This window comes from Streptomyces sp. NPDC048349 (assembly GCF_040651925.1).
Classification (GTDB): domain Bacteria; phylum Actinomycetota; class Actinomycetes; order Streptomycetales; family Streptomycetaceae; genus Streptomyces.
Genome location: NZ_JBEZLA010000006.1, coordinates 1 through 57,671 on the forward strand (window position 1 = coordinate 1; position 57,671 = coordinate 57,671).

At 72.9% G+C, this 57,671-nt stretch carries 23 protein-coding genes (1 of these 23 running past the window's edge); 3 read left to right on the top strand and 20 right to left on the bottom strand.

Going from position 1 to position 57,671, the window contains the following annotated elements; genetic code table 11:
- Positions 1-91: 91 nt before the first annotated feature.
- Positions 92-877: a hypothetical protein gene (locus AB0D44_RS05770; RefSeq protein ID WP_362584904.1), complete on the bottom strand. Its 786-nt coding sequence runs from the start codon at positions 875-877 to the stop codon at positions 92-94.
- A 62-nt stretch (positions 878-939) separates the two neighbouring features.
- A complete protein-coding gene (locus AB0D44_RS05775; protein WP_362584907.1) occupies positions 940-1,398 on the bottom strand; it encodes a type II 3-dehydroquinate dehydratase in 459 nt (152 codons plus the stop codon).
- Positions 1,399-1,794: 396 nt separating this feature from the next.
- Between AB0D44_RS05775 and AB0D44_RS05780 the strand changes: the two genes are divergently transcribed.
- Complete coding sequence (locus tag AB0D44_RS05780; protein ID WP_362584910.1) at positions 1,795-3,111, top strand: LuxR C-terminal-related transcriptional regulator; 1,317 nt, start codon at positions 1,795-1,797, stop codon at positions 3,109-3,111.
- Positions 3,112-3,177: 66 nt separating this feature from the next.
- Here the strand turns inward: AB0D44_RS05780 and AB0D44_RS05785 are convergent, their stop codons facing one another.
- Together AB0D44_RS05785 and AB0D44_RS05790 are read right to left on the bottom strand one after the other, a co-directional pair.
- Positions 3,178-4,032, bottom strand: coding sequence for a metallophosphoesterase (locus AB0D44_RS05785; RefSeq protein WP_362584912.1), 855 nt, complete (start codon positions 4,030-4,032; stop codon positions 3,178-3,180).
- Between the two features lie 163 nt (positions 4,033-4,195).
- On the bottom strand, positions 4,196-4,984 hold the full coding sequence (locus tag AB0D44_RS05790) for an alpha/beta fold hydrolase (RefSeq protein WP_362584914.1): 789 nt from the start codon (positions 4,982-4,984) through the stop codon (positions 4,196-4,198).
- A 203-nt stretch (positions 4,985-5,187) separates the two neighbouring features.
- On the opposite strand from AB0D44_RS05790, the gene AB0D44_RS05795 reads away from it, so the two are divergent.
- Complete coding sequence (locus AB0D44_RS05795) at positions 5,188-5,385, top strand: ferredoxin (protein WP_362584917.1); 198 nt, start codon at positions 5,188-5,190, stop codon at positions 5,383-5,385.
- A 7-nt stretch (positions 5,386-5,392) separates the two neighbouring features.
- Here AB0D44_RS05795 and AB0D44_RS05800 read toward each other — a convergent pair whose 3' ends face one another.
- On the bottom strand, positions 5,393-6,643 hold the full coding sequence (locus tag AB0D44_RS05800; RefSeq protein ID WP_362584919.1) for a cytochrome P450: 1,251 nt from the start codon (positions 6,641-6,643) through the stop codon (positions 5,393-5,395).
- A gap of 125 nt (positions 6,644-6,768) precedes the next feature.
- A complete protein-coding gene (locus tag AB0D44_RS05805) occupies positions 6,769-7,515 on the bottom strand; it encodes a class I SAM-dependent methyltransferase (RefSeq protein ID WP_362584922.1) in 747 nt (248 codons plus the stop codon).
- A gap of 411 nt (positions 7,516-7,926) precedes the next feature.
- On the opposite strand from AB0D44_RS05805, the gene AB0D44_RS05810 reads away from it, so the two are divergent.
- Positions 7,927-9,561, top strand: coding sequence for a bifunctional 3-(3-hydroxy-phenyl)propionate/3-hydroxycinnamic acid hydroxylase (locus tag AB0D44_RS05810; protein WP_362584925.1), 1,635 nt, complete (start codon positions 7,927-7,929; stop codon positions 9,559-9,561).
- Between the two features lie 4 nt (positions 9,562-9,565).
- Here AB0D44_RS05810 and AB0D44_RS05815 read toward each other — a convergent pair whose 3' ends face one another.
- From AB0D44_RS05815 to AB0D44_RS05880, 14 genes are all read right to left on the bottom strand, one after another.
- Positions 9,566-10,465, bottom strand: a complete 900-nt coding sequence (locus tag AB0D44_RS05815) for an ROK family protein (protein ID WP_362584928.1) — start codon at positions 10,463-10,465, stop codon at positions 9,566-9,568.
- Between the two features lie 14 nt (positions 10,466-10,479).
- Positions 10,480-11,172 carry an HAD-IA family hydrolase gene (locus AB0D44_RS05820; RefSeq protein ID WP_362584930.1) on the bottom strand — a complete coding sequence of 231 codons (693 nt, stop codon included), beginning with the start codon at positions 11,170-11,172 and terminating at the stop codon, positions 10,480-10,482.
- Between the two features lie 73 nt (positions 11,173-11,245).
- Positions 11,246-12,322, bottom strand: a complete 1,077-nt coding sequence (locus AB0D44_RS05825; protein ID WP_362584932.1) for a Gfo/Idh/MocA family oxidoreductase — start codon at positions 12,320-12,322, stop codon at positions 11,246-11,248.
- Positions 12,319-13,479 carry a DegT/DnrJ/EryC1/StrS family aminotransferase gene (locus AB0D44_RS05830; protein WP_362584934.1) on the bottom strand — a complete coding sequence of 387 codons (1,161 nt, stop codon included), beginning with the start codon at positions 13,477-13,479 and terminating at the stop codon, positions 12,319-12,321. The genes AB0D44_RS05825 and AB0D44_RS05830 overlap by 4 nt, the downstream gene beginning before the upstream one ends.
- A 231-nt stretch (positions 13,480-13,710) precedes the next feature.
- Positions 13,711-14,523: a shikimate dehydrogenase gene (locus AB0D44_RS05835; protein WP_362584937.1), complete on the bottom strand. Its 813-nt coding sequence runs from the start codon at positions 14,521-14,523 to the stop codon at positions 13,711-13,713.
- On the bottom strand, positions 14,520-15,806 hold the full coding sequence (locus AB0D44_RS05840) for a 3-deoxy-7-phosphoheptulonate synthase class II (protein WP_362584940.1): 1,287 nt from the start codon (positions 15,804-15,806) through the stop codon (positions 14,520-14,522). Before AB0D44_RS05840 ends, AB0D44_RS05835 begins: the two co-directional genes overlap by 4 nt.
- Positions 15,803-16,876, bottom strand: a complete 1,074-nt coding sequence (locus tag AB0D44_RS05845; protein WP_362584943.1) for a 3-dehydroquinate synthase family protein — start codon at positions 16,874-16,876, stop codon at positions 15,803-15,805. Before AB0D44_RS05845 ends, AB0D44_RS05840 begins: the two co-directional genes overlap by 4 nt.
- 6 nt (positions 16,877-16,882) lie before the next feature.
- The gene (locus AB0D44_RS05850; RefSeq protein ID WP_362584946.1) at positions 16,883-18,205 is read right to left on the bottom strand and encodes an NAD(P)/FAD-dependent oxidoreductase; all 1,323 of its coding nucleotides are present in this window, start codon (positions 18,203-18,205) and stop codon (positions 16,883-16,885) included.
- Positions 18,206-18,306: 101 nt separating this feature from the next.
- Positions 18,307-19,083 carry an arylamine N-acetyltransferase gene (locus tag AB0D44_RS05855; RefSeq protein WP_362584949.1) on the bottom strand — a complete coding sequence of 259 codons (777 nt, stop codon included), beginning with the start codon at positions 19,081-19,083 and terminating at the stop codon, positions 18,307-18,309.
- 14 nt (positions 19,084-19,097) lie between these two features.
- Positions 19,098-29,747: a type I polyketide synthase gene (locus AB0D44_RS05860; protein ID WP_362584951.1), complete on the bottom strand. Its 10,650-nt coding sequence runs from the start codon at positions 29,745-29,747 to the stop codon at positions 19,098-19,100.
- A 50-nt stretch (positions 29,748-29,797) separates the two neighbouring features.
- Complete coding sequence (locus AB0D44_RS05865) at positions 29,798-35,302, bottom strand: SDR family NAD(P)-dependent oxidoreductase (RefSeq protein WP_362584954.1); 5,505 nt, start codon at positions 35,300-35,302, stop codon at positions 29,798-29,800.
- A 148-nt stretch (positions 35,303-35,450) separates the two neighbouring features.
- Positions 35,451-46,277 (bottom strand): type I polyketide synthase, encoded by a 10,827-nt coding sequence (locus AB0D44_RS05870; RefSeq protein ID WP_362584957.1) that lies wholly within the window; start codon positions 46,275-46,277, stop codon positions 35,451-35,453.
- Positions 46,278-46,314: 37 nt separating this feature from the next.
- The gene (locus AB0D44_RS05875) at positions 46,315-57,051 is read right to left on the bottom strand and encodes a type I polyketide synthase (RefSeq protein WP_362584960.1); all 10,737 of its coding nucleotides are present in this window, start codon (positions 57,049-57,051) and stop codon (positions 46,315-46,317) included.
- A gap of 30 nt (positions 57,052-57,081) precedes the next feature.
- Positions 57,082-57,671 carry the end of a type I polyketide synthase gene (locus tag AB0D44_RS05880; protein ID WP_362584963.1) on the bottom strand. The gene runs 16,516 nt beyond the window's last position, so only the last 590 of its 17,106 coding nucleotides appear in the window; the start codon falls outside the window, past its right edge; it ends in the stop codon at positions 57,082-57,084.

A 57,671-nucleotide genomic window follows, 5' to 3' on the forward strand; every position in this document is an offset into this window, starting at 1 on the left:
CAAGTACGTCCAGTACGGGGGCATCCGGCCGGCACGCCGAGAGCACGCACCGGACACCGCTCCTTCACCACGGACCTCCGTCAGACACCCCCTAGCGCCCGCGCTCACGGCCGAGGGCGAGCCGCAGCGTGATGCCGTGGCGCGCGCGCAGCCGGCGCAGCTCCCACAGGGAGAGCGCGGTCACCGAGACCGGCGGCGCCAGCAGGAACAGCACGCGCACGGCGAGCGGCGCGCTGACGGGCGCGTCGTCGAAGAGCTGCACGAAGAACAGCGACCAGACCAGCAGGGGCGAGAGCAGCGGCGGCAGCACCTCGTGGACGTCCGCGGTGCGGAAGGCGTGGTGGACGCAGAGCACGGCCGAGGCGAGCGCGAAGGGGATGAAGAAGAGTCCGGCGACCGCTCCCAGGCCGAACGCGAAGGTGCCCGCGTACGGCAGCCCGTAGGACATCACCAGGACGGTGGCGAGCAGCGCCCCGATGGCGGTGGCCGGTCCGCGCAGGCGGGCGCGGTAGAAGGAGGGGCCCGGCGGGCGCGCGGACAGTACGAAGGCGCCGAGCGCGAGCGGTCCGAGTACGAGCAACAGCCCGGCGCTGATGAGCACTTCGGCGAACTTGTCCTCGATGACCCCGCCCGCGCCCTCCCGCAGCGGGTAGGACAGCACCAGCCAGAAACCGGCCAGCAGGCCGATCGCGGTCCGGGCGATCTGCGCACGCCGGATGCCCTCGTCGACGATCCGGTCGGGGCGGCCGGGCCGGTGGATGCGGGCCGCGAGGTCGAAGGGCGCGCGGACCACCCGGACCCAGCCGGGTCTGCGGACCGGCGCCCGGCCGGGCGGGTGCGCGGGCCGGTATGCGGGCGCGGGTCGGTATGAACTCACGGCGTCGTCCCCCCCCATGGCGATGATGATCACCGCATCATAGGTCGGACCGAACTCGCCTTTCAGGCACGGGGGTTGCCGGGCCCCGTCTCCGCCAGGTGCATCAGCGCCCGGGCGGCCAGGCGGTAGCCGAAGGACCCGAGGCCGACCACCACGCCGCTGGCCAGCGGGGCGATCACCGACTCGTGCCGGAACTGTTCGCGGGCCCAGACGTTGCTGAGGTGCACCTCGACCCACGGCGGCGCATAGCTCGCCAGCGCGTCCCGCAGGCTCCATCCGGCGATCATCAGGGCGCCGGGGTTGACGATGGCGCCGACGGTGGTGTCGGTGTGCTCGTGGATCGCGCGGACGAGGTCTCCTTCCGAGTCGTGCTGCACGGAACGGACGTCCCACCCCTTGGCGCTCACCTCCTCGGCGACCGCCTTCTCGATGTCGGACAGCGTGTCGGTGCCGTAGATCTCCGGCTCGCGCCGCCCCAGGATTCCCAGATTGGGACCGTTCAAGAGAAGTACGACACTCAAGGGGACACCTCGCTCTTCACACCACCGCGAATTCCGAACCAGGTCCATGGTGTCGGCGGCGGCGGTGTTGCACCATCATCAGAACTGATAGTCCGGGGCGGCATTTTCGAGGAACTGCCCTCCTTCTGCTGGACACCGGCTCGCGCCGCGCTGGAGATCGCCTTGCGCGCGCCCGCCGCCCCTGTGCAGGGGATCCGGCGGACAGCCCGGTGCTCAGGGGTCCGCCGGTGCCGGCCCGCACCCCGCGAACAGCTGGAAACGGCAATTCGGCCAGCCGATCACGACCGCATCTCGAGGGGTTCCTGAGGACCCGCCACCTAGGCTCCCCCGAGAACTCTGCCGGTACCACCACAGGAACGACGCGGCGTGAATGATGATCCCCTGACAGGAGATGTGATGCTCGATTCGCTGTTCCGCATGGAGCTGCCGCTCGCCTTTTCCACCATGAGGGCCTGTGACACCACCTCTTGCGAGACTGCCAGACTCTGTGCGCTCTCCTCTTCTGCCTGGTCGCGCGGCGAACTCACGGAGGCGCTGCGCCTGGCGGACGAAGCCTGCCGGGGACATGCCGCATGCGGCGGCAGCTGCGCCGGGCCGGCCACGGTCTGGCACGCCGCGCTCCTGGTCAGAGTCCGCGAGTGCATATCCGGGGCACGCACGCTCGCCCGCATCGAGGAGCTGACGGTCGGAGCCGAGGACGCGCAGGGACTCGTGGCGGCTTCGCTGATCTGCGCGGGAGATCTCGCGTTGGCCCAGGGGGACGTCGGCGCGGCCGCCGATGCGGTGGGCCGGGGCATTCACCTGGCGCAACGGGCCGGCCTCCACTGCCTGCTTCCCGACGCGCACACGGTGATGGCGCTCAGCGCCCTCAGGCAGGGCAACATGAGCATGAGCCTGGAATTCGTGGACCAGCTGCGGGACGACGCCCTGCTCGGCCGGACGAGCGACAGACCCAGCCAGTACGCCTTGGCCGCGGCCCAGCTGCTGGAGGTGCAGGGCGGCGCGAAGAGCGCTGCGCATTTCATCGTCGGCATCATCACGGACGACCAGCTCATCCTGGAGCTCCTGGCCTCGCAGCCCGCCGCGGCCGCCTGGCTCGTGCGGGCCACGAGGGAGCTGGGCGATGCGTCGCTCGCCGCGCGGGTGGCCTCCGAGGCTTCCGGGCTCGCCGCGCGCAACCCCGGGCTCCGCTCGTTGGAAGCGGCGGCGGCGCACGCCGGCGGGCTGCTCGGGGACGATGCCGAACGGCTCGTCGCCGCCGGGGCCGCGCACGTGGACCCGTGGGCCGGCGCATCCGCCTACGAAGACGCCGGCAAGCTCCTCGCCGCCCCGGGCCGGGACCGCGATCGGGCGGTGGAGATCCTGGAACGGGCGGTGGACGGCTACACGAACGCCGGGGCCCCACGGGACGCCCGTCGGGTCGTCAGCAAGCTCCGCGCGCTCGGGGTGCGGCGCGGCCGCTATCCGCGCTACGCCGGCCAGGACGGTGCGAACACCGGCTCCCTCACCGAGACCGAGGCCGCCGTGGCCGAGTTGGTGAGCCACGGGTTCACCAACTCCCAGGTCGGCGAGCACCTGTTCATCTCCGGCCACACCGTGGCCTTCCACCTGAAGAAGATCTTCCGCAAGCTCAACGTGGCGTCTCGTGTCGAACTGACGCGCGCGTGGAGCCGTCTTTCCGATACGGCCGGCGAGCCCGCGTCCCTGGGGTAGCGGGTGGTGCTGCCGGCCGGTCCCCGCAGGGGGGCCGGCCGGCTCCGCCGTGGCGCGGGGCGCCGGTCACGAGGTCTCGAACGGCAGGATCCGGCGCAGCTTGCCCGGTGTTCCCGGGCGCTTGCGCCACTCCCGGGGGTATCCCACGGACACCTCTTCGAAGCGGACGCCCTCGTGGTAGGTGGTCCGCGGGATGTGGAGATGGCCGTAGACCATGGCGGCGACCCGGAACCGGCGGTGCCAGTCGGCGGTCAGCCGGGTCCCGCACCACATGGCGAACTCCGGGTACCACAGGACGTCCGTCGGGTGCCGGTCGAGCGGGTAGTGGTTGACGAGGACGGTGGGCAGGTCCTCGGGGAGTTCGGCGAGCCTGCGCTCGGTCTCGGCGACCCTGGCCCGGCACCAGGCCTCGCGGCTCGGATAGGGGTCGGGGTGCAGCACGTACTCGTCCTGGCAGACGACTCCGGTGCTGTGCGCGTAGGCCAGGCCCTGCTCCTTGGTGGTGCAGCCGTCCGGCAGGAAGGAGTAGTCGTACAGCAGGAACAGCGGGGCGACGGCCACCGGGCCGCCCGAACCCTCCCAGATGGGGTAGGGGTCCTCGGGCGTCGTGACGCCCAATTCGCGGCACAGCTCGACCAGGTGCTCGTAGCGTGCGACACCGCGCAGGGTGGTGGTGTCGCTGGGGTGGGTCCACAGTTCGTGGTTGCCGGGGACCCAGACGACCTTGCGGAAACGGCTCGCGAGGGTCTTCAGGCACCAGCGGATGTCGGCCACGGTCTCCGCCACGTCGCCGGCCACCAGCAGCCAGTCGTCGTCCGACTCGGGCGCCAGCCGCTCGACCAGGGCGCGGTTCTCGGCGTAGTTGAGGTGGAGGTCGCTGATGGCCAGCAACCGTCCGGCTCCGCCGGCGGTCCCGGTCATCGCCCGCTCCCTTCGGCGCCCGGGAGCCGCGGCGGACGGGACGCCGTGCCCGTCGCGTCCCGGCGCGTGCCCGTCCCGTCCTGGCGCGTGCCCGTCCCGTCCAGGCGCGTGCCCGCCGCGTCCTGGCGCGCCCCGGGTGCCGGGAGGCCCCTGCGCCCGGACGTCACCGCGGACCGCTTCCCGCGTGCGCGGCGGCGCCCTGCCGGTCCAGCCTCTGCGCCAGGATCTCGACCACGCGTGCGCTCTGGTCGACGAGGTAGAAGTGGCCCCCCGGCAGCACGTGCAGGTCCGTCGGTCCGGTGGTGTGGTCCTCCCAGGCCGCCGCCTCGTCGATGGAGACGCGGGGGTCGCTGTCTCCGGTGATCACCGTCAGCGGGCAGTCCAGCTTCCGGCCGGGCTCGTACCGGTACGTCTCGACCGCGCGGTAGTCGCTGCGGATCGCCGGCATGATCATTTCGAGCAGTTCCGGATCGGTCAGCATCGCCGAGTTGGTGCCGCTCAGCTTGCGGAGCTCGGCCACCATCTGGTCGTCCGACTCCATGTGGATCCGCTCTTCGCGCTCGCAGGAGGGAGCCCTGCGGCCGGAGGTGACGAGCCGTACGGGCGAGGGGAGGCCGGCGTCCTGCATGCGCAGCGCGACCTCGTAGGCGAGGACGGCTCCCATGCTGTGCCCGAACAGCGCCAGGGGCCGGTCGTCGAGCCGGCGCACGGCCTCGAAGATCTGGTCGGCCAGGTCGGGGAGGCTGGGGATGTTCGGCTCGTGGCGCCGGTCCTGCCGCCCGGGGTACTGGATCGCCAGCACCTCCACCGCGGGCGCGAGGGCCTTGGACATCGGGAAGTAGAAGCTCGCCGATCCGCCCGCGTGCGGCAGGCACACGAGGCGGACCTTGCTGTGGGGCGCCGGGTGGGATCGGCGCACCCACTTTTCGAATTGCTCCGCTGCTTGAGGCACGGCCAGAAATTCCTTTCGGGAATCGCCCTTGGCGCGCTACTGCTCCACCGCGGGTCGAGCAACAATCTATGACGGGATCCGCGCCGACCCCGATACTTGCACTGTCTTTTCAGGAGCGTAGGACAGGTGCGACCGGGCGGACATCCCCCGATCTGATAGGGCGCCCCGACCGCTCGGCGCATTTGCCGTAGGAGGCACACAGCATGAGGATCACCGCGGACACCGGGAAGTGCATCGGTGCGGGCCAGTGCCTGTTCACCGAGCCGGACCTGTTCGACCAGAACGAGACCGACGGCAGGGTCGTCGTACTGAATGCCGAGCCCGAGGGCGAAATCCTGGAGCAAAAGGCCCGCGAGGCCGTCTACCTCTGCCCGAGCCGCGCCCTGTCGCTGGCCGAATGAGCCGTGCTCAGCCGAGCCGCAGCGGAATGGCGGCGGCCGCGGTGAAACCGGTCCGCAACACCCACGGGACCTCCTCGCGCGCCACCGCGAGGGACAGGTCCGGGAAGCGGGTGAACAGCGCGTGCAGCGCCACCTCCGCCTCCTGGAGCGCCAGCGGGGCACCGAGGCAGTAGTGGGCCCCCTGCCCGAACCCGAGGTGGCCCGTCCCCATCTCGCGGCCCACGTCCAGCCGTTCGGGACAGCCGAACCTGCGCGGGTCGGTGTTCGCGGACAGGATCAGCGGCAGGACCGGAGCGCCGGCGGGGATCGCCACGCCGCCCAGCTCCACGTCCTCGGCCGGGTAGCGGGGGTTGCCGAACTGGGTGGGTCCCAGGCGCATGAGCTCCTGCACCGCGTGCGGCCACCGGGACGGGTCCTCGCGCAGCAGGGCGAGCTGCTCCGGGTGCTCGAGCAGGGCCAGCACCGAGTTGCCGATCAGGTGCATCGTCGTCTCGTGCCCGGCGAGCACCAGGGAGAAGACCAGCTTGACCATCTCCCGGTCGGTGAGGCGGTCGCCGTCCTCCTCCTGGACCTGGACGAGGGCGCTGATCAGGTCGTCGCGGGGCTCGGCGCGGCGGCTCGCGATCACGGCGAGCAGGTGGTCGGCGCACTCGCGGAAGACGGCCGGCAGTTGCTCGGCGTGCTCCGTGGGCACCATCAGCGCGCGGCCCCACCGGTACCAGTCCGCGCGGTCGGCCTCGTCGATGCCGACCAGCTCGCAGATCACGGTGGCCGGCAGCTCGAAGCAGAACGACTCCACGAGGTCCACGGGCGTGCCGTCGCGTCCCGCCTCGGCCATCCGGTCGAGCAGCGTCGCGGTGATCTCCTCGACGCGCGGGCGCAGCGCGGCGACCCGCCGCGCGGTGAACGCCCGGGAGACCAGCCGGCGCAGCCGGCGGTGGTCGTCGCCGTCGATTTCGATCAGCTTGCCGGCGAGGTAGTCCACCACGTCGGACGAAACGCCCTTCATGACCGTGAACCGGCTCCCCGCGCGGCCTGCGGGCACCGAGGCCGGGTTGTTGAGGAACAGCGGGTCGGTCAGGACCCGGCGCACGTCGTCGTAGCGGGTGACCAGCCACATCGGCGGCCCGCCCATCATCGAGCCGGTCAGGACCGGAGCCTGCTCGCGCATCCGCGCGTACGCGGCGAACGGATCGGCGATCAGGTCCGGCGCGAACAGGTCGACCGTGGTGGCCGGGTTCTCGGCGGTGGCGGTCATGGATCTACCCCTTCGTGTGAAAGACGGAGCTGCGCCAGGGACGGCCGCGCGGCCGGCTGCTGGAGGAGCAGCCGGCCGCGCGGAAGCCCGTGCCGGACGGACCGGTGGCCTGGCGGCGGCGCCTGCTAGCCGATGCGGACGGCCGTGAGCTGCCAGACGGGGGCCTTGATCTCGCCCTCCAGCTCCTCCTCCGGCCAGGAGAAGGCCGGGTCGAAGGCGACGGGGGCGTCGGGGGCACCCTCGGCCGGCTTCTCGCCCAGCATCTCCCGGATGCCCTCGTGGGTGAGGGTGGTGTCGTACTCGGCCAGCTCGAGAGAGGTGATCTCGAACTTCTCGCCGACCGTCTCGCGGAGGTTCTGCTCGGTGACCCGCTGCACGGTCGGGAACGGCGCGTGCGCCTCCGCGGCGAAGACCCACAGGTGCAGGCGGGCGCCGGGCTTGGTGGCACGGTGCAGGGCGGCGACGTAGGCGCGCTGGGCGTCCGCCGTCAGGCAGTGGTAGAGCGCGCTGTCGATGACCGTGTCGAAACGGCCCTCGAAGCCCTCCAGGCTGGTGGCGTCGGCGACGGTGAAGTCGACCTTGGCCCCCTCGGCCTCGGCCCGCCGCGTGGCCTCCTTAATGGCGGTCGGCGCCGCGTCGATGCCGGTGACCCGGTGGCCGCGGGAGGCGAGGAAGATGGAGTTGCCGCCGAGGCCGCAGCCGATGTCGAGGACGTCGCCGGTGATCTGGCCGGCGTCCTCGAGCGCGATCAGGAGCGGCTGCGGGCCGCCGATGTCCCACGGCGCCGGGGCGCCGACGCGGGTCTCGCCCTTGTAGTTCTGATAAAAGGCGTCATTGTCGAGGGTTTCCAGCGAAACTTGCTTTCCGGACACACGAGCCTCCAGCGAATTGTTCAACGAGATTGATGTTTTGGCATCCGACCGCGCTGACATACCGGTCAACCGCGGGAATGCCCAGAGCCCGGCAGCGGTGGCCCGCGCGCCTTGCATTGTCCTGCTCCACGCTAGGACAGGCACCACCGGCCGGACATCCCCCGATCTGATAGGCCGTACGCGAATCCAACGGACCCCTAGGGCATGACAGGCCGGCTGAACATCCCTCAACCTGGTAGTAATTCCCGTTCCTTGACACGCCCCGAACGCCCGAATACTATTCTGGCAATTTTCCAGCGTGGCGGAATTCAGCCTTCAGACAGCGCGGACCTGTGAAGTCCTCCCTGACGCCGTTTTTCGAAGTGCTCACTGATCTGCCCACGGCATGCGACGAGGGGCACGATGCCAACCATGCGAACGCACGACACGTACTCGAATCCGACGGACACGGACGTCGTCATCGTGGGCAACGGGCCGATCGGTGCCGCGCTCTCGGTGCTGCTCGCCCAGCAGGGCTGGCGGGTGACGGTACTCGAACGCCGTCCCCGGCCGTACAAGCTCCCCCGGGCGACCAGTTTCGACGGGGAGACCGCCCGGCTCCTGGCCGCCACCGGGATCGGCCCGCAGATCGACCGGGTCACCGAGCCGGCCAACGGCTACCAGTGGCAGACCGCGGCCGGTGCGGTGCTGCTGGACATCGAGTTCTCCACGGCCGGTCCGTACGGCTGGCCGGACGCCAACACCATGCACCAGCCGGCGCTGGAGGAACTGATCGCGGCCAGGGTCGAGGCGCTCGCGGGCATCAGCGTGCTGCGCGGCCACGAGGTCGTGGGGATCTCCGACGGCGGGGAACGGGTGGAGGTGACCGCGGCGACCGACGACGGGGCGACCCGCGTCCTGTCCGCGCGGTGGGTCGTGGGCTGCGACGGCGCCAACAGCTTCGTGCGCGACCACCTCGACGTCCCCGTCACCGACCTCGGCTTCTCCTACGAGTGGCTGCTCTGCGACGTCGAACTGCACCAGCCGCGTGAGTTCACCCCCAGCAACGTGCAGATCTGCGACCCGGCCCGGCCCACGACCGTGGTGGCCAGCGGACCGGGGCGCCGGCGCTGGGAGTTCATGCGCCTGCCGGGCGAGAGCACCGCCGAACTCAACCGGCCCGAGACGGCCTGGCGGCTGCTGGCGCCGTTCGGCGTCACCCCCGACACGGCGACGCTGCTGCGCAGCACCACGTACATATTCCAGGCCCGTTGGGCCGACCAGTGGCGCGTGGGCCGCGTCCTGCTGGCCGGTGACGCCGCCCACCTGATGCCGCCCTTCGCCGGTCAGGGCATGTGCTCCGGCATCCGCGACGTGGTCAACCTGGCGTGGAAGCTGGACCTGGCGCTGCGCGGTCTCGCGGACGAGTCCCTGCTGGACACCTACACGCAGGAGCGCCGCGCACAGGCCAAGGAGGCGATCTTGGCGTCGGTCCAGCTGGGCCGCGTGATCTGCGTGACGGACCCGGCGGCCGCAGCCGAGCGGGACGCCACGGTGCTCGCCAACCGGCGCGGCCGGCCGGCGGGGCGGCCGGAGCCGGCGAAGCCGCTCTCGGTCGGGCTGCTGCACCGGCCTTCGGGAGCCGAGGCGGCCGAGGCACCCGCGGGAGCCGTCGTACCGCAGGGGCGCGTGAGCGGGCAGGCCGGCAGCGGGCTGTTCGACGAGGTCGTCGGACGCGGCTTCGTCCTGCTGACCACCGAGGACCCGCACACCCTGCTCGACGAGGAGCGGCTGTCCTTCCTCGGGGAGCTGGGGGCCCGCGTGGTGCGGCTGCTGCCGCAGGGTCAGGCGCCGCACGACGCGGGCGGTGTCGTCGGGGTCGTGGACACGGACGAGGTCTACGGACCGTATCTGGCGCGGTACGGGGCGACCTCCCTGCTCGTCCGCCCGGACTACCACGTCTTCGGTGCCGCGAGCGGCCCGCACGGCACGGGAGCGCTGGTCGACGACCTGCGGGACCAGGTGCGTGCCGCGGCGGCGGCCGGTGCACCGCACCGGGCCGGCTGACGGGTCAGGACGCGACCAGCCGGGCGAGCGACACCGCCCCGCGCAGCGACGACAGGCCGCCCAGCGCTGCCGGTTCCACCGGCAGCGGGGGCTGGCCGGGGCGGGCCAGTTCGGCGAGGCGCTCGGACACCATGGGGACGAGCCCGGGGATACCGGCCGCGAAGCCGCCGCCGATCAGGACGAGCCGCGGATGGACCAGTTCCTGGACGCCGGAGACCGCGGCGGCCAGGGCCCGGCAGGTCCGGTCGACCGCGGTGACGGCCCACGGCTCCCCCTCGCGCAGCGCCCGCCGCAGTTCTTCGAACGTGGCGGGCGCCGTGCGCAGCCGGGCCGCGCGGCTCAGGGTGGCCGGTCCAGAGGCGATCGCCTGGAGGCATCCGCGGCGTCCGCAGACGCACGGCGCACCGTCCAGGTCGACGATCAGGTGGCCGATCTCGAACGAGCCGCGGCCGAGCCCGGGGCAGAGCGCGCCCCGCAGGACGAGGCCGCCGCCTATGCCGGTGCCCACCCCGAGGTAGAGCAGGTCCTCGCAGCCCGCTGCCTCGGCCTCCGCGAGGGCGCCGAGGTCACCGTCGTCGGCCCAGGCCACGGCCGCCTCGGGGAACAGCGCGCGGAGCGATTCGTCCAGGTCGAGCCCGTTCCACTCCGGGCGGCTGGGCCAGGCGGTGACCCGGCCGTCCGGTCCGACCGTGCCGGGCATCGCGACGCCCACCGAACGCAGGGGCGCCGCGATCCTCCTGCGCAACCCGGCGACGTGGTCGGCGACTTGCGCGAGGTCGCGGTCGACGCTGTGCCGCGGGTCCCATCGGAACGAGGACTCGTCGACACAGTCCGCGCCGGCCTCCACCCGGAAGGCGACCTTGGTGCCCCCGATGTCGACACCGAGGTGGTGTGGCTTCTCCATGCCCGTGGACGGCCTCAGCCGCGGGGCACGGACGGGCACAGCGCCAGCAGGTCGGCCGGACGGTGCAGGACGGCGCCCGGCCCTGCGGCCAGGAGCTCCTCCTCGTCGTCCACCTCGGCCCACAGCGCGGCGGCCGAGGCCACGCCGGCGCCCTTCGCGCTGGCCAGGTCGGTCGGGGCGTCGCCGACCATGACGGCCGCCTCGGCCGGCAGCCCCAGCAGGTGCAGGGCGTGCTCCACGATGTCGGGGGCGGGCTTCGGGTGGGCGACCTCGTCCGAGCCGATCACGTGGTCGAAGAAGGGCAGCAGGCCCAGCTGTTCGAGCAGGGAGCGGGCGCGCGGCCCGCTCTTGCCGGTGGCCACGGCGAGCTTGTACCCGCGCACGCGCAGGGTCAGGAGCAGCTCGACGATGCCCTCGAAGACCGGCACCTGGGGTGCGAGCCGGTAGCTCTCGCGGACGAAGGGCTCCTCCATCTCCAGCGGGAGGCCCATGATCCGCATGATGTCCGGGAAGTAGCGCCCCTGGTGGCGGCGGTACTCCTCGAACGGCGCCGGGCCGTCGCCGACGGCTTCCTTGTAGGCGATGGCGAAGGCTTCCTCCATCACCGCGAAGCTGTCGACGATGACCCCGTCCAGGTCGAAGATCACGGCGCGCCTGACCGACGGCAGGGTCTGCGCCGGCGGCTGCCTTAGCGTGGTGACTGTCATGTGATGCCCATTCCGTACGTCTGGTCGTTCTCTTGGAACCGGTGGCTCCACCGGCTTTCTCCCGCGTTCGTGCTCAAGCGGGCACCACACTGCGGGCGCGCACGGAGCGGGCCGACGCGTAGAAGTCCTCGATGACGCGGACCGTCGTACGGGCCTCGGCGATGGACCTGCCGCGGCTGGCGGGGTCCCGCAGGATCCCGGCGAGGCCGTCCAGCTGGCGCCGGTACTCGTTGCCGATCGGCTCGTCGGGCACCGGGAGGGTCGTGGTGGTGCCTTCCCGGGTCAGCGTCAGCACGGACTGGGGCTGGCGGTTGGGGCTGAAGCCGAAGGTGCACCGCAGCTCGGCGGTACCGGCGCTGCCGACCACCTGGATCGTGGACACGTCCCGCGCCTCGTGCGACGCCCAGCTGGCGTGCAGGGCGACGGAGACGCCGTCCTCGCGGACGAAGAAGCCGCGCGCGGTGTCCTCGACGTCGCCGCCGGCGTCGGCCGCGGGCTGGTCCTGCCGCCATGCCGCGCTCCAGGAACCCATGTTCACGAAGTCGTTCGCCGTGACACCGACGACCTGGGTGAAGCGGGAGGGACCGAGCAGGGAGGCGAGGGTGTCGAGCAGGTGCCATCCGAGGTCGAACAGCACACCGCCGCCGGCCTTGCTGCGCTGGGTGAACCAGCCGCCGGCCTTCGGGATGCCGCGCGCCCGGACCCAGGACAGGTCGATGTGCCGGATGTGGCCGAGGTCCGGCACCAGCTGTGCCAGGGCGCCCACATCGCTGCGGTAGGGGGCGGCGCTGCCGGCCAGCAGCGTGGCCCCGCCGGCGCGTTCGGCCGCTGCCAGCGTGTCGGCCTCGTCGGAGGTCAGGCACACCGGCTTCTCCAGGAAGACGGAGATGCCCCTGGCGAGCAGGTTCGCGGCCACTTCGGCGTGCAGGAAGTTGGGGACGGCGACGACGGCGAGGTCGACCGTCCGGGGCGTGAGGGCGTCCACCGTCGCGTGGACGGGAATGCCCAGCGCCCGGTCGAAGGCCGCGCGTGCGGCCGGTTCGGTGTCGGTGACGGCCACCACGTCGAAGTCGGCGTGCTCGCGCAGCAGGGGGAGCCACAGTTCCCGTCCCGCCCAGCCGAGTCCGACGATGGCCACCCGGACGCTCATGCGGTGCTCACCGCGTCGGCGATGATCTCGGCCGTCCGGTGCATGTCTTCCTCGCTCGCGAGCAGCGTGCGGTGGTGCAGCCAGATGCAGTCCTGGCTGATGGCCTCCGAGTGGGGGCAGCGCTCCGCGAGCTCGTCCGGGGTCGTGTCGGGCGCACCGATCTCCCAGAAGGCGTCGGTGCGGTAGATCGCGCGGAACCCGGCGAACGCCGGCAGGCCGGCCTCCACGAGGCGGTCCACCAGGGCGTTGCGGTCGTCCTCGCGCAGGCCCGGCACCCGGAACATCGCCATGTAGTGCGACGGCACGTCGGTGCGCTCGTCACCGCGCTGCGGGACCACTCCGTCGATCGACTCGAGCAGCTTGGACAGCAGGGCCCAGCGCTCGTGCCGGACCGCGATCTGGTCGTCCAGGCGGCGCAGCTGCGCCCGCAGCACCGCGGCCGAGAACTCGTTGAGCCGCAGGTTGGAGCCGGCGATCGCGTGACGGTAGCGGCGGTCGGTGCGGGGCCGGCCGCAGCTGTGCCGCAGGAAGGCGTTCTCGTACATCTCCGAGTCCGGGAACAGCACGGCGCCGCCCTCGCCCGCGGTCATCAGCTTGCCGTTCTGGAAGCTGAACGCGGCGACCGAACCGAGCTCGCCGACGCGCTTGCCCTTCCAGCGGGCGCCGTGGGCGTGCGCGGCGTCCTGGAGCAGCGGGACGCCCGTGTCGGCGGAGAGCTGGGCCAGTGCGTCCATGTCCGCCAGGAAGCCGGCCATGTGCACCGGCATGATCGCCCGGGTGCGCGGGGTCACGGCGGCGGCGGCCGCCGCCGCGTCGATGGAGTAGGTCTGCGGGTCGACGTCCACGGGGACCGCGACCGCGCCGAGCCGCTGCGCCGCCTGGGAGGACGAGATGAAGGTGAAGGCCGGGACGATGACTTCGGAACCCGGACCGACGCCCATGACCTGGAGGGCGAGTTCCAGTGCGTGGGTTCCGTTGGTGACCGCGAGGGCGTGGGCCGCACCGTGGTGCTCGGCGAACTCCTGCTCGAAGTGGTCGACTTCGTTTCCGCCCATCCGCCACCACTGGCCCTGCTCGAGGGCACGGATGAGCCCTTCCCGCTCCCCCTCGTCATACTGGGGCCACTGGGGGAATTCCGGCGCCTGTCGCACGTTCATGTTTCTCCAAGGAATGGATCTGACTCGACGCGAGGTGCGAAGCGGGCGGGGCAGCAGCGTGCCGCAGAGAAAGACGCGCGCGCACGAGCACGTTCCGTCGAGTTCGCGGAAGAGGCGCACACTCCGCCCCGTGCAGCGTCATGTGCAGTCAGAAAGAGCTGAATTACCGGTCCAATGTAGGGCTTCTATTCGCGAGCCCGCATCCCCAGATTCGGTAGTTTCGCCGGTAATTCAGTGGAGATCGAAGAAGACTCGATAGGAATTCAGCTGCCCCTCGAGCATGTGAATGCCGTGGTGCACCGGGTGTCCGAGTGCGGCTGCCTGCCGCAGGAGCCGCGTCTCACGGGGTTTCATGACGATGTCCGCCACCACACAGCGCTTCGGCAACGAGTCCAGGGGGAACGGGAAGGGATCTCCCGCGTGCATTCCGAGCGGGGTGGCGTTCACGGCGAGGTCGACGTCGCGCAGGCGCGGTTCGTCCAGGGCGGACACCCGGCCCGGCCAGCGGGCCTCGAGGCGGGCGACCAGGGCCCGGAGCTTTCCGGTGTCCCAGTCGTACACCTCCAACCGGTCGACGCCGGCCGCCAGGAGCGCCGCGGCGATCGCGCTGCCCGCACCTCCCCCGCCGACGAGCGCGGCCCGTCTGCCGCGGGGATCGTGCCCGGCGCCGACGAGGCCGGCCACGAACCCCGACCCGTCGAAGTTCTCGGCGAGCCAGCTGCCGTCGGCCTCGCGGCGCATCACGTTCGCACTTCCGACGATGTCCACGGTGGGGCCGCAGCGGTCGGCCAGCCGGCGGACGGCGACCTTGTGCGGCACGGTGATGAACATGCCGTCGAGGTTCTCCACCCGCTGCAGCCCGCGCACGACGTGCTCGAGGTTCTCCGGCCGGGCGTGCACCGGTACGACCACCGCGTCGATCCCCAGGCTCGCGAAGATCGGGTGCATGAGCGTGGGTGCCTGGACCTGGGCGATGGGGTCGCCCAGCACGGCGTACAGACGGGTGGTGCCGGTGATGGGGATGCCGGGGGGCCGTGCGGTCATCGCAGCGCTGCCTTGGCGCCCGCCGTGACGTCCCGCTCGGTGCCGGGGACGCCGGGCGCCGCCGTCCCGGCGACGCGGAAGGCGAGTTCCAGCGACTGCTCCGCGTTGAGGCGGGGGTCGCAGGCCGTGTGGTAGCGGACCGGCAGATCGGCTTCGCCCACTCCCGCCCCGACGCATTCCGTGACGTCATCGCCCGTCACCTCGACGTGGATCCCGCCGGGGTGGGTGCCCAGCCGGCGGTGGACTTCGAAGAATCCGGCGATCTCGTCGGCTATGTGGCGCACGTCGCGCGTCTTGTACCCGTTCGCCGAGGTGTGGGTGTTGCCGTGCATCGGATCGCACTGCCAGATCACCTGGTGGCCGGTCGCGGTGACCTTCTCCACGATCGCCGGCAGGACGTCACGGACCTGGGTGTGGCCCATGCGGCTGACCAAGGTCAGCCGGCCGGGTTCACGGTGCGGGTCGAGCCGGCGCACGTAGGCGGCGGCCGTCTCCGGGCTGGTACCGGGGCCGATCTTGAGGCCGATCGGGTTGGAGAGCAGTTCCGCGAACGCGATGTGCGCGCCGTCGAGCTGACGGGTGCGCTCGCCGATCCACAGGAAGTGCCCCAGCCCGCTGGACAGCCGGCGTCCGGGTCCGCCGGTGTCGACCCGCAGCAGGGACTTCTCGTAGTCGAGCAGGAGCGCCTCGTGGCTGACGTAGACCTCGTCGCCGAGCGAGCGCACGAGCTCCATCGCCCGCGCGGCGTCGGCGTGGGCCCGCAGCATCCGGTAGGGGTCGGGCGTCCGGGCCGCGAGGGTGGGCTCGACGGAATTGACCATGTCGCCGCGGTAGACCGGCAGGCCCTGTGCGTCGACGGACTGGGAGCGGGGCTTGGCGTACTGGCCGGCCATCCGGGCGATCTTGACGACGGGCAGGCCGGTGCCGTGGGCGAGCACCGCGGCCATGTCCGCGAGCGTGCGCAGATTGGCCCGCAGGTGCGCTTCGGTGTTCCCGGCGAAGGTCTCGGCGCAGTCGCCTCCCTGGAGCAGGAAGGCCTCGCCGCGCGCGACGGCGGCGAGCCGGCGGCTGAGCCGTGCGGTCTCCGCCGGCGCCACGATCGGCTCGGCGCGGCTCAGGGACTCCACCGCGTCCCTGGCCCGTTGCGGGTCCGGCCAGGCCGGTTGCTGCGCGGCCGGCCGGGCCAGCGCCTCCTCCAGCCTGCCGAACAGCAGGCGGTCCGCCGGCAGGGCGGCGCCGGCCGATACGTCGAGATCGGCCGGCCACTGCGTTACACGCGTCATTTCTGAACCACATCGATCGTGGAGGCTCCGAGCTCGGCGTCGCCGACGAGATCGGCCGTCCGTGCTCGGGGCATCCGGTCAAGGACCCGCGCGACCACCTCGGGGGGCACGTCGGCCACCAGTTCCGCGCCCTTCGGGCCGTCCAGGACGAACCCGAGTCCGGTCATCGCCTTCTTGTCGTGCCGCATCAGCTCGATGAGGGCCGCGGGCTCGGCCTCGGCGGGCAGGGCGGTGGGCAGGCCGTAGTGCCGGACGACGTCCCGGTGCTCGTCCACCCGCGCCTGGTCGATACGGCCCAGGGCGCCGGCGAGCCGGCCCGCGAAGACCGTCCCGATGGCCACCGCCTCGCCGTGGCGCAGCGCGAAGTCGGTGGCCTTCTCCAGCGCATGGCCCAGCGTGTGGCCGTAGTTGAGCAGGTGACGCAGTCCGGTGTCCCGCTCGTCCCTCTCCACGATGCCGGCCTTGAGGGTCACGCTGGCGGTGATCTGTTCCTGCAGCGTGAGTCCGCGCAGGTCCGCTGCGCCGATGAAGTGGCAGCGGGCGATCTCACCGAGCCCGTTCAGCATCTCCCGGCGCGGCAGGGTCGACAGGTAGTCGGTGTCGCACAGCACCGCGCTGGGCTGCCAGTACGTGCCGACCAGGTTCTTGCCGGCCGGCAGGTTCACTGCCGTCTTCCCGCCGACGCTGGCGTCCACCTGGGCCAGTAGCGTCGTGGGCAGGTGGACCACGGGGACGCCCCGGTGGTAGAGCGCTGCCGCCAGCCCGACCACATCGGTGGTCGTGCCGCCCCCGCAGGAGACGACGACATCGGACCGGGTGAGCCCGAACCGCACGAACTCACCGCACAGCGCCTCCACCGTGGCGAGGGTCTTGTCCTGCTCGCCGTCCCGGGCCGGCAGCAGCAGGGTCTCGACACCGGTTGGCGGCACCCATTCCTCCGGGCGGGCCGACACGACGACGGCCCGCCTCGCGCCCAGCCGTCGGATGACCGCGGCGAGCGACGTACGCACCCCCGGGCCGATGAGCACGTCGTACGAATGGTCTCCGAGGCGCAGAGGAATGGAAGCCATCACGTTCTACCGACCCGCCGTCGCCCTGAACACGCGCGCCGCGGCCCGCTCCTTACGGTCGAATTCGTCCAGCTGGGGATAGGCCGGGCAGCCGTACACCCGCTTGAACGGGGCGAAGGTGTCCCACTCGGTCCGCCGCCGCATCTCTTGTGCCATGGGGTTGTGCTCACTCCAGAAGTCGCCGCCGATGAGGCGGATCACGTACTTCTCCAGGGCCTCCCGCGCCGTGGAGCGGGCGGCGTCGGCTGCCACCGACACCAGCTCGCCCTCGTAGTAGGCGTGGATGAGCCGGATGTACGTGTCGTAGCCGGTCTTGAAGTAGTTGGAATAGTTTTCGAACAGGCGGCCCTCTGCGGCCGGGTCGGCCAGCGCCGCCCCGATCGTCTCGGCCGCACGGACGCCGGTGGCCGTCGCCACCAGCACGCCGCCGGAGAACATCGGGTCGCCGAAACAGCCGGCGTCGCCGACCATGGCCCAGCCGGGCCCGGTGACCGTGTCCGAGTGGTAGCAGTAGTCCGTCTCGACCTTGAGGTCCGTGGTGGGGCGGGTTCCGGTCAGGCGCGCGGTGATCCGCGGGATCCTGGCCACGTGCTCCTCGAACGCCTTCTCGGTCGTCGTGCCGCGCAGCACGTCGCGCGGCATGACCGTGCCGACGCTGATGGCGTCCTTGGACAGCGGGATCGCCCAGACCCAGCCGTCGTCGTGGGCGCCGACCTGGATGTCGCCCTCGACGCCGAGGTTGTGGCGCTCGTCGAGTCCTTCGTAGTGCCGGAAGACCGCCACCATACGGAGCTTCTCGAGCGTCTTGCGCAGCCCGAAGCGGTTGGCGATCCGGCCCGCCCGGCCGCTCGCGTCGACCACGTAGGCCGAGCGCACCTCGTGGCCCCCGCCCTCGCGCTCGTAGCGGACGCCGACCATCCGGTCGCCGTCCATGAGCAGCTCGGTCACGTTCGCCCCGAAGAGCACCGTGGCCCCGGCTGCCGCGGCCTGATCGGTGAGCATCTTGTCGAACTTGGCGCGCTCGACCTGGAAGGCGCTCTGGTGCCGTCCCTCGCCCTGCTTCGTGAAGTCCGCGCGGAAGACGCCCTCGAAGAACTTCGTCTCCGTCGGGTCGATGAACTCGCCGCCGAACTTGGGGACGTAGCCCTGGGCCTCCACTGCCTCGCGCAGTCCGATCTGGTCGAACAGGCCCATCATGTAGGGCAGCAGGGACTCGCCTATGTGGAAGCGGGGGAACTCGTCCTTCTCCAGCAGGACCACGGAGTGGCCCTGCCGGGCGAGGACCAGGGCGCTGACGGCGCCGGCCGGTCCTCCACCGATCACAACCACGTCAGCCGTTGCTCTTTCCATTGTTCTCCCTTTCGTGTTCCAGCTCGTTCGAATGGCATTCGCAATGAGTGGTGCTACGTGTGGGGGGTGGGAGTGCAGATTCAGCTGAGCGGGCCGGACACAATGCTGTCGATCAGTGCCCGGTGCTCTTCGTCATCCATGATCGTGCGCACCTGTTCACGGCCGTCGCGGACCGTCAGGTAGCGCCGCTGTTTCATGACGACCTGACCGTTCTCGAAAGTGCGACCGCACAGGACTTCTTTGTCGTCGTGCCGTTCCGGATCCGACAGGATTCCCCGGAAGCTGTCTTCCAGTTCCTTCCAGTCGTCCCATTCACGGGCTTTCAGCGTGAAGGTGTAGACGACGCTCCACCGCGTCACCGCTCCCCGGCGCTGCAGGGCGATGTCGGATCCGTTGTCGACCAGCCGGAACTGGCTGCCGTACTGGGACTGGACCGCGTCGCAGACGCGCAGCGGCTCCATGTAGGAGGGGCCGGGGTAGCCCACGTCCACGAGCCAGTCGTCGCCGTCCAGGGACACGCGGTTGAACATGTGCTCCACGCCGATCCCGAAGGTGTCCCAGCCCAGGGCGGTGCTGCCCGCTATCAGCGTGACGTCGTAGCCGAGCTCGCGCAGCAGCCGGAAGAACATCCGGTTCAGGTGGTAACACGCGCCGCCCTGCCCGTTGATGATGGTCTTCTCGAACATCGCGTCCTCGTCGAGGTCGACGATGTCGATCCCGTCGCCGAGGTCGTAGGCGAAGCTGTTGTACGGAAGCGCCATGAGGTGGCTCTTGTGCAGCTTGCGCAGCGTCGCGAGGTCCACCCCGGTTTCCCCGTCGCAGCCGATGCGCCGGAGGTACCTGTTCACGTCGAACATGTCATCACCCTCTTTCAGACGGAGATCGCTACGGGATGGGCGGCCTGCTCGCCGCACATCAGCTCGTGCAGGTACCCGGCCAGCAGTCCTGGCGTCGGGTAGTCGAAGACGAGGTTCGGGGAGAGCTTCGTCTCGGTGATGTTGCGGAGCCGGTTGCGCAGCTCGATGGCGGTCAGGGAGTCGAAGCCGATCTCGAACAGCCCCTGGTCCGCGTCGAAGTGGTACGTCGGGCTGTAGCCCAGGACGGCGGCCACCTGGGCCCGCACCAGGTCGAGCAGCACCTGCGCCTGCTCGGGGGCGGACAGTGCGGACAGCCGCTCGGACAGTCGGCGGGGGTCCTCGCCGGCGCCCGCCGCCTGGACCTGCTGGCGGCCCGCACGCACCAGGCCGCGCAGCAGGTGGGGGACTCCCCCGCCCGTGGCCTGCGTGCGCAGGGTCCGCAGGTCCAGCTTGACGGGCACGAGCAGCGCGTGGGCGGAGCCCGCGGCGGCGTCGAAGAGCTCCATGCCCTCCGCCGGGGAGATCGGCAGCAGACCGCCGCGCCGGTTCATCCGGTTGCGGGTGAGGTCGTCGATGTGTTCCGCCATGCCGTTGGTCTGCTCCCACAGGCCCCAGGCCAGTGACAGACCCGGCAGGCCCGCCGCCCGGCGCTCGGCCATCAGACCGTCCAGGAAGGCGTTCGCCGCCGCGTAGCTGCCGCTGCCGGCGCCCATGAACACCGCCGAGACGGACGAGTAGACGATGAAGGCGTCGAGGTCCAGGCCCCGGGTCAGCTCGTCGAGGTGGCGCACCGCGTCCACCTTGGGCGCGAAGACCCTCGCCAGGCGCTCCGGGGTCAGCATCCCGATCACGCCGTCGTCCGTGACACCGGCCGTGTGCACGACTCCGGTCAGGCGGTGCTCGGCCGGCACGGACGCCAGCAGGGCTTCCACCTGGCTGCGGTCGGACACGTCGCAGGCGACCACCGATACGGCGGCACCCTGCTCGGTCAGCTCGGCGACCAGGGCGTCCATGCCCTCGGCAGCCGAGCCGCGGCGGCTGGCCAGCATCAGGTTCCGTACGCCGTGCCGCGCGACCAGGTGGCGGGCCACCAGGCCGCCCAGCGAACCGGCGCCCGAGACCAGGACGGTGCCTTCCGGCCCGAACACGGCCGGAGCGTCGGGGACCTGGTCGGCGACCCGGGCGAGCCGGGGTACGGACAGGGCCGCCGCGCGCACCGCGACCTGCGGCTCGCCGCTGGCCAGCACCGCTGCCAGCACCTCTTCCACCGGGCCTTCGGCGGCGGGGTCGGTGTCCAGCAGGATGATCCGGTCGGGGTTCTCCGCCTGCGCGGCGCGTACCAGACCCCACACCGCCGATCCGGCCGGGTCGGTCACCGTGTCCTCACCGCCCGCGGGCACCGCGCCCCGGGTCGCGATCACCAGCCGCGACTCCTCCAGCCCGGTCCCGGCCAGCCAGCACTGGACGACTTCCAGCACCTGGGAAGCGAGGCCCAGGACCGCGTCCTCATCCCCGGTGTGGCCGCTGACGGCTTCCATGACCGCCAGTGCCGGCGCCTGTGCGCCCGATTCCACGTCATCGGCCAGAGTCGCCACCTGTTCCGCGGTGGCCACCGCCACCCATGACGGTGCGGGCTCCGCCCGCTGCGTCAGGGGCAGTTCGGTCCACTTCACCTGGAACAGCGCGTCGGCGCCTGCCGTGGCGGCGGCGGTCTCCAGCTGCTCGGTGGACACCACGCGGCCCACCAGCGAGTCCATCGTGACGACCAGGCCGCCGGTCTCGTCCGCCGCCTGGAACGACATCGCGTCGTCCTCGTTGCGTGCGATGCGCACGCGCAGCACCGAGGCACCGGCCGCGTACAGCTCGAGCCCGTTCCACGCGAACGGCAGCTGGAGCTCCTGGTCGTCCTCCTCGCCGTCGACGTTGCCGTCGGCGGCCGCTGCGGCGGCGGTGAGCATCGCCGAGTGCAGGGCCGCGTCCAGCAGCGCCGGGTGGATGCCGAACCTCTCGGCGTCCTTGCGGTGCTCCTCGGGCAGGGCGACCTCGGCGAAGAGTTCCTCGCCGCGGCGCCATACCGCCTGCACGCCCTTGAAGGCCGGGCCGTACCCGTACCCCACCTCGGCGAGCCGGCCGTAGCCGCTGGTGATGTCCACCTGCTGTGCGCCGGGCGGGGGCCAGGCGGCGAAGTCGAATCCGGCGCCGCTGCCGTTGGCCCGCACCGTGACGGCCAGCATGCCGGTGGCGTGCCGGGTCCACGCGTCCGCGCCGCCCTCGTCACCGGCGTCCTCGCGCCGGGAGTACACGTCCACCGTGCGCGAGCCGGTCTCACCCGGTCCGCCCACCACGACCTGGACGCGTACGCCGCCCTGCTCGGGCACCACCAGCGGCGCCTCGATCACGAGCTCTTCCAGGACCCCGCACCCGGCCTCGTCACCGGCCCGCACGGCGAGCTCGACCAGCCCGGTGCCGGGGACCAGCACCACACCGCGGACCCGGTGATCGGCCAGCCACGGGTGCGTCCGCAGCGACAGCCGCGAGGTGAAGATGAACCCGTCGGAGTGCGGCAGCTGCACCACCGCGCCCAGCATCGGGTGATCGGCGCCTGCCAGTCCCAGGGACGCCGCGTCGGTCGGCTGCCCGGCCGACCGGAGCCAGTAGTGCTGGTGGTCGAAGGCGTAGGTCGGCAGGTCCACGCGCGTGGCCGGCCGCGGCAGGACGCCGCTCCAGTCCACGGGCACGCCGCGGACGTACAGTTCGGCCATCGAGGCGAGCAGGCGGCGCAGGCCGCCGTCCTCGCGGCGCAGCGAACCGGTCACCACGACATGGGCCTCGGCGTCGTCGACGGTCTCGGTGATCGGCTGGACCAGCACCGGGTGGGCGCTGACCTCCACGAACACCCCGTGGCCCTGCTCCAGCAGCGCGGCCACGGCCGGGCCGAAGCCCACCTGCGCGCGCAGGTTCCGGTACCAGTACCCGCCGTCCAGGACGCCGGCGTCCTCGATCCAGGTGCCGGTGACCGTCGAGAAGAAGGGGATCCTCGGTGCCTGCGCGCCGACCCCGGCCAGTTCCTCCGCGAGGGCGTCGCGGATGTCCTCCACGTGCCGGGTGTGCGAGGCATAGTCCACCGCGACGCGGCGCACGCGGACGCCTTCGCCGGACAGCGCCTCCAGCGCCTCGTCGAGTGCCGCGGCGTCTCCGGCGATCACCACGGAGGTCGGGCCGTTGACGGCGGCGACCTCGACGCGGTCCGCCCACGGCTGGATGCGTGCCAGCGCCTCGTCGGCGCCGAGCGCGACCGATGCCATACCGCCGCGTCCGGCGAGCTCCGACGCGATCACCTGGCTGCGCAGCGCCACGACGCGCGCCGCGTCCTGCAGGGACAGGGCGCCCGCGACGCACGCGGCGGCGATCTCACCCTGCGAGTGGCCGAGGACCGCGTCGGCCTTGACGCCGACCGATTCCCAGACCGCCGCCAAGCCCACCATCACGGCGAAGCTCGCCGGCTGCAGGACGTCGACCCGCTCCATCAGCTCGGGCTCGGTCTCACCCCGCAGGACATCGATCAGCGACCAGTCCACCCACGGCTCCAGAGCAGCCGCACACTCCGCGATCCGCTCCGCGAACACCGGAGAGGCCTCGAGGAGTTCACGGCCCATGCCCGCCCACTGCGAACCCTGCCCCGGGAACACCCACACGACCTTGCCCGGCGCACCCGAGCCGGCGCTGCCGGACACGACACCGGGCGCGCTCTCGCCGCGCGCCAGCGCCCGCAGGCCGGTCAGGACGTCCTGATCCGAGTCGGCGACGATGACCGCGCGCTCACCGAACACGGCGCGGCCCGACACCAGCGCCCCGGCCACGTCGGCCGGCGACACCCCCTCGGCTCCCTCGACGAATTCCGCGAGCCGTGCGGCCTGCCGCGCGAGCGAAGCGGCGTTCCGGGCGGAGACCACCAGCGGCACCGCACCGGCGGGCGCCTGCTCCGCGGAGACGGCGGGCTCGGCGGCCTGCGCCGGCGCCTCTTCCAGGATCAGGTGCGCGTTCGTTCCGCTGATGCCGAACGAGGACACACCGGCACGGCGCGGACGGCCGGTGCGCGGCCACTCCCGGGCCTCGGTCAGCAGTTCCACCGCACCGGCGGACCAGTCCACCTGGCTCGTGGGCGCGTCCACGTGCAGCGTGGGGGGCATGACGCCGTGCCGCAGCGCCTGCACCATCTTGATGACACTGGCGACACCGGCCGCGGCCTGCGAATGACCGATGTTCGACTTCAGGGAACCCAGCCACAGCGGCTGCTCCGGATCGCGGCCCCGCCCGTAGGTCGCGAGCAGCGCCTGCGCCTCGATCGGGTCGCCCAGGGCCGTACCGGTCCCGTGGCCCTCGACCACATCGACGTCGGCCGGGGAGAGGCCCGCGCTGTCCAGCGCCCGGCGGATCACCCGCTGCTGGGAGGGACCGTTCGGAGCGGTCAGACCATTGGAGGCGCCGTCCTGGTTCACCGCGCTGCCGCGCAGGACCGCCAGCACCCGGTGGCCGCGCTCGCGCGCCACCGACAGCCGCTCCAGCGCGACCACGCCCACGCCCTCGGCCCACCCGGTGCCGTCGGCGCCGTCGGCGTAGGACTTGCAGCGCCCGTCACGGGCCAGGCCGCGCTGGCGGGAGAACTCCACGAAGGTGCCCGGGGACGCCATGACCGTCGCGCCACCGGCCAGCGCCATCGAGCACTCGCCCTGGCGCAGGGCCTGCGCGGCGAGGTGCATCGCCACGAGCGACGAGGAGCAGGCGGTGTCGATGGTGACCGCCGGGCCCTCGAAACCGAACACGTACGAGACACGGCCGGACGCCACGCTCGCCGCGGACGCCGTGGCCGCGAAGCCCTCCAGCTCCGGCGCCTCGCCGGCGCCGGCGCCGTAGCCCTGGCTGGACACGCCGGAGAACACGCCGACGTCGGTGCCCTTGAGCGAGGCCGGGTCGATCCCCGCCTGCTCCATGGCCTCCCAGGAGGTCTCCAGCAGCACGCGCTGCTGGGGGTCCATCGCCAGCGCCTCGCGCGGCGAGATCCCGAAGAAGGCCGGGTCGAAGAGCCCCGCACCGCGCAGGAAGCCGCCCTGGCTGGTGTACGAGGTGCCCGTGCTCTCGGGGTCCGCGTTGAACAGGCCGTCCAGGTCCCAGCCGCGGTCGTCGGGGAAGGAGGACATGCCCTCGCGGCCCTCGAACACCATCTGCCACAGGCCTTCGGGGTCCGTGACACCGCCCGGCAGGCGGCACGCCATTCCGACGATCGCGATGGGTTCGTCGGGATCGGCGACGGCCGCCACCGCCGTCGCGGGGGCGCTCGCCACCGTGTCACCGAGCTCGTCGCGCAGGTAGCGAGCGAGCGCCAGCGGGGTCGGGTAGTCGAAGACCAGCGTGGCGGGAAGCTTCAGACCGGTCTCCTCGCGCAGCCGGTTGCGCAGTTCCACCGAGATGAGCGAGTCGAACCCGGCGTCCTTGAACGCCGTCTCCGCCCCGACGCCCCCGGGCCCGGTGTGCCCGAGCACGAGGGCGACCTGGGCGCGCACCAGCTCGAGGAGCAGGGCCTCCTGCTCCGCCGCGTCGAGCCCGGCCAGGCGGCGGACCAGTCCGCCGTCCCCGGCGGAGGCCGCCCGCGCGAGCTGCCGTCCCACGCGGACCAGACCCCGCATCAGCGGCGGCACTCCGGCGCCGGCCGCGGCGTCGGCCCGCACGCTGCGCAGGTCCAGCTTGACCGGCACCACCAGCGCCTGTCCCGAGGCCACGGCGGCATCGAACAGGTCCATGCCCTCCGTGGCGGATATCGCCTGCACACCGCCGCGGCTCATGCGCGCCTGGTCGGCGCCGCTGAGGTGGGCGGTCATACCGTTGATCTGCTCCCACAGGCCCCAGGCGAGCGAGAGGCCCGGCAGGCCCGCCGCGCGGCGGCCGGCGACCAGCCCGTCGAGGAAGGCGTTCGCCGCGCCGTAGTTGCCCTGGCCGGCGGATCCGAAGACACCCGACGCGGACGAGAACACGACGAACGCGTCGAGGTCCAGGCCGCGGGTCAGCTCGTCGAGGTGCCGCACCGCATCCACCTTGGGCGCGAACACCTTCGCCAGGCGCTCCGGGGTCTGCGCCGCGATCACGCCGTCGTCCAGCACACCGGCGGTGTGCACGACACCGGTCAGGCGGTGCTCGGCCGGAACCGATGCCAGCAGCGACTGCACCTGGGTGCGGTCGGACACGTCGCAGGCCACCACCGATACGGCGGCACCCTGCTCGGTCAGCTCGGCGACCAGGGCGTCCATGCCCTCGGCAGCCGAGCCGCGGCGGCTGGCCAGCACCAGGCTCCGTACGCCGTGCCGCGCGACCAGGTGCCGGGCCACCAGGGCGCCCAGCGAGCCGGCGCCCGTGACCAGGACCGTGCCGTCCGGGCCGAACACGGCCGGAGCGTCCGGGACCTGAGCGGCGGTGCGGGCGAGCCGGGGAACCGACAGCACCGTGCCGCGTACCGCGATCTGCGGCTCGTCGGCCGCCAGGAGCGCGCCCAGCAGCGACTGCACCTCGCCCTCGCCGGCGGGGTCGGCGTCGATCAGGACGATCCGGTCCGGGTTCTCGGCCTGCGCGGCGCGCACCAGACCCCACACCGCCGAACCGGCCGGGTCGCCCAGCGCACCGTCCCCGGCGGGAACCGCGCCGCGCGTCACGACCACCAGCCGCGACTCCTCCAGCCCGCTCGCGGCCAGCCAGGCCTGGACGGCCTCCAGGACGCGGGAGGTCAACGCCAGTACGGCGTCCTCGCCTTCGCCGCCGACCGCTTCCAGCAGCGCCACGGCGGGCGCGTCGGCGTTCTCGGCCAGGGCGTTGACGTCATCGGCCGTGCTCACCGTCACCCACGACGGCGACGGCTCCACGCCCTGCGCCGCGGCGAGTTCGGTCCACTCCACCTGGAACAGCGAGTTGGCGGTGACGGTGTCCGCCGCCGTCTCCAACTGCTCCGTGGACACCGGCCGGGACACCAGCGAGTCGAGCGTCACGACCAGGCCGCCGGTCTCGTCCGCCGCCACCAGCGTCACCGCGCCGGGCCCGCCGGGCGCCATGCGCACCCGCAGGGCCGTGGCACCGGCGGCATGCAGCTCCAGGCCGTTCCAGGCGAACGGGAGCACCGGCTTCCCGGCGTCCTCGGCCGCCGTGTCCGTGGGGGCGCCGAACATACCGGTGTGCAGGGCCGCGTCCAGCAGCGCCGGGTGGATGCCGTACCGCGCGGCGTCCTTGCGCTGGTCCTCGGGCAGGGCGGCCTCGGCGAAGAGCTCCTCGCCGCGCCGCCACACGGCGCGCAGACCCTGGAAGACCGGGCCGTAGCCGTAACCGCTCTCGACCAGGCCGGGGTAGAAGTCCCCCACCTCGACGGGCTGGGCGCCCGGCGGCGGCCAGGCGGTGAAGTCGAACCCGGCGGCGCTGCCGCCCGCCTGGCCCGTGGCCGACAGCATGCCGGTGGCGTGCCGCGCCCACATGTCCGCGCCGGCCTCGCCGACGGCGTCCTCGCGCTGGGAGTACACGTCCACCGTGCGCGAGCCGTTCGCACCGGCGCCGCCCACGGCGACCAGTACCCGTACGCCGCCCTGCTCGGGCACCACCAGCGGCGCCTCGATCACCAGCTCCTCGAGGACGCCGCAGCCGACCTCGTCACCGGCGCGCACGGCCAGCTCGACCAGCCCGGTACCCGCGACGAGCACCACACCGCCGACCCGGTGGTCGGCGAGCCAGGGGTGGGTCCGCAGCGACAGCCGTGAGGTGAAGACCAGCCCGTCCGACTGCGGCAGGCGCACCACCGCACCCAGCAGCGGGTGGTCGGCGGTCGCCTGTCCCAGCGACGCGGCGTCCGTGGCCTGCGCGGCGGGCTCGAGCCAGTAGTGCTGGTGGTCGAAGGCGTAGGTCGGCAGGTCCGCCCACGCGGGCCCGGCCGTCCGCGGCAGCATGCCGTTCCAGTCCACGGCCACGCCGCGGACGAACAGCTCGGCCACCGAGGTCAGCAGCGTCTGCTCTTCCGGGCGGCCGTCGCGCAGAGCCGCGATGCACACCACCTCGGCGCCCGCGGCGCTCGCCGTCTCCTCCACCAGACTGGTGAGGGCCGCCGGTCCCATCTCCACGAACAGCGCGCCGCCGAACTCCACGGCGGCCGCGATCCCCTCGGCGAACCGCACCGGCCGGCGCACGTGCCCGGCCCAGTACTGCGGGTCGGCGAGCTCACCGGGCCCGGCCAGCCGGCCGGTCACGTTCGAGACCACCGGAATGACCGGTGTCTGCCAGGCGACGCCGGTCAGCTCGGCCGCGAACTCGTCCAGCATCGGCTCCATGCGCAGGGAATGGAACGCGTGCGAGACCGCCAGCCGCTTCGTCTTGTGTCCCCGCTCGCGCATCCGGTCGGCCGCGGCGAGGACCACCTCCTCCTCACCGGAGAGGACCACCGAGGACGGGCCGTTGACCGCCGCGATCTCCACGCCCTCACCGAGCAGCCCGGAAACCTCTTCCTCGGTGGCCGCCACCGCGACCATGGCCCCGCCCGGCGGCAGCGCCTGCATGAGCCGGCCGCGGGCCGCGACCACCCGCGCCGCGTCCTGCAGCGACAGCGCACCCGCCGCGTGGGCGGCGGTGATCTCGCCGACCGAATGCCCGATCACGGCGTCGGGCCGCACTCCCCAGGACTCGACCAGGCGGAACAGGGCGCTCTCCACCGCGAAGAGCCCCGCCTGCGTGAACACCGTCTGGTTGAGGAGTTCGGCGCTGCCGTTCACCTTGCCCAGGACGACGTCCCGTACCGGGTGGTCGACCCACCCGGCCAGCTGGGCGTCCAGCTGCTCACACGCCTCGTCCAGCGCCTGGGCGAACACCGGATACCGGTCGTACAGCTCCTGGCCCATGCCGACGCGCTGCGAGCCCTGGCCGGGGAACACCCACACGACCTTGCCCGGCGTACCCGTGCCGGCAGCGCTGCCGGTCACCACACCGGGCGCGCTCTCGCCGCGCGCCAGGGCCTGCAGCCCGGCCAGCGCCTCCTCGTCCGAACCGGCGAGGACCACGGCGCGCTCGCCGAGCAGCGCACGGCCCGACACCAGCGCCCCGGCGACGCCCGCCAGCGGCACCCCGCCGGCAGCGGTCTCCACGTACGACGCCAGGCGCCCGGCCTGACCCGCGAGCGAACCGGCGCTGCGCGCCGACACCACCAGCGGCACCACCCCGGCGGAAGGCGCCCCGGCGGGCAGCGCCTCGTCGACGCCCTGCTCCGCCTCCTCCGGCGGCGCCTCCTCGAGGATCACGTGCGCGTTCGTGCCGCTCACGCCGAACGAGGACACACCGGCGCGACGCGGCCGACCGTTCTGCGGCCACTCCCGGGCCTCGGTCAGCAGCTCCACCGCGCCCTCGGTCCAGTCCACCTGCGTCGTGGGCTTGTCCACGTACAGCGTGGGGGGCATGACCCCGTGCCGGATCGCCTGCACCATCTTGATGACACCGGCCACGCCGGCCGCGGCCTGCGTGTGACCGATGTTCGACTTCAGGGAGCCCAGCCACAGCGGCTGCTCCGGGTCCCGGCCCTGGCCGTAGGTCGCCAGCAGCGCCTGCGCCTCGATCGGGTCGCCCAGGGCCGTTCCGGTGCCGTGGGCCTCCACCACGTCCACATCCGCCGGCACCAGTCCGGCGTTGGCCAGCGCCTTGCGGATGACCCGCTGCTGCGAGGGGCCGTTCGGCGCGGTCAGGCCGTTGGAGGCACCGTCCTGGTTCACGGCGCTGCTCCGCAGCACCGCCAGCACCTGGTGCCCGCGCTCGCGCGCCACCGACAGCCGCTCCAGTACGACGACACCCACGCCCTCGGCCCAGCCCGTGCCGTCCGCGCCGTCCGCGAACGCCCTGCACCGGCCGTCGCCGGCGAGGACCCGCTGCCGGGAGAACGCCACGAAGGTGCCGGGCGTCGCCATGACGGTCGCGCCGCCGGCGAGCGCCATCGAGCACTCGCCCTGCCGCAGGGCCTGCGCGGCCAGGTGCAGCGTCACCAGCGAGGACGAGCAGGCGGTGTCCACGGTGACCGCCGGGCCCTCGAGGCCGAGCACGTACGACACGCGGCCCGAGGCCACGCTCGACGCTCCACCCGTGCCCGCGAAGCCCTCCAACTCCGGCGGGATCGCGCCGACACCGGCCCCGTACCCCTGGGTGAACACCCCGGAGAACACACCGACGTCGGTGCCCTTCAGCGAGACCGGGTCGATGCCGGCGCCCTCCAGCGCCTCCCAGGAGGTTTCCAGCAGCAGCCGCTGCTGCGGGTCCATCACCACTGCTTCACGCGGGGAGATCCCGAAGAACCCCGCGTCGAAGAGCCCCGCACCCTGAAGGAAGCCACCCTGATCGGTGTAGGACGTACCCGCGTGGTCGGGGTCCGGGTCGAACAAACCCTCCAGGTCCCAGCCACGGTCCTCGGGGAAGGAGGACATCGCGTCCCGGCCCTCGGACACCAAGCGCCACAAGTCCTCCGGCCCCGTCACACCGCCGGGGAACCGGCACGCCATCCCGACGATCGCGATCGGCTCGTCGGCGTGGCGCGAGCCCTGCTGACGCAGGGTGTGCAACTCGGTCGTGACGCGCTTGAGGTACTTGAGGAGTTTTTCGTCCGTGGCCATTCTTTAGTCCTTACGAAGGTTTGATGGAACCGCAAAGCATTGAACTGGTTTTAGATGAGCCCGAATTCACCGTCGATGAAGTCGAAGATTTCATCGGCGGACGCGGATTCCAGTTGCTCCGCCACCGTGGAGGCGTCCGTCGCCTCGAGCACTCCGTTGCACCTAGCCACCAAACCCTGAAGACGAAGGGCGATACTAGATTTCTGGTCGAGGGGCAGACCAGTGATCAGCGCCTCGACGTCCTCGATCTTCGCGGTCACACGAGAAAGCACGTCGTCGCTGGTCCCGAGCTCGTCCCGCAGGTAGCGGGCGATGGCCAGCGGGGTGGGGTAGTCGAAGACCAGCGTGGCCGGAAGCTTCAGACCGGTCGCCTCCCGCAGCCGGTTGCGCAATTCCACCGACGTGAGCGAGTCGAACCCGGCGTCCTTGAACGCCATGTCAGCGCGGACGCTTTCCGCCCCGGCGTGCCCGAGCACGACGGCGACCTGAGCGCGCACCAGATCGACGAGCAGTGCTTCCTGCTCTGCCGCGGGAAGTCCCGCCAGACGGTCGGCCAGACCGCCGTCCGTGGCGGACGCCGCCCGGGCGACCTGTCGCCCTGGCCGGACCAGGCCCCGCATCAGGTGCGGGACCCCCGCGCCGGCTGCGGCCTGGGTGCGCAGCGTCCGCAGGTCCAGGTGGACCGGCACCAGCAGCGTCTGCCCGGACGCGGCCGCGGCGTCGAACAGCTCCATGCCCTCCGCCGCCGTCATCGCCAGCACACCGCCGCGGCTCGCCCGCGCCTGGTCGGCCCCGCCCAGGTGGGCGGTCATGCCGGTGGCCTGCTCCCACAGGCCCCAGGCGAGCGACTGCCCGGGCAGGCCCGCCGCGCGGCGGACCGCCATCAGCCCGTCGAGGAAGGCGTTCGCAGCGCCGTAGTTGCCCTGGCCGGCGGATCCGAAGACGCCCGACGCGGACGAGAACACGATGAACGCGTCGAGGTCCAGGCCGCGGGTCAGCTCGTCGAGGTGCCGCACCGCGTCCACCTTCGGTGCGAACACCTTCGCCAGGCGCTCCGGGGTCTGCGCCGCGATCACGCCGTCGTCCAGCACACCGGCGGTGTGCACGACACCGGTCAGGCGGTGCTCGGCCGGTATCGAGGCCAGCAGGGCCTCGACCTGGGCGCGGTCGGACATGTCGCAGGCCACCACCGATACGGCGGCACCCTGCTCGGTGAGCTCGGCGACGAGGGCGTCCATGCCCTCGGCGGCGGGACCCTTCCGGCTCGCCAGCACGAGGCTCCGTACGCCGTGCCGCGCGACCAGGTGCCGGGCCACGAGGGCGCCCAGCGCACCGGCGCCCGAGACCAGGACGGTCCCCTGCGGTGCGAACACCGCCGGAGCGTCCGCGACCTCGCCGCCGGCCCGCACCAGGCGGGGGACGAAGAGGGTGGTTCCGCGCACGGCGACCTGCGGCTCGCCACCGGCCAGCACCGCGCCCAACACCGGCTCCACATCGCCGTCGCCGGCCGGGTCGGCGTCGATCAGGACGATCCGGTCCGGGTTCTCGGCCTGCGCGGCGCGCACCAGACCCCACACCGCCGCTCCGGCCGGGTCGCCGACCACGCCGTCACCGGCGGGAACCGCGCCGCGGGTGACCACGACCAGCTGCGACTCCTCCAGCCCGCTCGCGGCCAGCCACGCCTGGACCGCCCCCAACACACGGGAGGTCAGGGCCAGTACCTCGCCCTCGCCGTCAGCGCTGCCGACGGCCTCCAGCAGCGCCGCCGTCGGGACCACGCTCTCGGCCAGGGCGGCCACGTCGTCGGCCGTGCCGACCGGCATCCACCACGGCGAAGTCGCCGCGCCGTCGGCCGCCGGCAGTTCGGTCCACTCGACCCCGAACAGGGAATCGGAGGTGGCGGTGTCCGCCGCCCTCCCGAGCTGTTCGAGGGACACCGGGCGGGAGACGAGCGAGTCCATCGTCAGGACCAGCCCGCCGGTCGCGTCGGCCGCCTCGACCGACAGGCCGTCCTGGCCCGTCGGGGCCAGCCGGACACGCAGGTCGCAGGCACCCACGGCGCGCAGGACGAGCCCGTTCCAGTCGAGCGGCTGCCGTACAGGTTCCCCGGCAGCCGCATCCGCAGCGATGGTCCCGGCCTGCAGGGCCGCCTCCAGCAGCGCCGGGTGGATACCGAACCGGCCCGCCTCCTTGCGCTGCTCCTCCGACAGAACCGCCTCGGCGAAAAGCTCCTCGCCACGGCGCCACACCGCCCGCAGACCCTGGAACGCCGGACCGTAGCCGTACCCGCGCTCGGCCATATCCGAGTAGCAGTCCCCCAGCTCGACCGGCTGAGCACCGGCCGGCGGCCAGGCCGCGAAGTCGAACCCGCTGCCACCCGCACGATCCGAAGCGGACAGCACACCGCCCGCGTGCCGCGTCCACACGTCCCCACCGGCAGCGTCCTCGCGCAGCGAGTACACCTCCACCGTCCGCGAACCGTTCTCACCCGGACCACCGACCGCGACCTGGACCCGCACACCACCGTGCTCGGGCACCACCAGCGGCGCCTCGATCACGAGCTCGTCCAGGACGCCATAGCCGAACTCGTCGCCGGCCCGCACCGCGAGGTCGACGTAGACAGCGCCGGGGACGGTCACCGCACCGCCGATCGCGTGGTCGGCGAGCCAGGGGTGCGTCCGCAGCGAGAGCCGCGAGGTGAAGACCAGCCCGTCGGACTGCGGCAGCTGCACCGCCGCTCCGAGCAGCGGGTGATCGGCTCCGGCCAGGCCCAGGGAGGCGGCGTCGGTGGCCGACTCGCCCGGCTGGAGCCAGTAGTGCCGGTGGTCGAAGGCGTAGGTCGGCAGGTCCACACGGGCAGCCGTCCGCGGCAGGACGCCGCTCCAGTCCAGGGCCACCCCGCGCACGTACAGTTCCGCCATCGAGGCGAGGAGCCGGCGCAGGCCGCCGTCTTCGCGGCGCAGTGAACCGGTCACCACCGCATCGGTCTCGGTGTCGTCGGCGGTCTCGGTGATCGGCTGGACCAGCACCGGATGGGCACTGACCTCCACGAACACCGCGTGGCCCCGAGCCATCAGCTCCGCGACGGCCGGGCCGAAGCCCACCTGACCACGCAGGTTGCGGTACCAGTAGCCGCCGTCCAGGACGCCGGCGTCGGCCACCCAACCGCCGGTCGCGGTCGAGTAGAACGGAATCTTCGGCGCCTGCGCATCGATCCCGGCGAGGGCCTCGGCGAGCGCGTCGCGGATGTCCTCGACGTGCCGGGTGTGCGAGGCGTAGTCCACCGCGACCCGCCGGACCCGGACACCCTCGCCCGCCAGCGTCTCCAGGGCCTCGTCCAGGGCCTGCGCGTCACCGGCGATCACGACCGAGGTCGGACCGTTGACGGCCGCGACCTCCACCCGGTCCGCCCACGGCTGGATACGGACGACCGCCTCGGCCTCGCTCAGCGCGACCGAGGCCATACCCCCACGCCCGGCCAGGTCCTTGGCGATGGCCTGGCTACGCAACGCCACCACACGCGCCGCGTCTTCCAGGGACAGGGCGCCCGCCACACACGCAGCGGCAATCTCACCCTGCGAATGACCCAGCACCGCATCCGGCTTGAGGCCCACGGACCGCCACACCGCCGCCAGACCCACCATCACGGCAAAGCTCGCCGGCTGAAGGACATCGACCCGCTCCATCAGCCCGGGCTCGGTCTCACCCCGCAGGACATCGATCAGCGACCAGTCGACGAACGGCTCCAGAGCAGCCGCACACTCCGCGATCCGCTCCGCGAACACCGGCGAGGAGTCCAGCAGTTCACGGCCCATGCCCGCCCACTGCGAACCCTGGCCCGGGAACACCCACACGACCTTGCCCGGCGCAGCGGAACCCGTGCTGCCGACGACGACACCGGGGGCGTTCTCCCCCTGCGCCAGCGCCCGCAGCCCTGACAGGGCGTCCTCGGCCGAATCGGCCACGACCACCGCACGCTCACCGAAGACCGCACGCTCCGACACCAGGGCCCCGGCCACCGACGCCAGCGAGACGCCGTCATTGCCCTCGATGAACTCGGCGAGCCGCTCGGCCTGCCCGGCGAGGGAGGCGGCGCTGCGCGCCGACACCACCAGCGGCACCACACCCGCGGGCGCCGCGTCCGCCGAGGCGGGCTCGGTCTCCTCCGACGGCGCCTCCTCCAGGATCAGGTGCGCGTTCGTTCCGCTGATGCCGAACGAGGACACGCCGGCCCGGCGCGGCCGGTCCTCGACACGCGGCCACTCGCGCGGCTCCGTCAGCAGCTCGATGCCGCCCTCGGACCAGTCGACCTGGGTCGTGGGCGCGTCCACGTGCAGGGTCGCCGGGAGCAGCCCGTGCCGCAGCGCCTGCACCATCTTGATCACACCGGCCACGCCGGCCGCGGCCTGCGTGTGGCCGAGGTTCGACTTCGAGGAGCCCAGCCACAGCGGGCGCTCGGGGTCCCGGCCCCGCCCGTAGGTGGCGAGCAGCGCCTGGGCCTCGATCGGGTCGCCCAGGGTCGTACCGGTGCCGTGGCCCTCGACCGCGTCCACGTCGGCCGGGGAGAGTCCGGCGTTGGCCAGCGCCTTGCGGATGACCCTCTGCTGCGAGGGGCCGTTGGGCGCCGTCAGGCCGTTCGAAGCTCCGTCCTGGTTCAGCGCGCTGCCGCGGATGACGGCCAGCACCCGGTGGCCGCGCTCGCGCGCCACCGACAGCCGCTCCAGCAGCACCACTCCGACGCCCTCGGACAGGCCCATGCCGTCCGCGCCGTCCGCGTACGCCTTGCACCGTCCGTCGCCGGCCAGGCCGCGCTGCCGGGAGAAGGCCATGAAGGTGCCGGGCGTCGCCATCACCATCACACCGCTGGCCAGGGCCATAGAGCAGTCGCCCTGCCGCAGGGCCTGCGCGGCCAGGTGCATCGCCACCAGCGAGGACGAGCACCCGGTGTCGACCGACACCGCCGGGCCCTCGAAGCCGAATACGTACGACACCCGGCCCGACGCCACGCTCGACGCCGTCGCCGCGCCCGCGAAGGCCTCCAGCTCCGGAGCGACCGCGCCTCCACCGGTTCCGTAGCCCTGGTTGGACACGCCGGAGAACACACCGACGTCGCTGCCCTTCAGCGAGACCGGGTCGATGCCGGCGCCCTCCAGGGCTTCCCAGGAGGTCTCCAGCAGCAGCCGCTGCTGGGGGTCCATCGCCAGTGCCTCGCGCGGGGAGATGCCGAAGAACCCGGCGTCGAAGAGGCCCGCACCCTGAACGAATCCACCCTGGCTGGTGTACGAGGTACCCGCGCTGTCGGGGTCCGGGTCGATCAGGCTTTCCAGATCCCAGTGACGGTCGTCGGGGAACTCGGAGACGGTGTCGCGTCCGTCGACCACCAGCTTCCACAAGTCCTCGGGCGAGGACACACCACCCGGGTAGCGGCACGCCATGGAGACGATGGCGATGGGCTCCCGCGCCTGGTCCTCGACCTCGCGCAGCCGCTTGCGGGCATCGCGGGCGTCGGCGATGGCCCTCTTGAGGTAGTCGCGGAGTTGTACCTCGTCAGCCACTGAATTCAGCTCCCAGGAAATCGATGTGTGCGTTGCTGTGGGTGGTGGGGGTGTTGGTGGGGTCTTGGTGGAGTCTTGGTGGGGAGGTCCGCACCGCCCCTGCGGGCCGTACGGCCGGGCCCACCCGGGCCCGGCCGTACGGTCCGGCTCAGTTGAGCTGGTCGAAGATCGCGAACAGGTCCTCGTCACTGGCCGTTTCGAGGTCCTGGTCGGACACGTCCGCGGTGGCCCCGGCCCCGGTGGAGCCGCCTGCCGCCTCGGCCGCCTTCAGCAGTTCCCGCAGGCGGACGGCGATCCGGTCACGGGCCTCCGCGTCGGAAGCCGCGGACTGGATGGCCGCGTCCAGGCCAGCGAGACCGGCCAGCACCGAATCGGCGGGGGACGCCGTGTCGACCGCGAGCTCGTCGCCCAGGTGGCGGGCGAGTGCGATCGGGGTGGGGTAGTCGAAGACCAGCGTGGCCGGAAGCTTCAGACCGGTGGCCTCCCGCAGCCGGTTGCGCAGTTCCACCGACGTGAGCGAGTCGAACCCGGCGTCCTTGAACGCCGTCTCCGCCCGGACACCCTCCAGTCCGGCATGGCCGAGCACGACCGCGATCTGGGCACGGACCAGGTCGAGAAGCAGCGCTTCCTGCTCTGCCGCACCGAGACCGGCCAGCCGGTCGGACAGCTGCCGGCGGTCGTCACCTGCGACCACCGCCTGCGCCTGCTGGCGGCCGGTTCGCACCAGACCCCGCAGCAGGTGCGGAACCCCGCCGCTGGCCGCGGCGTCGGCTCGTGCACCCTTCACGTCCAGCTTCACCGGCACCAGCAGTGCCTGGTCGGAGCCCACAGCCGCACCGAACAGCTCCATGCCCTCGGCCGCCGTGAGCGCCGTGATTCCCCCGCGTCCCTCACGTCGGCTCATCTGAGCCTTGGTGAGGTCATCGATGGTGTCCCCCAAGTTGGTGGCCGTATCCCACGGACCCCAGGCCAGCGAGAGACCCGGCAGGCCGGCGGCCCGACGGTGCGCCATCAACCCGTCCAGGAAAGCATTGGCTGCGGCGTATCCGCCACTACCAGCTCCCATAAAGACAGACGACGCGGAGGAGTAGACGATGAAGGCGTCGAGGTCCAGGCCGCGGGTCAGCTCGTCGAGGTGCTGCACCGCGTTGACCTTCGGCGCGTACACCGCGGCCAGCCGCTCCGGGGTCAGCGCCCCGATCACTCCGGCGTCGAACACACCGGCGGTGTGGACGACTCCGGTCAGCCGGTGCTCGGCCGGTATCGAGGCCAGCAGGGCCTCGACCTGGCCGCGGTCGGACACGTCACAGGCCACCACCGATACGGCGGCGCCCTGCTCGGTCAGCTCGGCGACCAGCTCCTCCGCGCCCTCGGCGTCCGGACCCCGACGGCTGGCCAGCACCAGGTGCCGCACGCCCTGACGGGTGACCAGGTGCCGGGCGGCCAGGGCGCCGAGCGAACCGGCACCCGAGACCAGGACCGTGCCTTCCGGTCCGAACATCGCGGGAGCATCCGGGGACCCGCCGACGACCCGGGCGAGCCGGGGGACGGACAGGGCCGTGCCGCGGACCGCGATCTGCGGCTCGCCGCAGGCCAGCACCGCGCCCAGGACGGATTCCGCTCCGTCACCGGAGGCCGGATCGGCGTCGACCAGGACGATCCGGTCGGGGTTCTCCGACTGGGCGGCGCGCACCAGACCCCACACCGCCGAACCGGCCGGGTCGCTCACCGCACCGTCACCGGCGGGAACCGCGCCACGGGTCAGGACGACCAGCCGCGACTCCTCCAGCCCGGTCCCGGCCAGCCAGGCCTGGACGACCTCCAACACCCGCGAGGAGAGGGCCAGTACCGCGTCCTCGGCGTCGCCGCCGACCGCGTCCAGGACCGCCGCCTCCGGCACGCCGAGGCCCGCGGCCACGTCGTCGGCCAGGGCCGCCACGTCCTCGACCGTGGCCACCGGCACCCACCAGGGTGAGGACGGCGCACCGTCGGCCGTCGACAGCTCGGTCCACTCCACGCCGAACATGAAGGAACGGCTCTCGTCCGCTGCCGCGGCGTCCAGCTGCTCGACCGACACCGGCCGGGACACCAGCGAGTCCATCGTCACCACCAGGGCGCCGGTCGCGTCGGCCGCCTCGAGCGACATCGCGTCCGGGCCGACCGGGGCGACCCGGACCCGCAGGGCCGAGGCACCAGCGGCGTGCAGCACCGTTCCGTTCCACGCGAAGGCCAGCACCGCCTCACGGGGTTCCCCGTCTGCCGTACCCGCCGCAGCGCCGGCGGTCCCGGCCTGCAGGGCCGCGTCGAGCAGCGCCGGGTGGATGCCGAACCGGCCGGCCTCCTTGATGTGCTCCTCGGGCAGGGCGACCTCGGCGAAGACCTCCTCGCCACGGCGCCACACCGCACGCACGCCCTGGAACGCCGGACCGTAGTCGAATCCGCTCTCCACCAGATCGGCGTAGAGGTTCCCGACCTCGACCGGCTGAGCACCGGCCGGCGGCCAGGCGGCGAAGTCGAACCCGGTGCCACCCGCGTGGTCCGAGGCGGACAGCACACCGGTGGCGTGCCGCGTCCAGGTGTCCGCACCGTCCTCGTCGACGGCGTCCTCGCGCTGGGAGTACACCTCCACCGTGCGCGAGCCGTTCGCACCCGGGCCGCCGACCGCGACCTGGACGCGTACCCCGCCGTGCTCGGGCACCACCAGCGGCGCCTCGATCACGAGCTCGTCCAGGACTCCGCACCCGGCCTCGTCACCGGCCCGTACGGCCAACTCCAGCAGCCCGGTGCCCGGGAGGAGCACCATCCCGCCGATCGCGTGGTCGGCGAGCCAGGGGTGCGTCCGCAGCGAGAGCCGCGAGGTGAAGACCAGCCCGTCGGACTGCGGCAGACGGACGACCGCACCCAGCAGCGGGTGATCGGCTCCGGCCAGGCCCAGGGAGGCGGCGTCGGTGGCCGACTCGCCCGGCTGCAGCCAGTAGTGCCGGCGGTCGAAGGCGTACGTCGGCAGGTCCACGCGCCCGGCCGGCCGCGGCAGGACACCGCTCCAGTCCACGCTCACCTCGTGCACGTACAGTTCGGCCATCGAGGCGAGCAGGCGGCGCAGGCCGCCGTCCTCGCGGCGCAGCGAACCGGTCACCACGACATCGGTCTCGGTGTCGTCGGCGGTCTCGGTGATCGGCTGGACCAGCACCGGATGGGCACTGACCTCCACGAACACCCCGTGACCCTGACCCATCAACTCGGCGACGGCCGGGCCGAAGCCCACCTGACCGCGCAGGTTCCGGTACCAGTACTCGCCGTCCAGGACGTCCGCATCCCCGACCCAGGTGCCGGTGACCGTCGAGTAGAACGGCACCTTCGGCGCAAGGGCGATGACCTCGGAGAGCGTCTCGGCGAGGGTTTCGCGGATGTCCTCCACGTGCCGGGTGTGCGAGGCGTAGTCCACCGCGACCCGCCGGACCCGGACGCCCTCGGCGGAGAGCGCCTCCAGGGCCTCGTCCAGGGCCTGCGCGTCACCGGCGATCACGACCGACGAGGGGCCGTTGACCGCGGCGACCTCGACGCGGTCCGCCCACGGCTGGATGCGCGCGACCGCTTCGTCCGCGGTCAGCGCGACCGAGGCCATACCGCCGCGCCCGGCCAGGTCCTTGGCGATGGCCTGGCTCCGCAACGCCACCACGCGCGCCGCGTCCTGCAGGGACAGGGCGCCCGCCACGCAGGCGGCGGCGATCTCACCCTGCGAGTGGCCGAGCACCGCATCGGGCTCGACGCCCACGGACTGCCACACCGCCGCCAGAGCGACCATCACGGCGAAGCTCGCCGGCTGAAGGACGTCGACCCGCTCCATCAGCTCGGGCGGGGTCTCGCCGCGCAGCACCGCCATCAGCGACCAGTCGGTCCACGGCTCGATCGCGGCAGCGCACTCCGCGATCCGTGCGGCGAACACCGGGGAGGCCTCGAGGAGTTCACGGCCCATGCCCGCCCACTGCGCGCCCTGGCCCGGGAACACCCACACGACCTTGCCCGGCGCAGCGGAACCCGTGCTGCCGACGACGACACCGGGGGCGTTCTCCCCCTGCGCCAGCGCCCGCAGGCCCCGCAAGGCCTCGTCCGTCGAGTCGGCCACGAGGACCGCGCGCTCCCCGAAGACCGCACGGTCCGACACCAGGGCCGCGGCCACCGACGCCAGCGAGACGCCGTCGTTGCCCTCGATGAACTCGGCGAGCCGCTCGGCCTGCCCGGTGAGGGAGACCTCGCTGCGCGCCGACACCACCAGCGGCACCACACCGGCGTTCGCCAGGGGCTGCTGCGCCCCTTCGGCCGTCGCCGCCGCGTCCTCGGGCGCCTCTTCCAGGATGAGGTGTGCGTTCGTTCCGCTGATGCCGAAGGAGGACACGCCGGCCCGGCGCGGGTGACCGTTGCGCGGCCACTCCCGGGCCTCGGTCAACAGCTCGATGGCGCCCTCGGTCCAGTCGACCTGGGTCGTGGGCTCGTCGGCGTGCAGTGTGGGGGGCATGACGCCGTGCCGCAGTGCCTGCACCATCTTGATGACGCCGGCCACGCCCGCAGCGGCCTGCGAATGACCGATGTTCGACTTCAGGGAGCCCAGCCACAGCGGCTGCTCCGGGTCCCGGTCCCGCCCGTACGTGGCGAGCAGGGCCTGTGCCTCGATCGGGTCGCCCAGCGCGGTACCCGTGCCGTGGCCCTCGATCACGTCCACGTCGGCCGGGGAGAGGCCCGCGCTGTCGAGGGCCTTGCGGATCACCCGCTGCTGCGAGGGACCGTTCGGAGCGGTCAGACCGTTGGAGGCGCCGTCCTGGTTCACCGCGGAGCCGCGCAAGACCGCCAGCACTCGGTGGCCGCGCTCACGTGCCACCGACAGCCGCTCCAGCAGCACCACGCCCACGCCCTCGGACAGCACCGTGCCGTCCGCGCCGTCCGCGTACGCCTTGACCCGTCCGTCGGAGGCCAGGCCGCGCTGGCGGGAGAACGCCGTGAAGCCGCCCGGTGATGCCATCACCATCGCGCCGCCGGCGAGCGCCATCGAGCACTCGCCCTGGCGCAGGGCCTGCGCGGCCAGGTGCATCGCCACCAGCGAGGACGAGCAGGCGGTGTCGACGGTGACCGCCGGCCCTTCGAGGCCGAGCACGTACGACACACGGCCCGACGCCACACTGGAGACCGACCCGGTGACCGCGAAGCCCTCCAGCTCCGGTGCGTCCGCACCGACGCCGTAACCCTGACCGGACACACCGGAGAAGACTCCGACGTCGGTGCCCTTCAGCGAGAGCGGGTCGATCCCGGCGCCCTCCAGCGCCTCCCAGGAGGTCTCCAGCAGCAGGCGCTGCTGGGGGTCCATCGCCAGCGCCTCACGCGGGGAGATCCCGAAGAACCCGGCGTCGAAGAAGCCCGCCTCGTGGAGGAATCCGCCCTTGGTCGTGTACGAGGTACCCGCACTGTCGGGGTCCGCGTCGAACAGGCCGTCCAGGTCCCAGCCGCGGTCCTCGGGGAAGGAGGACACTGCGTCCCGGCCCTCGGACACCAGCCGCCACAAGTCCTCGGGGTCGGCCACGCCGCCCGGGAGCCGGCAGGCCATGCCCACGATCGCGAGCGGTTCGCCCGCATCGGCCGCCACGGCCGCGGGGGCCGCCGCCGCGGGTGCCGCCGCCACGGGTGCCACGTCGCCGAACTCCTCGCGCAGGTAGCCGGCGAGGGCCTGGGGGGTCGGGTAGTCGAAGACCAGCGTGGCCGGAAGCTTCAGACCGGTCGCCTCACGGAGCCGGTTGCGCAGTTCCACCGAGGTGAGCGAGTCGAAGCCGACGTCCTTGAACGCCATCTCCGGCCGGACGCCCTCCGGCCCGGAGTGGCCGAGGACGACGGCGGCCTGAGCCCGGACCACGTCGAGGAGCAGTGCGTCCTGTTCGGCCGAGGTGAGCCCGGCCAGGCGACCGGCCAGTCCGGCGTCCGTCGCGGAGGCCGCCCGCGCGACCTGGCGACCGGTCCGCACCAGGCCCCGGAGCAGGTGCGGGACTCCCCCGCCGGCTCCGGCCTGGGTGCGCAGCGTCCGCAGGTCCAGCTTGATCGGCACCAGCAGGGCCCGGTCCGTGTGCAGGCCCGCGTCGAACAGGTCCATGCCCTCGGCCGCCGTGATCTCCAGCACGCCGCTGCGGCTCGCCCGAGCCTGGTCGACGTCGCCGAGGTGCGAGGCCATGCCGAGGGTCCGCTCCCACAGACCCCAGGCGAGGGACAGGCCGGGCAGGCCCGCCGCCCGGCGGCCGGCCATCAGACCGTCCAGGAAGGCGTTCGCCGCCGCGTAGTTGCCCTGTGCGCCGCCTCCGAACACGCCCGCGACGGACGAGTAGACGACGAAGGCGTCGAGGTCCAGCCCACGGGTCAGCTCGTCGAGGTGCCGCACCGCGTCCACCTTCGGGGCGAACACGCCGGCCAGCCGCTCCGGGGTCAGCGCCCCGATCACGCCGTCGTCGAACACACCCGCGGTGTGCACGACACCGGTCAGGCGGTGCTCGGCCGGTATCGAGGCCAGCAGGGCCTCGACCTGGCCGCGGTCGGACACGTCGCAGGCCACCACCGATACGGCGGCGCCCTGCTCGGTCAGCTCGGCGACCAGCTCCTGCGCGCCCTCGGCGTTCGTACCCCGACGGCTGGCCAGCACCAGGTGCCGTACGCCGTGCCGCGCGACCAGGTGGCGGGCGACGAGCACGCCCAGCGCCCCGGTGCCGCCCGTGACCAGGACGGTTCCGTCGGTGTCGAACACCGCAGGGGCGTCCACGACCTCGCCGCCGGCCCGGACCAGCCGGGGGGCGGAGAGGGTGGTTCCGCGCACGGCGACCTGCGGCTCGCCGCTGGCCAGGACCGCGCCCAGCACCGGCTCCACATCGCCCACGGCGGTGGGGTCGGCGTCGATCAGGACGATCCGGTCGGGGTTCTCGGACTGGGCGGCGCGGACGAGACCTCCGACGGCCGCTCCGGCCGGGTCGGTGACCGAGCCGTCGCCGGTGGGGACCGCGCCGCGGGTGACCACGACCAGCTGCGACTCCTCCAGCCCGCTCGCGGTCAGCCACGCCTGCAGTACGCCCAGGACGCGCGAGGACAGGGCCAGTACGGCGTCCTCGGTGTCGCCGCCGACGGCCTCCAGGACCGCCACCATCGGCGCTGCCGTGCCCTCGGCCAGGGCCTCCACGTCGTCGGCGTCGGCCACCGGCACCCACGACGGCGAAGGCTGCGCTCCCTCGGCCGGGGGCAGCTCGGTCCACTCCACCCCGAACAGGGAATCGGCGACCATCGCGTCCGCGGCCGTCTCCAACTGCTCGGCGGAGACCGGCCGGGAGACCAGCGAGTCCATCGTCACCACGAGGCCACCGGTCGCGTCGGCCGCCTCGACCGACAGGGCGTCAGGGCCTACCGGGGCGACCCGGACGCGCAGGGCCGAGGCACCCGCCGCGTGCAGCACCAGGCCGTTCCACGCGAACGCCAGGACCGCCTCCCCGGATCCCTCCTCTGCCGTGTCCGCCGGGGTGGCGAAGGTTCCCGCCTGGAGGGCCGCGTCCAGCAGTGCGGGGTGGATGCCGAACTGGTCGGCTTCCTTGCGCTGTTCCTCGGGCAGGACGACCTCGGCGAAGACCTCCTCGCCACGGCGCCACACCGCCCGCAGACCCTGGAAGGCCGGGCCGTAGCCGAAGCTGCGCTCCTCGAGACCGGTGTAGAAGTCGCCGACCTCGACGGGCTGCGCACCCTGCGGCGGCCACGCCGCGAAATCGAAGCGCGGGGCCGGCGCCTGGGCCGGCGCCACCGCCAGCATGCCGGTGGCGTGCCGCGTCCAGGCGTCCGCACCGTCCTCGTCGACGGCGTCCTCGCGCTGGGAGTACACCTCCACCGTGCGCGAGCCGTTCGCACCCGGGCCGCCGACCGCGACCTGGACGCGTATGCCGCCGTGCTCGGGCACCACCAGCGGCGCCTCGATCACGAGCTCGTCCAGGACTCCGCAGCCGACCTCGTCACCGGCGCGTACCGCGAGCTCCAGCAGCCCGGTGCCCGGGAGGAGCACCACGCCGCCGATCGCGTGGTCGGCGAGCCAGGGGTGCGTCCGCAGCGAGAGCCGCGAGGTGAAGACCAGCCCGTCGGACTGCGGCAGACGGACGACCGCGCCCAGGAGCGGGTGACCGGCCGTCGCCTGTCCCAGCGAGGCGGCGTCGGTGGCCGACTCGCCCGGCTGGAGCCAGTAGTGCTGGTGGTCGAAGGCGTAGGTCGGCAGGTCCACACGGGCAGCCGTCCGCGGCAGGACGCCGCTCCAGTCGAGCGCGATCCCGCGGACGAACAGCTCGGCCATCGAGGCGAGCAGGCGGCGCAGGCCGCCGTCCTCGCGGCGCAGCGAACCGGTCACCACCGCATCGGTCTCGGTGTCGTCGGCGGTCTCGGTGATCGGCTGGACCAGCACCGGATGGGCACTGACCTCAACGAACACCCCGTGACCCGCAGCCATCAGCTCCGCGACGGCCGGGCCGAAGCCCACCTGACCGCGCAGGTTGCGGTACCAGTAGCCGCCGTCCATGACGTCTGCGCCCTCGACCCACGTGCCGGTGACCGTCGAGTAGAAGGGCAGCTTCGGCGCCAGAGCGGTCACCCCGGCCAGGGCCTCGGCGAGCGTCTCGCGGATCGCCTCGACATGCCGGGTGTGCGAGGCGTAATCCACCGCGACCCGACGCACCCGGACACCCTCGGCAGACAGCGTCTCCAGGGCCTCATCCAGGGCCTGCGCGTCACCGGCGATCACGACCGAGGTCGGACCGTTGACGGCCGCGACCTCCACCCGGTCCGCCCACGGCTGGATACGAACGACCGCCTCGGCCTCGCTCAGCACGACCGAGGCCATACCGCCACGCCCGGCCAGGTCCTCGGCGATGGCCTGGCTCCGCAACGCCACCACACGCGCCGCGTCCTCCAAGGACAGCGCGCCCGCCACACACGCAGCCGCGATCTCACCCTGCGAATGGCCCAGCACCGCATCCGGCTTGAGGCCCACGGACTGCCACACCGCCGCCAGACCCACCATCACGGCAAAGCTCGCCGGCTGAAGGACCTCGACCCGCTCCATCAGCTCCGGCTCGGTCTCACCGCGCAGGACGTCGATCAGCGACCAGTCGACGAACGGCTCCAGAGCAGCCGCACACTCCGCGATCCGCTCCGCGAACACCGGCGAGGAGTCCAGCAGTTCACGGCCCATGCCCGCCCACTGCGAACCCTGGCCCGGGAACACCCACACGACCTTGCCCGGCTTGGCGCCGGCCGCACTGCCGGAGACCACACCGGCCGCGTCCTCGCCGCGTGCCAGCGCCCGGAGCCCGGCCAGTGCTTCTTCGTCCGAACCCGCGACCACCACAGCGCGGTCGCTCAGCAGCGCGCGGTCGGCCACCAGGGCTCCGGCCACGTCCGCCAGCGAGACGCCGTCGGCGCCCTCGACGAACGCCGCGAGCCGCTCGCCCTGACCCGCCAGGGAGGCGGCGCTGCGCGCCGACACCACCAGCGGCACCACACCCGCGGGCGCCGCGTCGGCCGAGACGGGCTCGGCTTCCTCCGACGGCGCCTCCTCCAGGATCAGGTGCGCGTTCGTTCCGCTGACACCGAAGGCGGACACGCCGGCCCGGCGCGGACGGTCGCTGCGCGGCCAGTCCCGTGCCTCGGTCAGCAGCTCCACCGCTCCGGCGGACCAGTCGACCTGGGGGGTGGGCGCGTCCACGTGCAGGGTCGCCGGCAGCATGCCGTGCCGCAGCGCCTGCACCATCTTGATGACGCCGGCCACGCCCGCGGCGGCCTGCGTGTGACCGATGTTCGACTTCAGGGAGCCCAACCACAGCGGCTGCTCCGGATCACGGTCCCGCCCGTAGGTGGCGAGCAGCGCCTGGGCCTCGATCGGGTCGCCCAAGGTGGTACCGGTGCCGTGCGCCTCCACGGCGTCCACGTCGGCCGGGGACAGCCCGGCACCGGTCAGCGCCTTGCGGATCACCCGCTGCTGCGAGGGGCCGTTGGGCGCCGTCAGGCCGTTCGAGGCGCCGTCCTGGTTGACCGCACTGCCGCGCAGCACCGCCAGCACCCGGTGGCCGCGTTCACGCGCCACCGACAGGCGCTCCAGCACCACCACACCGGCGCCCTCGGCCCAACCGGTGCCGTCGGCCGACGAGGAGAACGCCTTGCAGCGGCCGTCGGCGGCCAGGCCGCGCTGACGGGAGAACTCCACGAAGGCACCGGGCGTCGCCATGACGGTCGCGCCGCCGGCAAGGGCCATCGAGCACTCGCCCTGGCGCAGGGCCTGCGCCGCCAGGTGCATCGCCACGAGCGAGGACGAGCAGGCGGTGTCGACCGTGACCGCCGGCCCCTCCAGGCCGAGCACGTACGACACACGGCCCGACGCCACGCTCGACAGCGTCCCGGTGACCCCGAAACCCTCGGCTTCCGGCGCGTCCGCACCGGCTCCGTACCCCTGCGTGGAGGTACCGGAGAACACTCCGACGTCGGTGCCCTTCAGCGAGAGCGGGTCGATCCCCGCGGCCTCCAGCGCCTCCCAGGAAGCCTCCAGCAGCAGCCGCTGCTGCGGGTCCATCGCCAGCGCCTCACGCGGCGAGATACCGAAGAACCCGGCGTCGAACTGCGGTGCCTCGTGCAGGAACCCGCCCTTGCTGGTGTACGAGGTACCCGCGTTGTCGGGATCCGCGTCGAACAGGCCCTCCAGGTCCCAGCCGCGGTCCTCGGGGAAGGACGACACCGCGTCCTGGCCCTCGGACACCAGCCGCCACAAGTCCTCCGGCCCCGCTACGCCACCCGGCAAACGGCACGCCATTCCCACGATCGCTATCGGCTCACGGGAAGCGCCGAGGAGTTGACGGTTCTGCTTCTTCAGCGAACCGACTTCTTCCAGCGATTTCCTTAGCGCCTCGACGACCTTTTCATACGACGCACTCACTTAACTGCCCCAATCATTTCGCGGTTTCGAAGGATTTTCAGTCGCCGAGCGCCATGTGAACGAGATCGTCGACGCCCAGCTCGGCGATCGCCCTCTCTTCGTCGGCTTCGTCGATCGCGCCGATCTCCAGATCGCCGTCGCCGAGGGCGACCAGCTTGACCAGGGCATCCATCAATCCGGCTTCCCGGAACCGGGACAGCGGGAGGGAGGCGAGTGCGTGCCGCAGCCGTTCCTCGTCCACGTCCACGTCGTTCGCGTCGCTGTCCGGGAGCAATTCGTGGTGCAGGTGACGGGCGAGTGCCTGCGGGGTCGGGTAATCGAAGATCAGCGTGGCCGGGAGCTTCAATCCGGTCGCCTCGCACAGCCCGTTGCGCAGGGCCACCGACGTGAGCGAATCGAATCCCGCTTCCTTGAACGCCGTCTCCGCTCCGACGCCCTCCGGCCCGGCGTGCCCGAGCACGACCGCGGCCTGAGCACGCACCAGATCGACCAGGGTTTCTTCCTGTTCTGCCGCGGTGAGCCCGGCCAGCCGACGGAGCAGACCGCCGTCCGTGGCGGACGCCGCCCGGGCGACCTGCCGGCCTGCCCGGACCAGGCCCCGCATCAGGTGCGGGACTTCCGCACCGCCTGCGGCCTGGGTGCCGAGCTTCCGCAGGTCCAGCTTGATCGGCACCAGCAGCGCCCGGTCGCAGGCCATGGCGGCATCGAAGAGCTCCATGCCCTCCGCAGTGGCCAGTCGCAGGGGACCGCCCATTCCGGTGGCCTGCTGCCACTGACCCCAGGCGAGCGACTGCCCGGGCAGGCCCGCCGCCCGGCGGACCGCCATCAGCCCGTCGAGGAAGGCGTTCGCCGCCGCGTAGTTGCCCTGTCCGGCGGACCCCATGAGCGAGGCGGCGGACGAGAAGACGACGAACGCGTCGAGGTCGAGGCCGCGGGTCAGCTCGTCGAGGTGCCGTACGGCGTCCGCCTTCGGCGCGAAGACCGTCGCCAGCTGCTGCGGCGTCAGGGCGGTGATCACTCCGTCGTCCATCACCCCTGCGGTGTGCACGACTCCGGTCAGGGGGTGCTCGGCCGGCACGGATGCCAGCAGGGCCTCGACCTGGCCGCGGTCGGACACGTCACAGGCCACCACCGATACGGCGGCACCCTGCTCGGTGAGCTCGGCGACCAGGTTCCGGGCGCCCTCGGCGTCCGGGCCCTTCCGGCTCGCGAGCACGAGGCTGCGCACGCCGTGGCGGGTGACCAGGTGGCGGGCCACCAGAGCACCCAGTGCGCCGGTGCCGCCCGTGACCAGGACGGTTCCTTCTGCCTCGAACACCGCGGGGGCGTCCTGGGCCTCGCCGGCGACCCGGACGAGCCGGGGGACGGACAGGGCCGTGCCGCGGACCGCGATCTGCGGCTCGCCGCAGGCCAGCACCGAACTCAGGACGAGCTCCAGAGTGCCTTCGGCCGCCGGGTCGGTGTCGAGCAGGACGATCCGACCGGGGTTCTCGACCTGTGCGGCGCGCACCAGACCCCACACCGCCGCTCCGGCCGGGTCGCCGACCACGCCGTCACCGGCGGGAACCGCGCCGCGGGTGACCACGACCAGCTGCGACTCCTCGAGCCCGCTCGCGGCCAGCCACGCCTGGACGACCTCGAGCACCCGGGAGGACAGGGCCAGTGCCGCGTCCTCTCCTTCGCCTCCGACGGCCTCCAGCAGTGCCGCCGCCGGTACGTCGTCGCCCTCGGCCAGGGCCGTCACGTCGTCGGCCGTGCCGACCGGCACCCACCAGGGTGAGGTATCCGCCCACTCGGCCGGGGGCAGCCCGGTCCACTCCACCCCGTACAGCGAGTTGGCGACGGCCGTGTCGACCAGCGTCTCCAGCTGTTCGAAGGTCACCGGGCGGGAGACGAGCGAGTCCATCGTCAGGACCAGCCCGCCGGTCGCGTCGGCCGCCTCGACCGACAGGCCGTCCTCGCCCGTCGGGACCAGCCGGACACGCAGGTCACACGCACCCACGGCGTGCAGGACGAGCCCGTTCCAGTCGAGCGGCTGCCGTACAGGTTCCCCGGCAGCCGCATCCGCGTCCGCCTCCGCAGCGATGGTCCCCGCCTGCAGGGCCGCCTCCAGCAGCGCCGGGTGGATACCGAACCGGCCCGCCTCCTTGCGCTGCTCCTCCGACAGAACCGCCTCGGCGAAAAGCTCCTCGCCACGGCGCCACACCGCCCGCAGACCCTGGAACGCCGGACCGTAGCCGTAACCACGCTCGGCCAGATCCGCGTAGAAGTCCCCCAGCTCAACCGGCTGAGCACCGGCCGGCGGCCAGGCCGCGAAGTCGAACCCGCTGCCACCCGCACGATCCGAAGCGGACAGCACACCGCCGGCGTGCCGCGTCCACACGTCCCCACCGGCAGCGTCCTCGCGCAGCGAGTACACCTCCACCGTCCGCGAACCGTTCTCACCCGGACCACCGACCGCGACCTGGACCCGCACACCACCGTGCTCGGGCACCACCAGCGGCGCCTCGATCACCAGCTCGTCCAGGACGCCGCACCCGGCCTCGTCACCGGCACGCACGGCCAGTTCCACCAGCGCGGTGCCCGGGAGGATCGCCACGCCGCCGACCGTGTGGTCGGCGAGCCAGGGGTGCGTCCGCAGCGAGAGCCGCGAGGTGAAGACCAGCCCGTCGGACTGCGGCAGCTGCACGACCGCACCCAGCAAGGGGTGGTCGGCCGTCACCTGCCCCAGCGAGGCGGCGTCGGTGGCCGATTCGGCCAACTGGAGCCAGTAGTCCTGGTGGTCGAAGGCGTACGTCGGCAGGTCCACGCGCCGGGACGGCGCGTTCGACGGCAGGACGCCGCTCCAGTCGAGAGCGATCCCGCGGACGAACAGCTCGGCCATCGAGGTGAGCAGGCGGCGCAGGCCGCCGTCCTCGCGGCGCAGCGAACCGGTCACCACGACGTCGGCGTCGGTGGTGTCGACGGTCTCGGTGATCGGCTGGACCAGCACCGGGTGGGCGCTGACCTCCACGAACACCCCGTGGCCCTGCTCGAGCAGCTCGGCGACGGCCGGGCCGAAGCCCACCTGTGCCCGCAGGTTCCGGTACCAGTAGCCGCCGTCCAGGACGCCGGCGTCGGCCACCCAACCGCCCGTGACGGTCGAGTAGAACGGCACCTGGGGCGCCTGCGCATCGATCCCGGCGAGCGCCTCGGCGAGCGCGTCGCGGATGTCCTCCACGTGCCGGGTGTGCGAGGCGTAGTCCACCGCGACCCGCCGCACCCGGACACCCTCGGCAGACAGCGCGTCGAGCGCCTCGTCCAGGGCCTGCGCGTCACCGGCGATCACGACCGAGGTCGGACCGTTGACCGCGGCGACCTCCACCCGGTCCGCCCACGGCTGGATACGGACGACCGCCTCGTCCGCGGTCAGCGCGACCGAGGCCATACCGCCGCGTCCGGCCAGGTCCTTGGCGATGGCCTGGCTCCGCAACGCCACCACGCGCGCCGCGTCCTGCAGGGACAGGGCGCCCGCCACGCACGCGGCGGCGATCTCACCCTGCGAGTGGCCGAGCACCGCATCGGGCTCGACGCCCACGGACTGCCACACCGCCGCCAGAGCGACCATCACGGCGAAGCTCGCCGGCTGAAGGACGTCGACCCGCTCCATCAGCTCGGGCGGGGTCTCGCCGCGCAGCACCGCCATCAGCGACCAGTCGGTCCACGGCTCGATCGCGGCAGCGCACTCCGCGATCCGTGCGGCGAACACCGGGGAGGCCTCGAGGAGTTCACGGCCCATGCCCGCCCACTGCGAACCCTGCCCCGGGAACACCCACACGACCTTGCCCGGCGCACCCGAGCCGGCGCTGCCGGACACGACACCGGGCGCGCTCTCGCCGCGTGCCAGGGCCTTCAGCCCGGCCAGCGCCTCGTCGCTCGAACCGGCCGCGACCACCGCACGCTCACCGAAGACCGACCGCTGGGACACCAGTGCCGCGGCCACGTCCGCCAGGGACACCCCGTCGGCGCCCTCGACGAACGCCGCGAGCCGCTCGCCCTGACCCGCCAGGGAGGCGGCGCTGCGCGCCGACACCACCAGCGGCACGGCGCCCACGGGCGCCTGCTCCTCGGAGACGGCGGGCTCGGCCGCCTCCGGCGGTGCCTCTTCCAGGATCAGGTGTGCGTTCGTTCCGCTGATGCCGAAGGAAGAGACGCCGACCCGGCGCGGGTGACCGCTGCGCGGCCACTCCCGGGCCTCGGTCAGCAGCTCGATGGCGCCCTCGGACCAGTCCACCTTCTTCGAGGGCTCGTCCGCGTGCAACGTGGCGGGCATGACGCCGTGCCGCAGTGCCTGCACCATCTTGATGACGCCGGCCACGCCGGCCGCCGCCTGCGTGTGGCCGATGTTCGACTTCAGGGAGCCCAGCCACAGCGGCTGCTCCGGATCGCGGCCCCGCCCGTAGGTCGCGAGCAGCGCCTGGGCCTCGATCGGGTCGCCCAGGGCCGTACCCGTGCCGTGGCCCTCGACCACATCGACGTCGGCCGGGGAGAGGCCCGCGCTGTCGAGGGCCTTGCGGATCACCCGCTGCTGCGAGGGACCGTTCGGAGCGGTCAGGCCGTTCGAGGCGCCGTCCTGGTTGACCGCGCTGCCGCGCAGGACCGCCAGCACCCGGTGGCCGCGCTCACGCGCCACCGACAGCCGCTCGAGCACCACGAGGGCGACGCCCTCGGACAGCACCGTGCCGTCCGCGCCGTCCCCGTACGCCTTGACCCGCCCATCGGTGGCCAGGCCGCGCTGCCGCGACATGCCGAGGACTCCGATCGGCGAGCCCATGACGGCGACGCCGCCGGCGAGGGCCATCGAGCACTCGCCCTGGCGCAGGGCCTGCGCGGCGAGGTGCATCGCCACGAGCGACGAGGAGCAGGCGGTGTCGACGGTGACCGCCGGACCCTCGAATCCGAAGGTGTACGACACGCGGCCCGAGGCCACGCTGCCCGCCGTGGCGGTGGTGACGAAGCCTTCGAGTTCCGCCGGCATGTCGGTGAGGGACTCGAGGTAGTCGTGGATGGAGACGCCGGAGAAGACGCCGATGTTGCTGCCCTGGGCGGTCGTCGGGTCGATGCCCGCCCGCTCGAGCGCCTCCCAGGAGGCCTCGAGCAGCAGCCGCTGCTGGGGGTCCATCGCCAGCGCCTCGTTCGGCGAGATGCCGAAGAATCCGGCGTCGAACCCGGCGGCCTCGTGGAGGAACCCGCCCTTGCTGGTGTACGAGGTGCCCGCGCTGTCGGGGTTCGGGTCGTACAGACCCTCCAGGTCCCAGCCACGGTTGTCGGGGAAGGACGTCATGCCCTCACGGCGCTCCTGCACCAGCTGCCACAGGTCCTCGGGGCCCGCGACGCCGCCGGGCAGGCGGCATGCCATTCCGACGATCGCGATCGGCTCGTCGGGGTCCGCGACGACGGCCGCGGCCGCGGCGGGGGCGCCGTCCGCCTGGTCACCGAGCTCCTCGCGCAGGTGACGGGCGAGCACCACCGGGGTGGGGTAGTCGAAGATCAGCGTGGCCGGCAGCTTGACGCCGGTGGCGGCGCTGAGCCGGTTGCGCAGCTCGACGGCGGTCAGGGAGTCGAATCCGATGTCGCTGAATCCGCGCGTACCCTGGGCCAGTTCGGGGCCGCTGAAGCCGAGCACGGCGCCGGCCTCGTCCTGGACGATGGTCAGCAGGATGCTCTCCTGCTCGGCCGCAGACAGCCCGGCGAGGCGGCGGACCAGTCCGCTGCTGTCGCCGACGGCCGCCCGCGCCAGGCGCCGGCCCGCGCGGACCAGGCCGCGCAGCAGGTGCGGGACTCCCCCGCCGGCCGCTGCCTGGCTCCGCATGGTCTTCAGGTCGAGCTTGATCGGCACCAGCAGCGCCTGGTCCGCGTGCAAGCCGATGTCGAAGATGTGCAGGCCCTCGGCCGGCGTCATCGCCAGCACGCCGCCACGGCTCATACGGGCCTGGTCGACGGCGCTGAGGTGGGCGGTCAGGCCGTTGGTCTGCTCCCACAGGCCCCAGGCGAGCGAGAGGCCCGGCAGGCCCGCCGCGCGGCGGCCGGCCATCAGTCCGTCGAGGAAGGCGTTCGCCGCCGCGTAGTTGCCCTGTCCGGCGGACCCCATGAGCGAGGCGGCGGAGGAGAACACGACGAAGGCGTCGAGGTCCAGGCCGCGGGTCAGCTCGTCGAGGTGCTGCGCCGCGTCCACCTTCGGTGCGAAGACGCCGGCGAGCCGCTCGGGAGTCAGGGTGGCGATCACACCGTCGTCCAGCACACCGGCCATGTGCACCACGCCGGTCAGGCGGTGCTCGTCCGGTATCGAGGCCAGCAGGGCCTCGACCTGGCCGCGGTCGGACACGTCGCAGGCCACCACCGATACGGCGGCACCCTGCTCGGTCAGCTCGGCGACCAGCTCCTGCACGCCCTCGGCGTCCGTGCCCCGGCGGCTGGCCAGGAGCAGGTGCCGTACGCCGTGCCGGGTGACGAGGTGGCGGGCCACCAGGCCGCCCAGGGCGCCGGTACCACCCGTGACCAGGACGGTTCCCTCGGCGTCGAACACGGCGGGAACGTCCGGGACCTCACCGCCGGCCCGGACCAGCCGGGGGACGGACAGGGCCGTGCCGCGGACCGCGACCTGCGGCTCGCCGGCGGCCAGGACCGGGCCCAGCACCGAGCGCAGCACGGACTCCGCCGTGTCGCCGGAGGCCGGGTCGGTGTCGATCAGGATGATCCGCTCGGGGTTCTCGGCCTGGGCGGCGCGCACCAGGCCCCACACCGCCGAACCGGCCGGGTCGCTCACCGCACCGTCACCGGCGGGGACCGCCCCGCGGGTCACGACGACCAGTCGCGACTCCTCCAGCCCGGTCCCGGCCAGCCAGGCCTGGACGACCTCCAGCACGCGGGAGGTCGACGCCAGGGCCGCGTCGCCGCCGTCAGCGCCGGCGACGGCATGCAGGACGGCGAGCGCCGGGGCTGCCGCGCTCCCGGCCAGAGCCACCACGTCGTCGGCGGCGGACACCGTCACCCACGACGGCGTGGGCTCCGCGCCCTGCGGTGCGGGCAGTTCCGTCCACTCCACGTCGAACAGCGAGTCGCGGCTCTCGTCGCCGGCCGCGGCGCCCAACTGGTCGGCGGACACGGGCAGGGACACCAGCGAGTCCATCGTCAGGACCATGTCGCCGGTCTCGTCGGCGGCCTGGAACGACAGCGCGTCCGGGCCGCAGGGGGCGATCCGTACGCGCAGGGCCGAGGCGCCCACCGCGTGCAGGACGAGGCCGTTCCAGGCGAACGGCAGGACCTGACGGTCGTCGTCCGGGTTGGCGAAGGCGTTGGTGTGCAGGGCGGCGTCCAGCAGTGCCGGGTGCATGCCGTACTTGCCGGCCTCGTCCCGCTGTTCGTCGGGCAGGACGGCCTCGGCGAAGACCTCGTCACCGCGCCGCCACACCGCCCGCAGGCCCTGGAAGGCCGAACCGTACGCGTAGCCGCGCTCGAGCAGGTCGGTGTAGAAGGTGCCGATCTCGATCGGCTCGGCACCGGGCGGCGGCCAGGCGGCGAAGTCGTACGCCTGCCCCGTCGGCCGTGCCGTGGCCGACGCCGCGAGGAGTCCGGTGGCGTGCCGCGTCCATTCGGCCGTACCGCCCTCGCCGGAGGCGTCCTCGCGCTGGGAGTACACGTCGACCGAGCGCGAGCCGGTCGCGTTCGGTCCGCCGACCGCGACCTGCAACCGCACGCCGCCCTGCTCGGGCAGCACCAGCGGCGCCTCGATGACGAGTTCTTCCAGGACGCCGTAGCCGAACTCGTCGCCGGCGCGCACGGCGAGGTCGACGTACATGGTGCCGGGGATGATCACCACGCCGCCGATGGCGTGGCCGGCCAGCCAGGGGTGCGTCCGCAGCGACAGGCGCGAGGTGAAGACCAGGCCGTCGGACTGCGGCAGCTGCACCACCGCGCCCAGCAGCGGGTGATCGGCGCCGGTCAGTCCGAGCGACGCCGCGTCGGTGGCCGACGCGGCCATCTCGATCCAGTAGTGCTGGTGGTCGAAGGCGTAGGTCGGCAGGTCCACGCGGGCGGACGCGGCCCCCGCGGGCAGGACCGGGGCCCAGTCCAGCGCCACGCCGCGGACGAACAGCTCGGCCATGGAGGCCATCAGCCGGCGCAGGCCGCCGTCCTCGCGGCGCAGCGAGCCGGTCACCACGACGTCGGCGTCGGTGGTGTCGACGGTCTCGTTGATCGGCTGGACCAGCACCGGGTGGGCGCTGACCTCCACGAACACGCCGTGGCCCTGCTCCAGCAGCTCGGCGACGGCCGGGCCGAAGCCCACCTGGCCGCGCAGGTTGCGGTACCAGTAGCCGCCGTCGAGGACGTCGGCGTCCTCGACCCAGGTGCCGGTGACGGTCGAGTAGAACGGGATCCTGGGCGCCTGGGCGCCGACTCCGGCCAGGGCTTCGGAGAGCGCGTCGCGGATGTCCTCGACGTGCCGGGTGTGCGAGGCGTAGTCCACGGCCACCCGCCGGATCCGGACGCCCTGGTCCTCCAGCGCGTCCAGCGCCTCGTCGAGCGCCTCGGCGTCACCGGCGATGACCACGGAGGTGGGGCCGTTGACGGCGGCGACCTCGACCCGGTCCGCCCAGCGCTCCAGGCGCGCGACCGCTTCGGCCTCGCTCAGCGCGACCGACGCCATGCCGCCGCGTCCGGCCAGCTGCTTGGCGATGGCCTGGCTGCGCAGCGCCACCACGCGTGCCGCGTCCTCCAGGGAGAGGGCTCCGGCGACGCAGGCGGCCGCGATCTCACCCTGGGAGTGGCCGAGCACCGCGTCGGGCTCGACGCCCACGGAGGCCCAGACCGCCGCCAGGCCGACCATCACGGCGAAGCTGGCCGGCTGCAGGACGTCGACCCGCTCCATCAGCTCGGGCTCGGCGTCCCCGCGCAGGACGTCGATCAGCGACCAGTCCACCCACCGCTCGAGCGCGGCGGCGCACTCGGCGATCCGCTCGGCGAACACCGGCGAGGAGTCGAGCAGTTCGCGGCCCATGCCCGCCCACTGCGAACCCTGGCCCGGGAACACCCACACGACCTTGCCGGGCGTACCCGAACCGGTCACCACGCCGGCCGCGTTCTCGCCGCGCGCCAGCGCCTGCAGACCGGCCAGTGCCTCGTCGGCCGAGCCCGCGAGCACGACCGCGCGCTCACCGAGCACGGCGCGGCCGGACACGAGCGTGCCGGCGACGTCCGCCAGCGGCACGCCGTCGGCACCCTCGACGAATTCCGCCAGCCGCCCGGCCTGGGCCGCCAGCGAGGCGGCGGTCCCCGCCGACACCACCAGCGGCACCACACCGGCGGGCTGCGCCTCGTCCGCGACGGGCTCGGCCCCGGCCTCGACGGCCGGAGCCTCCTCCAGGATCATGTGCGCGTTCGTGCCGCTGGCTCCGAACGCGGAGACACCGGCGCGGCGCGGACGGCCGTTGTTCGGCCACTCGCGCGCCTCGGTCAGCAGCTCGACCGCACCCGCCGACCAGTCGACCTGCGGGGTGGGAGCGTCGATGTGCAGGGTCGCCGGGAGCGTCTTGTGCCGCAGCGCCTGGACCATGTTGATGACGGCGGCGACACCGGAGGCCGCCTGCGTGTGCCCGATGACGGACTTGACCGAGCCGAGCAGCAGCGGCTGCTCCGGGTCCCGGCCCTGGCCGTACGTGGCCAGCAGCGCCTGCGCCTCGATCGGGTCGCCGAGCACCGTGCCGGTGCCGTGGCCCTCGACCGCGTCCACGTCGGACGGGGAGAGGCCGGCGCTGTCCAGCGCCTTGCGGATGACCCGCTGCTGCGAGGGACCGTTCGGCGCGGTCAGGCCGTTGGACGCGCCGTCCTGGTTCACCGCGCTGCCGCGGATGACGGCCAGCACCTGGTGGCCGCGCTCCTGCGCCACCGACAGGCGCTCCAGCAGGACCACGCCCACGCCCTCGGCCCAGCCGGAGCCGTCGGCGCCGGCGGCGTAGGACTTGCAGCGCCCGTCGAAGGCGAGGGCGCGCTGGCGCGCGAAGCCGACGAACCCGCCCGGGGTCGCCATGACGGTCGAACCGCCCGCGAGCGCCATCGAGCACTCGCCCCGGCGCAGCGCCTGGGCGGCGAGGTGGATCGCGACGAGCGAGGAGGAGCACATGGTGTCGACCGTCACCGCGGGGCCCTCGAGGCCGAGGGTGTAGGAGACGCGGCCGGAGGCGACACCGCCCGCGGTACCGAGGGCGCGCTCCAGGCTGAGGTAGCCCTCGAAACCGCTGAGGTCCGGCGCATAGTCCTGGTGCACGACACCGGCGAACACGCCGATGTCGCTGCCCCGCACCGAGTGCGGGTCGATGCCGGCCCGCTCGAAGGTCTCCCAGGACACCTCGAGCAGCTGTCGCTGCTGGGGGTCCATGGCCAGGGCCTCGCGCGGCGATATCCCGAAGAACCCGGCGTCGAACTGCGCCGCGTCGCGCAGGAACGCGCCTTCCCGGACGTATGTCGTACCGGGGTTGTCGGGGTCGGGGTGGTAAAGGCCCTCGACGTCCCAGCCGCGGTCCTCGGGGAACGTGGAGTAGACGTCGGCGCCCTCGGACACCACCCGCCAGAAGTCCTCCGGTCCCCGGATCCCGCCGGCGTAGCGGCAGGCCATGGACACGATCGCGATGGGCTCCGAGGCTGCCGCGACGAGTGTGCTGTTCTCCTGCTGAAGCCGGGCGTTCTCCTTCAGCGAGGCACGCAGTGCCTCAACGACCTGCTGGTCGGGCGCCGACATATCCATCCTCCACGATTCGTTCACAGGCGATCAGCTCGTCTTGCCCAGGGCCCGTTGCACCAGATCGGCAACGTCCATGGCGTCGATCAGTTCCACGTCGGCGGCGGCCGCCGACGGTTCCGCTTCCGGCGCGTCCGCATCGGCGTCCGCGTCGGCCTCGGCGAGGCCGAGGAGGGTGTCCAGTACGCCGGCTTCCTTGAACCGGGCGAACGGCACGGACGCCAGGATGTTCCTGAGTTCGTCCTCCCGCTCGTCCAGGCCGTCGTCGGCCTCCGCAAGGAGTTCGGAGCGCAGGTAGCCGACCAGCGCTTCCGGCGTGGGGTAGTCGAAGATCAGCGTCGCGGGCAGGCGCAGTCCGGTGGCCGCGTTCAGGCTGTTGCGCAGGTTGACGGCGGCGAGCGAGTCGAAGCCGACCTCCTGGAACGCCTGGCGCGGGCCGATGCCCTCCGCCCCGCTGTGGCCGAGGACCGTCGAGGCGTGGCCGCGGACCAGTCGGAGCAGGATGCGGTTCTGCTCGGTTTCCGCGACCGCCCGCAGGGAGTCCGACAGGGAGGAGGCGGCCTCGCTGTTGTCGCCGTCGCCCTGCAGGGCCTGGAGCGCCTGCTTCGCCTCGGGCAGGT

Excerpts from the sequence above, each read along its gene's own strand:
- AB0D44_RS05835 (WP_362584937.1), bottom strand. The coding sequence starts at position 14,523 with ATGACCGCACGGCCCCCCGGCATCCCCATCACCGGCACCACCCGTCTG.
- AB0D44_RS05800 (WP_362584919.1), bottom strand. The coding sequence starts at position 6,643 with ATGACCGCCACCGCCGAGAACCCGGCCACCACGGTCGACCTGTTCGCG.
- AB0D44_RS05845 (WP_362584943.1), bottom strand. The coding sequence starts at position 16,876 with ATGGCTTCCATTCCTCTGCGCCTCGGAGACCATTCGTACGACGTGCTC.
- AB0D44_RS05810 (WP_362584925.1), top strand. The coding sequence starts at position 7,927 with ATGCGAACGCACGACACGTACTCGAATCCGACGGACACGGACGTCGTC.
- AB0D44_RS05860 (WP_362584951.1), bottom strand. The coding sequence starts at position 29,747 with ATGGCCACGGACGAAAAACTCCTCAAGTACCTCAAGCGCGTCACGACC.
- AB0D44_RS05825 (WP_362584932.1), bottom strand. The coding sequence starts at position 12,322 with ATGAGCGTCCGGGTGGCCATCGTCGGACTCGGCTGGGCGGGACGGGAA.
- AB0D44_RS05785 (WP_362584912.1), bottom strand. The coding sequence starts at position 4,032 with ATGACCGGGACCGCCGGCGGAGCCGGACGGTTGCTGGCCATCAGCGAC.
- AB0D44_RS05795 (WP_362584917.1), top strand. The coding sequence starts at position 5,188 with ATGAGGATCACCGCGGACACCGGGAAGTGCATCGGTGCGGGCCAGTGC.
- AB0D44_RS05840 (WP_362584940.1), bottom strand. The coding sequence starts at position 15,806 with ATGACGCGTGTAACGCAGTGGCCGGCCGATCTCGACGTATCGGCCGGC.
- AB0D44_RS05855 (WP_362584949.1), bottom strand. The coding sequence starts at position 19,083 with ATGTTCGACGTGAACAGGTACCTCCGGCGCATCGGCTGCGACGGGGAA.
- AB0D44_RS05820 (WP_362584930.1), bottom strand. The coding sequence starts at position 11,172 with ATGACAGTCACCACGCTAAGGCAGCCGCCGGCGCAGACCCTGCCGTCG.
- AB0D44_RS05815 (WP_362584928.1), bottom strand. The coding sequence starts at position 10,465 with ATGGAGAAGCCACACCACCTCGGTGTCGACATCGGGGGCACCAAGGTC.
- AB0D44_RS05830 (WP_362584934.1), bottom strand. The coding sequence starts at position 13,479 with ATGAACGTGCGACAGGCGCCGGAATTCCCCCAGTGGCCCCAGTATGAC.
- AB0D44_RS05875 (WP_362584960.1), bottom strand. The coding sequence starts at position 57,051 with ATGTCGGCGCCCGACCAGCAGGTCGTTGAGGCACTGCGTGCCTCGCTG.
- AB0D44_RS05780 (WP_362584910.1), top strand. The coding sequence starts at position 1,795 with ATGCTCGATTCGCTGTTCCGCATGGAGCTGCCGCTCGCCTTTTCCACC.